Consider the following 57671-nt stretch of genomic DNA (forward strand, 5'->3'; position numbering starts at 1 on the left):
GGCCGAAGAGGAGCAGGTGGCCGGCCGGGGAGCTGAGCGCGTCGGCGAGGCGGACGTCCTGCTCGGCGGCCTCGATCCCGGTCTCCTCGCGCAGTTCCCGGACGACGGCGTGCTTCCATTCCTCGTCGTGGTCGATGAAGCCGCCGGGGAGGGCGATGCCGCCGGGGTGGGGCGGGATGGTGCGGGTGATGACGACGAGTCCGGTGCCGTCCGGGTCGGTGACGGGGAGCAGGGCCACGGCGACCGGCAGCGGGTTGCGGTAGGCGGTGCTGCCGCAGGCGGCGCAGGTGCGGGGCCAGCCGGCGGTCGCGGCGTACGGTGCTCCGCAACCACCGCAGTGGGAGTTGTCGACCGGTGCGTGGGAGTTGCTCGTGGATGCGGACACGCGCGGACTGTATCCGATCCCCGGGCGCACTCCCCCGCACTCCTGGATTATGTGCTCATGACAGGTCTCGCTTTCGCTTCCCGTGTCCTGGCGACCGCTGCCGCCACCCTGCTCGCCGTCGTCGCCGCCGTTCCCGTGGCCGGGGCGGCGCCCGAGCCGAAGGCGCCCGAGGAGTTCGTGGCGCTGCGTTCGGTGGATCCGACGATCATCCAGGAGATGCGCTACCCCACCGCGCACAACTTCATGGGCGTTCCGGTGGACGGCTACCGCCAGCCGCTCTGCATCCTGACCCGGCCCGCCGCCCGCGCCCTGCACCGCGCGCAGGTCCGGCTGCTGCGCCTGGGCTACTCGCTGAAGGTGTACGACTGCTACCGGCCGCAGCGGGCGGTCGACCACTTCGTGCGCTGGGCGAAGGACCTCGACGACCAGGCGATGAAGCGCGAGTTCTATCCCCGGGTCGACAAGACGCGGCTGTTCGCGGACGGTTACATCGCGGAGAAGTCCGGGCACAGCCGGGGCAGCACGGTGGACCTGACGCTGGTGAGGCTGCCCGCCGCGCCGACCCCGCCGTACCTGCCCGGTCAGGAGCAGGTGCCCTGTCACGCGCCCGCGGCCGACCGCTTCCCGGACAACTCCGTGGACATGGGCACGGGGTTCGACTGCTTCGACACGCTCTCCCACACCGACGACCCGCGCGTCGGGGGGAAGCAGCGCGCCCACCGGCAGTTCCTGAAGAAGAGCCTCGCCGACGTCGGCTTCGTCAACCTGGCCGAGGAGTGGTGGCACTACACCTTCAAGCCCGAGACGTTCCCGGACACCTACTTCGACTTCCCGGTGGCCAGAAGGTCCGTGGCGGGGCACTGAGGACCTGCCGGGCGGCCCCGGGTCCGCTGCGCGGAAGGGGCGGCCGGTAACACCCCCGCGGATTCCGGCCGCCCGCTTCTCCCACTTCGACGCGAACCGGCCGTTTCCGGTTGCCGTTCGAGCCATTACGGTGCCCGTATGTCACAGCAGACGTTCGATTCCTACGAAGAGTTCTGGCCCTATTACGTGGCGATGCACTCCAGGGCGGCGACCCGCTGGGTCCATCTGACGGGCACGCTGACGGGGCTCGCGGTCAGCGCCTACGGCCTGGCACGGGGGCGTCGGAGGTACCTGGCCGCGTTGCCGCTGATCGGTTACGGAACGGCCTGGCCCGCGCACTTCCTGATCGAGGGGAACAACCCGGCCACCTTCGGGCATCCGGCCTGGTCGCTGCGCGGCGACGTGCAGATGATCCGGATGATGCTGGCGGGGCGCGACCGGGAGCTGGCGGAGATCGCGGCCAAGTGGCTCGCCGAGCACCGCTGACGGCAGTCCGGCCGGCGGTCCGCACGACCGGGCCGCCCGGCGGGTGAGGACCGCTCGCCCCGGCACCGGTCGGCATGTGGCCCGGCCCCCGGTCGGCGGGGGTCCGGGCCACATGTCGTGATCCGGACGCGGGGCATCACGTCGTGGCGGTTTCGACGCGGGACGTCACGTCGTGTTCCGGACGCGGGACGTCACGTCGTGGCGGGTTCGCGGACGCGTTCCGCGCGGGCCAGGGCGTGTTCGACCACCGTGGCCAGGACCTCCCGCACGGAGGAGCGGTCGCGCGCGTCGCACATGAGCACGGGCACCTCGGGGTCCAGGTCCAGTGCGGCCTGCACCGTCTCGGTGGGGAACCGGTCGGCCCCCTCGAAGCAGTTCACCGCGACGGCGAACGGGATGGCGCGGCGTTCGAAGTAGTCGACCGCCGCGAAGCAGTCCTCCAGGCGCCGGGTGTCCGCGAGCACGACCGCGCCCAGGGCGCCCTGCGCCAGTTCGTCCCACAGGAACCAGAACCGGTCCTGTCCCGGTGTGCCGAAGAGGTAGAGCACCAGGTCCTCGCGGAGGGTGATCCGGCCGAAGTCCATGGCCACCGTGGTGGTGGTCTTCGCCTCCACCCCGGCCAGGTCGTCCACCGGACGGCCCGCCTCGCTCAGCCTCTCCTCCGTGCGCAGCGGCCTGATCTCGCTGACCGCGCCGACCAGGGTCGTCTTGCCCACTCCGAAGCCGCCCGCCACCAGGATTTTCAGGGTAACGGGCTCCACGGGCCGCTTCTTGCGGCTAGAGCGCCCGAAGGCCATTGATCACCTCGCGAAGAATGTTCACGTCCGGCAGCTCGGCCGGCGGAACGGGACGGGTCACATGCACCAGTTCGTCCTCGACGAGGTCGCCGACCAGCACCCGGACCACCCCTACGGGGAGGTCGAGGCCGGCCGCGAGCTCGGCGATCGACTGGGGCACGCCGGAACAGAGCTCGATGATCTCCACGTGTTCCGGGGAGAGCGTCTGGTCCCTGCCCGGATCGTCGGCTTCCGGTTCGGGGACGACGATCGCGATCAGGTCGAGCCGGTGACGGGAGGCGCTGCTGGTACGGCCCCGGGTCATCGCGTACGGACGGACCACCGGCCCCGCTTCGGCGTCGTACCAGTGCGAAGCCCGCGGGTCGGTGGGCGTTGCCGGAGATCTGGAGGATTCGGCGCTCACCGTCCACTCACCCCCCGGCGGCCGAACCGGGCGTCCGTGGGGCGTTGGCCAGGTGTGCGCCGACCCGCTTGACCATCAGCGTCATCTCGTACGCCACCTGGCCGACGTCGGAGTCGGCGTCGGCCAGCACCGCGAGACAGCTCCCGTCCCCGGCCGCGGTGACGAAGAGGAACGCCTCGTCGAGTTCGACGACGGTCTGGCGGACCCTGCCCGCGTCGAAGTGCCGCCCGACTCCCTTGGCGAGGCTGTGGAAGCCGGAGGCGACGGCCGCCAGGTGCTCGCTGTCCTCGCGGGTCAGGCCCTTCGACGTGCCGGTGGCGAGACCGTCGCTGGAGAGCACCAGCGCCTTGTGGATGCTGGAGACCCGCTCGACGAGTTCGTCGAGGAGCCAGTTGAGCTGGCCGGAGCCCTGGCGTGCGGCATCGGTCGCAGCGACGTTCGGTGCGGTCATGGACCGTCCCCTCCCGGAGTGGTTCCTTGTGCTGTGTCACCGGGACCGGACACGTCCTCGGCGTTCTGCCGACGTCCGCGCTGCCAGCCGCGTTGGAGCGAAGCCATGCGGCTGCGTACCTCGTCCGCGTCGCGGTCGAAGTCCTGGGCCGGGTCCGTCCGGGCCGGTTCCGCGTCACGGAGGCCCGAGTCCTCGCGCAGCTGCGGGGCGAGGCTGGCCTGCCGGACGCGGCGGGGCAGCCCTCCCACGGTCTCGCGGGTGCTCGGGGCCCCGGAGGGAGCGGGCCCTGCGGGGGTGGCGGGCTCGGTGGGTTTCCGGAAGCCGGTGGGCTGCCGGGGTTCGGTGGCGGCACCGGGGTGCCACGGGGCGGCGGCCGGCGGCGTGCTGCCCGGGTCCGGCGATCCGGCGCCCGGTCCGGGGCGTGCGGTGTCGAGGGACCTGGGGCCGGAGGTCTCGGCGGGGCCGCGCCCGGCGGCCGCGGAGCGGGCCCGGCCCGCCTCGTCGACCCGGCGGCCGTTGTCGGCGACCAGGGTCGGCGGCTTGCGGCGGGGCAGCGGCACCGGCCTGCCGGGGTGCGCGTCGGCCGCGGTCCCGGCCGGCCGGTCCGCGGCCTGCTGGTGCTGGTCGCGGCCGTCGTCGCGGCGCAGCTCGCGGGCCCGGAAGATGCCGCCGCGCTCGCTCTCGGTGTCGTCGAGGTCCGAGGCGCCGCCCAGCAGGGGGTCGAGCAGCGGGTCGTCGTCGAAGTCCAGTGCTCCGACGGGGCCTTCGAGCTCCACGGGGCCGTCCAGGAGGGCCGGGTCCACGAGGCCGGTCGGCACGGGGGCGAGGGTGGAGGGCCGGCCGGTCCGGCGGTCCGGCGCGCCGTCGCCGCCCGTCGGCTCCCCGGCCTTCCGTCCGCCCGCTCCGATCGCCCGCTCGGCCCTGCGGTCCAGGCGGAATCCGGTGCCGTGGGTGTCCGGGGCGTCGGTGAGCAGCGCCGCCGGGATGAAGACGACCGCGGTCGTACCCCCGTAGGGGGAGGGTTGCAGCGAGACCCGGACGCTCTGGCGCTGCGCGAGGCGGCTGACCACGAACAGGCCGAGCCGGTCGGTGTCGGAGAGTTCGAACTCGGGGGTCTCGGCGAGCCGCAGATTGGCGTCCAGGAGGACTTCGGGGGGCATGCCCAGGCCGCGGTCGTGGATCTCCAGCGTGAAGCCGTTGGCGACGCGTTCGCCGTGCACCTGGACCGCGGTGTGCGGGGGCGAGAACACGGTCGCGTTCTCCAGGAGTTCGGCGATCAGATGGGTGAGGTCGGCGACCGCGGGGCCGCCCACGCCGATGCGGGGCAGTCGGCGGACCTCGATCCGCTCGTAGTCCTCGACCTCGGCGACCGCCGCCCGCACCACGTCCATCAGCTGGATCGGCTTGCGCCACTGGCGGGAGGGCGCGGCGCCGGAGAGGATCACCAGGCCCTCGGCGTGGCGCCGCATGCGGGTGGTCAGGTGGTCGAGGCGGAAGAGGTCCGCGAGTTCGTCGGTGTTCTCGGTACGGCGCTCCATCGTGTCCAGGAGCGTCAGCTGGCGGTGCAGCAGCACCTGGTTGCGGCGGGCGAGGTTGACGAACACCTCGGACACTCCGCGCCGCATGTCGGCCTGCTTGACCGCGGCCTCGACGGCCGCCCGTTGCAGGGTGTTGAGGGCCTGGCCGACCTGGCCGATCTCGTCGCGCTCGTACTGGAGGTGCGGGGCCTCCGTCTCCACGTCGACCTGCTCCCCCGCGGCCAGGCGGCGCATCACGCTCGGCAGTCGCACGCCGGAGACCTCGTGGGCGTCCTTGCGGAGCCTGGAGAGGTCGCGGATGAGTTCGCGGCCGATGCGCACGGAGACGAACAGCGAGGCGACCAGGGCGAGGAATCCGAGGACGCCCGCGACGCCGGCCTTGATCAGGACGCCGTACCCGGCGGGTTTGCCGCGGTCCTGGAAACGGTTTCCCATCTCGGTGGAGTCGTTGGCCAGCCGCTCCAGGACCGGTGCGGCCGCCTCCTGCCAGCGCTCGGCGTCGACGGCCCGCGGGTCCTGGGTGGGGCCATCCTGGACGAGGGTCCGCTCCGCGGTCCTGAGCGGTTCGCTGTCCGGGCTCGCCCAGTACTGCTCGATGCGCTGCCGCTCCGACGCGGGAAGCATCTCGGCGTTGATCTCGTAGAGCAGTTCGCGATTGGCCACGAGGTCGGAGACCTGGCGCAGTTCGGCGGCGGTGAGCCGGCCCGCGATGAGCGACGAGGCGATCAGGGCGTCCTCGCGGGAGAGCATCTCGCGGGCGCGGGAGATCCCGACCAGGGCCCGGACCTGTTTGTCCATCGACACGTTCTCCATCGTGCGGAGACCGGTCAGAAAGCGGTAGCAGGGATCTATGAGCCGCCCGTAGAACTCCATCGCCCTGGAACGGTCGATGGTGCGCTCGTCGACCGATTCACGCAGTGCGCCCAGCCCCTCCACGGTGCCCAGGATGGAGTCGAGCTGGGAATCGTCCTCGGAACTGAGGGCCTCGCGAATGTCTTTCTGGCGCGCGCCGTCCTTGAGGCCCGTCAGGACGCGGTCGGTGGCAGTGCGTTGACGTTGCAGGAGCGGGAGGGCGTCGGAGGCCCTGGGGTCGGCGAGGAAGACGAGGGTCTGGCGGCGCTCGTCCTGAATGGCCCGGACCGTGTCCTCCAGCGGATGGCCGACCTTCTCCACGATGGTGCTCGCACTCATCAGTTGTCTGGCCTCGCGCCCCGTCAGATAGGTGGCGAATCCCCAGAGTCCGGTGAGGGAGACGAGCGGCACCAGCAGCAGCGCCACGATCTTCCTGCGGATGGACTTTCCGCGAAAGCGCATGGACTCCCCCAGCTCGACCCCGTGTGCCGGGGGTCGTGTTCCGTCAACAAACGGCGCGAGCCTACTACCGACACGGAGACAACTCGAAGGGACGTCCGGACGATTTTCAGCCGCTCTCCTCGTTATTGATCATGGCTTGTCCCGGTATTCCGGGCAATGAAATTCGCGAAAGCGGCAGAAGAGACCCGCCAATGCTTCACCATGTTCGACAGGGCAGTTGGCTGGAATTATTCGCTCCATGACGGATCGGGGGAATCTTCACGACCGGTCACTCGTCCGTCTGTACGGGACATCTGTACGAGGTGGGGGCAGCCCGGGGAGAAACGGTGTCCGCGAGGCGGGATCATGGTGGGGGTTGCGACTCCGGTCCGCCGGAGGAAACCGGTGGGGCGGGACGGTCCGATCCGCCCGCGTAGAGACGGCGCAGGCCGGGCAGCAACCCTGAAGTCGGACAGTGGTGGGGAGTTGAGAGTCCTTGGAAACGGAAGAGCGTCGGGGTGCGGTGCTGTCGGCACCGGCCGCGGCGGCACGACCTGCGGCGAACGGGGCGAGGATCCCGCGCCAGCAGCTGTGGGTGGAAGAGCCCGCGGGACGGCGCCGGATGCCGGACCCGGTCCGCACGTCCGCCGTGCGCGCGGTTCTCATCATGTCGCTGACGATCATTCAGGCGATGGTGGCGTTCCTGTGCACTCTGACCGGGTCCTGGCTGGCGTTCCCGATGGTGCTGAGCAGCGTGGGCAGCACGGTGGTCGCGACCTGGTCGGTGCTGGACGTCTGGATCACCCGGCAGGTCTGGAACCAGCGCAACGGCGTGGTCTCCGCGCCGAGCAGTTCGGCACGGCAGCTGCGCCGCGAGCGGCGCAGGGCACGACGGGCGGCACGGGCCGCGCAGCGGGACGAGGCGCGGATACGCCGCCGGGGCGCGGGAAACCTCTCGCAGGCCTGAGCGCCCCGGCAGGTCCGCACGCCCGGGGAGAGGCCGGGGCCTCTCCCCGGGTCGCGCCGGCCCCCGCGGACCCGGCGCGATCCGGGCGGGAAGTCCGGGGAGCGTGTTCCGAAAGTTCCCGCCCGCCCGGGAACGCCCTCCGGGCGGACGACGCCACTTCCGCGACGCGCTTCAGGCGTCCTGCTCCGCGGGGGTCCGGTCGGTACCGGGCGGTGTCGTGGCGCGCTTGAACATGCGGGTGGCGGTGATCTCGCCGTGCACCGTCCCGCCGCCCGGGTCCTGCTGCGGCAGGCCGGGGCGCAGGTGCTCCTCCACGCTGATGTACTTCAGCCCGGCCCGCAGGTCCGCGTCATTGCGCAACCGGATGACCAGCGGGAATTCCGCGAGTGCCGTGGTGTCGAACAGTCCGGTCGTGTAGAGCAGCTGCACGCCCAGGGCGTCGGACACCGCGCGCTGGAGCTCCAGCAGATAGGTGGCGTTGGCGCGGCCGATGGGGTTGTCCAGGAAGAGGGTGCCCGCGTGCCGGTGCTGGTGGCGGTCCCGTCCCCGGTCGTTGCTGCGCAGCGCGGCCATGGTGCAGTACAGGGCGATGGCAGCGGTGAGCAGCTGGCCGCCGGAGAAGACGTCGCCCATCTGTCCGACCGGGACGCGCTCGGCGCGGAGCACCGCGTCCGGCTTGAGGATCTCCACGGCGACGCCCCTGGGCTCCAGCGCCGCCTGCACACCGCGCAGCAGGAGGGACATGCCGTCCCTGCGCAGGTCGGAGTTCTTCCTCAGCGCGGCGCGGGTGGCCTCGTCGATGACCTCGCCGAGCCGCTCGGTGAGCGTCGCCTGGTCGGGTTCCTCGAAGCGGATGCGGAGGAATTCCTGACCGGACCACTCCCCCAGCCCCTCCGGCAGCCGGGAGAGCCGCTGGGCGGAGCGCAGGGTGGTGAGCGCGGACTCCACGAGACCGCGCAGCCGGTCGACGATGGAGTCGCGGTTGCGTTCCAGCTGGGCCAGTTCGTCGGTGAGCACGCGGAGCCGGGGCGCGAAGGCGACGGCCCACTTCTCGGCGTGCTCGGGCAGCGCCGCGGCGGGCAGTTCGCGGATCTGCTGGCGCGCGGGGGTGCGGACCTGTTCGTAGCGGGTGGAGTTGGCGTGCCGTACGAGGACGTCGCTCGCTTCCCGTACGGCGCTCTCGGCGGCGGAGAGGTCGGTGGCGCAGCCGCGCAGCGAGCGGCGGGCCTCGGCCGCGGACTGCCGGGCCTCGTCGAGGCTGCCGGGGTACGGCTCGGGGGCCTCGGCGTCGTCGTCCGCGCCGTGGTCCCTGAGCAGGTCCCGCAGGAGCGCGGCCGTCTCGTCGAAGCCGCCCGCCGAGTCCTCGGCGGTGCGGTGGGCGTGCAGCAGCTCGGCGTGGGCGGCGCGGGCGGTGTCCAGCGTCGCGGTGGCGGAGGCCAGTTCGGCCGTGGCGGTGCGCAGGAGGGCCTGGGCCTGCTCGGCATCGGCGGGGACCAGCTCGTCGGGGAGTTCGGTGTGGTGGGACTCGCCGTCGGCCGGGGCCAGGCGCTCGGCCTCGCCGCGCAGCCGGCCCAGTTGCTCGCTCGCCGTGGAGGCCCGGGTCTCCAGGAGCTGCACCAGGGACTCGGCACGGGCCGCGGCGGCCTGCCGGGAGGGCCCGTCGGCTCCGTCGGTTCCTTCGAGGAGCTGGGCGGCCCGGGTGCGGACCTTGTTGGTGAGCCGGTCCAGTTCGGCGAGGGCGGCGCTCTCGTCGCTCTCGGCGCGGGCCTGCTCGGCGCGCAGGTCCGCGCCGACGCCCACCTTCTCGTACAGCTGGGAGGCGGCCCGGTACGCCTCGCGCAGGGCGGGGAGCGCGGGGCGCGGGGCGTCGCCGTCGGGCTCCGGGAGCTGCTCGGGGGCGCCCGCGATCTCGGCGCGTTCGGCGCGCAGGGCGCGGGCCGTGCGCCGGGCGTCGTCGGCGGCGCGCTGCGCGGCCCTGCGGTCCTCGTCGGCGGCGCGGGCCCGCTCCAGGCAGACGGTGGCGCGGGCCTCGGACTCGGCCGCCTCGTCGGTCAGTTCGCGGAGCTTCGCCTGCCAGCCGGCGCGTTCACGGAGCCGGTACGCCAGGCCCGCGAGGGCGTCGGCGGCCCGGCGGGCGCGCTGGGCCGCCTCCTGGCGCTCGTCGCGGACGCGGGCGGTGTCCGCGGCCGCCTCGTCGGCCTCGGCGCGCACCGTACGGGCTTCCGCGAGTTCGGCCTCGGCCGTCTCCGCTGCGGTGCGGGCGGTGCCGGCGGCCTCGGCGAGTTCGGCGAGCATGCCGGGCGGGCAGTCGGCGCGCCAGGAACCGATGCGGGCGGCGAGGGCGCGGTCCGCGGCGAGCCGGGCGGCGAGGGCGCGGATGTCCTCGTCGCGCGCCGCGGCCCGGGTCCTGAGGGCCTGTCGTTCCTCGTCGGCCGCGTGCTCGTCGTGCATCGCCGGGTTCGGCGGGACGAGGAACACGCCCTCGGTGTGGGGGCCCGCGGCCGGGACGGGGGCGAGCAGGGCCGCGGCGGTGCCGACGGCGACCGCGGAACGCGGCAGCAGGGCGGCGCCGTCGAGGACCTCGCGGGCGCGGGCGTGCGAGTCGGGGTCGGTGATGACCACGCCGTCGACCAGCTCGGGGCGGGTCGCGAGGACCGCCGCGTGGTCGGCGGGGTCCACGGCCTGGGCGAGGTACCGCCAGCCGGGCAGGGCGGGGATGCCGTGCTCGCCGAGGTACTCGACGGTGGCCAGGACGTCGGGCCCGGGAGGCAGCAGACCCCCGTCGCCGAGCGCGCCGAGGATCCGCGCGTCGTCGGCGGCCGCCGTGCGCAGCTCGAAGAGGCGTCGTTCGGCGGAGCCGATGCCCTGGTCGAGCAGCTCCCGCAGTTCGTCGGCGCTGCGGTCGAACTCCTGGGCCGTGAGCGACCGTTCGCGAACGCCGGGCTGCTGCCCGGGGCCGGTGGGCGCCCGGTCGTCCCGCTCTCCCCCGGCGGGGCGCGAGCCCGTTCCGGCCGGGCCGGTTTCGGTGCCGTCCGTGCCGTGCGGTGCGGGAAGGCCCAGCAGGTCGGCCAGCCGGTGGTCGGCGGCGATCGACTCGGCGGCCCTGAACTCGGCCTCGTACGACTGCTCCGCGGCCTGTGCGGCGTCGGCGGCACGGGCCGCGGCGAGTTCGGCGCGGCTCTCGGCGGCCGCGGCCTCCCTGGCCCGGTCGGCCGCCGTGCGGGCGGCCTCCCTGGCGGTGTCCCAGGCGGCGACGGCGGACTGCTCGGCGTCGCTCGCGGCGAGGGCGGCGCGCGCCGGGTCGGCGTCGGGCGCGGTGTCGTCGAGCCAGCCGGCCCGTACCGCCTGGGCCGTCTCCTGTTCGACCTCGGCGAGGCGCTGGCGCAGGTGTCCGGCCTCGCTGCGGGCGCGCTGGGCCTCGGTGGCGGCGGTGGTGGCGTCCCGGTGGGCGGTCTCGCCCGCGCTCTGCAGGGCGTCGGAACGCTCCTCCTCCTCGTTGGCCAGGTTCTCCCCGGCCTCCGCGGCGATGTGCAGGGCCTGTACCAGGTCGGCGGCGGCCTCGGCACGGGCGGCGAGCGCGGGCGCGGCGTCCCGTTCGGCCTCCCGGATCGCGGCGGCCACCCGTGCGGAGCGGTCGCCGGCCGCGCGGTGCCGCAGCACGGCCTCGGCGGCCTGCCAGGCGGAGTGCAGGGTGCGGGCGTCGACCAGTTCGCGGCGCTGGGCGGCGGCGCCCTTCTCCGCAGCGGCCAGGGCCAGGGAGGCGTGCCGGTAGGCCAGTTCGGCGGCGGCCAGGGCGCTGCGGCCGCGTGCTTCTTCGGCCGTGGTGACGGTGTGGGCGGCGCCCGTCACCTGCTGGGCGAGTTCGGTGCTGCGGCCGCGTTCCTGACCGGCCCGGACGGAGAGCCTGCGGGCGAGCGTACGGGTGCGGCGCTCGGCGCCGGCGTGGATGTCCCGGGCGCGGGAGCGGGTGCCCGCGGCCTCCACGATCCGTCCGAGCAGGTCGACCGAGCCCGCCGTGAAGTCCCGTTCGGCGGTCAGCTCGGCCCGGCGGCCCAGTTTGTTGCCGAAGCCGCCGACCAGGTCCGCGAGGCCGTCCGTGTCCCGGGTGTCGGTGACGGCCCGCAGCAGCAGGTCGGTGAAGTCGGAGTCCTTCTTGACCGCGAAGAGGCCCGCCGCCTCGCCCTCGTCGGCGTTCATCTCGCGCTGGTAGCGGAAGAGTTCGGGGTCGAGTCCGAGGTCCCCGAGGTGTTCGTTCCACCGGTCGTGGATCTCTTCCCAGTGCACGTCGAGGTGCTGGTAGAACTTGCCCGCCTCGGTCAGGGCGTCGCGGAAGCCCTTCATCGTGCGCCGTCGGCCCCGTGCGCCGGAGGCGCCTTCGGCGGACGGGCGTACGGAGGTGGCCTCGGCGACCGGCAGGGAGTCCAGGCTGAGTCCGGGTCCGGGCCGGAAGGAGTACCAGGCCTCGGCGAACTTCCTCGGGTCGTTGGAGACCTGCCGGCCGCGCCATTCGCTGACCTTGCCGACGACCACGCACTCGCCGGTGAGGGTGTGCTGCCACTCCAGGGCGACGTGTCCGCAGTCGTCGGCGAGGAGGAACTTGCGCAGCACGCCGGAGCTGGCCCCGCCGAGGGTGTTGCGGTGGCCGGGCAGCATCACCGAGAAGATCAGCTTCAGCAGCACCGACTTGCCGCCGCCGTTCTCCAGGAAGAGCACACCGGCGGGTGCCGGGCGGCGCGGCGGGCCGACCGGCTCCTCCTCGAAGAACTCCGCCTGGGCCGGCGCGGGGTTGGGCACGGGCTCGCCCACTCCGCGCAGGTCAAGCACGGTGTCGGCGTAGCGCGCACCGGCAGGCCCGATGGAGTAGAGGCGGACCCGGGACAGCTCGTACATGGCGGCGGACTCTCGTCGTTCGGGCGGTGAAGGCGGTGGGGCGGTGGAGGCGGTGGGGTTGCGAAGGAGAGGTGGTCAGGAGTGGAAGGGCAGACCGGCGTCGGCGACCAGTTCCAGGTCGTCGGGGTCGGGCGGCGGGAGGAGCGTCGCCGTGCCGTCGGTGACCGGGACGACGCCGAGTTCCAGCAGTTCGGCCATGGCGGCGCCGCCGGCCATGTCGCGCACCTGGAGCTGGTAGCGGGCGGTGGTGCGGAAGGCGCCGCCGGCGTCGTCCCCGGTGCGCTGGAGGAAACCGGAGTCGGTGAGGAAGGCGACGGCCTTCCCGACGATGCCGGTGGTGGAACCGGCCAGCCGGCGGGCGTCCTTCGTCGCGCCGGTGGCGCTGCGCCGGGCGTAGATCCGCCATGCGGCTTCGAGTCCGGGGGCGTCGGTGGCCGGGTCGGTGTTGTCCCCGTGCTCCTCCGCGCGCTCCTCCAGCCGGCGGCACGCCTGACGTACGAAGGAGTCGACGCCGTTGACCGTGATGCGGCCGATGTACGCGTCGTCGGCGAGGTCCTCGGGGCGGGGGAAGGCCATCGTGGCGACGGCGAGGTGCGCGAGCCCGTGCAGGAAGCGGTCGGCGGAGTCGGAGGAGGCGCGGCGGGCGTAGTCGCCCATGCGGACGGCGAAGACGGAGTCCTCCCCCGCCGTCACGGCCATGCCCGCGCGGGTCGACACCTCCAGCACGACCAGGCCCAGCCCGGTCGCCACCGCGTCGGCGAGCCGGGCGAAGGCGGGCTCCTCCCGGTAGCGGCGGAGCAGTTCGGCGTACTCGGCGTCGCGGGCGGGCAGCAGTTTGGGCTGGAGGCCGAAGGCGACGAGCCGGGCGGCGTCCGCGGCGTCGGCCGGGGTGACGGACGCGGTGGTGGGGCCCGTCGGGGCGGCGGGCGCCGCGCCCTCGGTGACGTACGCGGCGGCCGGCTCGCCCCACGCGTCGGCGTGCTGTGCGCGGTGGTCGCTCACGACTGTCGCTCCTTGCTGCGGAAACTCTTCGGTACGGGGCGGACGGCACGGACTCTCGCGACCGCGGTCCGGGACGGTACGGGGCGGGCGGCACGGGCTCTCGCCGTGGGCGTCCGGGGCGGTACGGGGCGGGCGGCGCACGTGCCGACGGATGTCATATGCCCGCCGACGGGCCGGGGGCGCCCCCGGCCGGTCGACGCCGTCCGGGAGAGCGGGTGGCGGGCCGGGCGCGCCGCGCCGGTCATGACGCCTCCGAGCGGTCCGCGGCCATCCCGACCGCGTCGAGCAGGGCCGTGCCCACGATCAGGTCGGCGCCGCCGAACTCCGGGTCGTCGAGCTGCGTCCCGTCGTCCACGGAGAACAGCAGGCGCTGCTCCCCCTGCCGGTAGGCCGTGCCGACCGGCGGGCTCGCGGCGTGCACCGCGAGCAGGGCGACCAGGTAGGGAAGTTCCGGATCGCGGCGGCGGGCCTCGGCGAGGAGTCCGGAGAGCCGTCTCGGGGCGTCGTGCTCCAGGTCGAGGAGCTCCATGGCGCTCGCGAGCTGCTCCTCGCTGAACCGGCTGTCGTCCGGGGTGGCGATCAGATCGGGCTCGGGCATCTCGGCGCCCAGGTGCTCCCGCTCCAGGGGCGGGGTGAGCAGCAGGCCGACGAGGTCGCCCATCCGCACCGAGGAGGGGGTGCGCAGCCCGGTGCCGCGGGCGAAGAAGGCGTCGGTGACGCGGATGGCCCGTTCCACGGGGAGCGGCAGCAGCGGGGCGACGAGCTGGCCGTAGAGGTCGAGGCCGGTGCGGGCGGCGGGGGTGGCGAACGCCTGCCGGTCCTGTTCGGCGCGGAAGAGCGGGCCGGCCTCCAGCAGTCGGGACTGCAGCTGGGTGTGGCGGCGGATGCAGTCCTTGACGATGTCGACGAGTTCGGCGGCGCGCCTCTTGTGCTCGGGCTCCTCGGCCTCGTCACGGGCCTTGCGGATGTTGGTGAGGATCGCGTTCTCGTGGCGGTAGCGGTCGGCCACGTGGTCCAGCGCCTCGGCGATCATGTCGGGCACCGCGTTGAGCCAGTCGACCGCCCGGACGTTGCGCCGGGTGGCCTCCAGCGTCTTGCGGAGGGTCTCCGCGTACTGGACGGTGCGGTAGCGGGCCTGTTCGGCGGCGAGCTGCGCGTCCGCGAGGCGGCCCCGGCTGATGAGGACCTCCAGCTTGACCTCGGCGGCGATCTGGGCGCTGGTGACGTCCGTGTCGAGGGCGCCGACCAGGACGTTGACGGCCTCGTCGGTGGTGCGGAGGTAGACCGCGCCGCCGTGGCCCGGGACCTCCTCGATCAGTTTGAAGTCGTAGTCCCTGCGGGTGTAGAGGCCGTCGGCGCCGAAGGTGCCGTACACGGCGCGGAATCCGCGGTCCACGCTGCCGACGTTGATCAGGTTCTCCAGCACCCAGCGGGCCACCCGCTCGTGCTCGGCGGCCGGGCGGGCCGGGGCCTGGGCGGCGACGCGGGGAAGCAGCCTGGCCACTATCTGGTCGTGGTCGGCACCGGTGTCGAAGTCCATGTTGAGCGTCACGAGGTCGATCGCGGCGAGCGCCACCTCGGCCATCGCGTAGACCGTGTACTCCCCGGCCAGATTCGCCTTGCGCACATCGAGGTCGTGCAGCGGCGCCGTGCAGGCGAGCGCGCGCAGCCGCCGCGCGAGCCCCTCGTCGGCGGCCGGACCCGGGGCGGGTCGCGGCCCCGCGCTGAGCTGGGGCGCAGCGTTGTCCGTGTAGGCAGGCGAAGTCACGGTGCACAGATTAGGTCCTCACACTGACACCGGTCGAAACGACGCAGAAGCGACCCCCGCCCGGGGTCGTCGCCCGGCGGCCCGGCGGCCGCCGTCACCGTCGTCGTGCGGGGCTCCGGCGGTGCGGTCGGCGCCGTCGCGCGAAGCCCCGCGGCGCGGTCACGGCCGTTCGCCGGGGTGTTCGGGTGCGGGGGCGTCGCGGTCGGGTTCCGGGGTGCCGTATCCCCCGCCGCCGGGGGTGCGGAGCACCAGTACGTCGCCCGGTTCCAGGTCGGCCGTGTCGCAGCCGCGCAGCGGGGTGGGCGGGCGGCCGTCCGGGTGCTCGACGCACTGGTCCCCCAGGGCGCCCGGTCCGCCGCCCGCCATGCCGTAGGGGCGGACCCTGCGGTGGCCGGAGAGCAGGGCCACGGTGACGGGTTCCAGGAAGCGGATCCGCCGCTCCACCCCGCAGCCGCCGTGCCGTCGGCCGGCGCCCCCGCTGCCCTCCCGCACCCGGAAGTCCTCCAGCAGCACGGGGTAGCGCCATTCGAGGACCTCGGGGTCGGTGAGGCGGGAGTTGGTCATGTGGGTCTGCACGGCGTCGGCCCCGTCGAAGTCCTCGCCCGCGCCCGAGCCGCTCGCCACGGTCTCGTAGTACTGGATCCGTTCGTTGCCGAAGGTGAGGTTGTTCATGGTGCCCGAGCCCTCGGCCTGGACGCCGAGGGCGGCGTACAGGGCGCCGGTGACGGCCTGGGACGTCTCCACGTTTCCCGCGACGGTGGCCGCGGGATGGACGGGGGCCAGCATGGAACCCTCCGGAATCCTCACTTCCAGGGGCTTGAGGCAGCCGCTGTTGAGCGGGATGTCGTCGTCGACCAGGGTCCGGAAGACGTACAGCACGGCCGCCATGACCACGGACTTCGGCGCGTTGAAGTTGTCCGGCCGCTGCGGCGACGTGCCGGTGAAGTCGATGACCGCGCCGCGGGCGGCCCGGTCCACGGTGAGGGAGACCTCGATGACCGCGCCGCTGTCGGTCTCGTAGCGGTAGGAGCCGTCGTGCAGTGCGGCGACGGTCCGGCGGACGGACTCCTCGGCGTTGTCCTGCACGTGGCCCATGTACGCGGCGACGGTCTCGCGTCCGAACTGGTCGACCATGCGCCGGAGTTCGGCGATGCCCTTCTCGTTGGCGGCGATCTGGGCGCGCAGGTCGGCGATGTTGGTGTCGGGGTCGCGGGAGGGGTGTGCGGCGGTGGTGAGCAGTTCGCGCGTCTCGGCCTCGCGGAACCTGCCGTCCCGTACCAGCAGCCAGTTGTCGAACAGCACGCCCTCCTCGTGGACGGTGCGGCTGAAGGCGGGCATGGAGCCGGGGCTGATGCCGCCGATCTCGGCGTGGTGTCCGCGCGAGGCCACGAGGAAGACCGGTTTCCCGCCGTCGTCCCGGTCGTCGAAGACCGGTGTCACGACGGTGACGTCGGGCAGATGGGTGCCGCCGTGGTACGGGTCGTTGACGGCGTACACGTCCCCGGGCCGCATCGACCCGGCGTTGCGGCGCAGCACCTCCTTGATGGACTCCCCCATCGAGCCGAGGTGGACCGGGATGTGCGGGGCGTTGGCGATCAGGTTGCCGTCCGCGTCGAAGAGCGCGCAGGAGAAGTCCAGCCGTTCCTTGATGTTGACGGAGTGGGCCGTGTTCTCCAGACGCACACCCATCTGTTCGGCGATCGACATGAAGAGGTTGTTGAAGACCTCCAGCATGACGGGGTCGACACGGGTGCCGACGGCCGTGCGCTCCGGTCGCGGGCTCGCCCGGGTGAGCAGCAGGTGGCCGGTGTCGGCGAGCGAGGCCCGCCAGCCCGGGGCGACGACGGTGGTGGCGTCCGCCTCGGTGATCACGGCGGGGCCGGTCACGGTGTCCCGGGGGCGCAGCTCGTCGCGGCGGTGGAGGGGGGTGTCGTGCCAGTGTCCGTCGGCGAACATCCGTACGGTGTCGTGCGGTCGCGGTGGTGCGCCGCCTCGGCGCGGGCGGCCGGCCGGCCTCGGCCGGTGCCTGCCCGCCGTTCCGGCCGCCTCGACCGAGACCGCCTCGACGACCAGGGGCTTGTCCATGGTGAACGAGTAGCGGGCGCGGTGCTCGGTGGTGAACGCCTCGGCCATGGCGGGGGCGGTGTCCAGGTCGACGGGCAGGCTCGCGTCCGTACCGGCGTAACGCAGGAGCACCCGGGCGCGGGTGCTGATCGCACTGTCGGGGATGGCGTCGGCGCGCAGTTCGGCGCGGGTGCGGGCGGCCAGTTCGGCGCAGAGCTCGCCCACCTCCTCGCGGGTCGTCGGGTTCAGTTCCGCCTCCACGGACCGTTCGCGCATGGCGGTGGCGTCGGCGAGGCCGATGCCGTACGCGGAGAGCACACCGGCGAGCGGGGGCACCAGGACCGTGTCGATGCCCAGGGAGTCGGCGACGGCGCAGACGTGCTGGCCACCGGCACCGCCGAAGCCGGTGAGGGCGTAGCGGGTGATGTCGTGTCCGCGCTGCACGGAGATCCTCTTGACCGCGTTCGCCATGTTGAGCACGGCGATCTCCAGGAATCCGGCGGCGACCCCGGCGGCGGTGGGCCGGGTCCCGGTGGCGTGCGCGATCTCGTCGGCGAGCGCGTCGAAGCGTTCGCGCACGAGGCCGGCGTCGAGCGGCAGGTCGCCGTCCGGTCCGAAGACGGCCGGGAAGTACGCGGGCTGGACGCGGCCGAGCATCACGTTGGCGTCGGTGACGGTCAGCGGTCCGCCGCGGCGGTAGCAGGCCGGGCCGGGGATCGCGCCCGCCGAGTCGGGACCGACCCGGTAGCGCCGGCCGTCGAAGTGCAGGACGGAGCCGCCGCCGGCCGCGACGGTGTGGATGCTCATCATGGGGGCGCGCATCCGGACACCGGCCACCTGGGTGCCCAGTTCGCGCTCGAACGCGCCCGCGTAGTGCGACACGTCGGTGGACGTGCCGCCCATGTCGAAGCCGATGACGCGGTCGAAGCCGGCCTGTCGGGAGGTGCGGGCCATGCCGACCACGCCGCCGGCGGGCCCGGAGAGCACCGCGTCCTTCCCCCGGAAGTGGGAGGCCTCGCGCAGCCCGCCGTTGGACTGCATGAACATCAGCCGGATGCCGTCGAGCTCCTCGGCGATCCCCTCGACGTACCGGCGCAGGATCGGCGACAGGTAGGCGTCGACGACGGTGGTGTCGCCGCGCGGTACGAGTTTGATCAGCGGGCTCACCTCGTGCGAGCAGCTGATCCGGGTGAAGCCCGCGGCGCGGGCCGCGTCGGCCACGGCGCGTTCGTGCGCGGGGTGGCGGTAGCCGTGCATCAGGACCACGGCGGCGGCGCTCAGTCCGTCGGCCCGCGCGGCCGCCAGGGGCGCGGTCAGGGCGTCCGGGTCCAACGGGGTCACGACCCGGCCCCGGGCGTCGATCCGCTCGGGCACCTCGATCACCCGTTCGTAGAGGGCCTCGGGCAGCAGGATGCGGCGGTCGAAGAGCTTCGGCCGGTTCTGGTACGCGATGCGCAGGGCGTCGCGGAAGCCCCGCGTGATGACCAGGGCGGTCGGCTCGCCGCGCCGTTCCAGCAGGGCGTTGGTGGCGACCGTCGTGCCGATCCGCACCGTGTCCACCCGGTCGGCGGGGACCGGTTCGCCGGGGCCGAGGCCCAGCAGTGCCCTGATCCCGGCCACGCCGGCGTCGCGGTAGCGGTCCGGGTCGTGGGAGAGGAGTTTGCGGGTGACCAGCCGCCCGGCCGGGTCCCGGCCCACGACATCGGTGAACGTGCCGCCCCGGTCGATCCAGAAATCCCAGCGTCCGCTCATCCCTCCATGGTGGCCCGCGGAGCGGGCCGGGGGCCGGGCGGCGCGGCGGGTCCGGGGCATGGTCGGCCCGGACGGCGGGTGACGGGCCGTCGGGCACCGGGCCGGTACGGCGGAGTGCGCGACCGGGCGCCGACCCGGTACGACAGGGTGCCCAGCCGGGCATCGACCCGGTTCAGCGGAGTGCGCGACCGGGCACCGGGCCGGTACGACAGAGTGTCCGGCCGGGTGTCGACCCGATGCGTCGAGGTGTCCGGCAGGGCGTCCGGCCAGGCATCGCCCCGATACGGCGGGGTGTGCGTCCGGGTGCCGACCCGGTACGGCAAGGTGCCCAGCCGGGTGTCGACCCTATGCGTCGAGGTGTCCGGCCAGGCATCGGGCCGGTACGGCGGAGTGCGCGACCGGGTGCCGGGGCCGCGCCCCGCGCGGTCAGACCGCGGGGGCGTCGGGGCCGATCCGGCTGCGGACCGCCGTCTGCACCTCGGCCTCCTCGGCCGGGTCCGCGGCGAGGCGGCGCAGGCGTTCGGCGACCTTGATGTCGCCGGTCTCCGCGTGGAGTGCGGCGACCTCCCGGGTGGTCTCCTCGCAGTCCCACAGGCATTCGACGGCGAAGCCGGTGGCGAAGGAGGGGTCGGTGGCGGCCAGTGCGCGGGCCGTCCGGCCGCGCAGGTGCGACGAGGACGTCTCCCGGTAGACGTGCCTGAGCACGGGGGCGGCGCAGGCGATGCCGAGCCGGCCCGCGCCGTCGACGAGGGTCCACAGCCGCGGGGTGTCCGGTCCCTCGCCCCGTACGGCCTCGCGGAGCGCGCCGAGGACCAGGGACGCGTCCTGGGCGCCGCCCCGGCAGGCGAGCACTCCGGCGGCGGAGGCACCGAGCGCGTCGGGCCGCCGGGCCCAGCGCCGGGCCCGGTCCACGGCCGCCTCGCCGCACATCCGCTCGAAGGCGGCGACGGACGCCTCGGCGACGGTGTGCGAGGAGCTCGCCGCCCCGGTCTCGATCAGATCGAGCACGGCCGGATCCCTGGCCTCCGCCAGGTAGTGCAGGGCGGCGCAGCGCGCGCCGTCGGGGCCGCTGCGGGCAGCCTCGACGATCGCGGGCCGGTCCTCCGGGCCCGCGACGGCGTTGAGGCAGCGGGCGGCGGGCACGTGCAGGGCGCTGCCGCGCTCGTGTCCCTGCTGGGCCCAGTCGAAGACGGCCTGGACGCTCCAGCCGGGGCGGGGGCCGCCGGGTCGCATCTGGCGCTGCCAGCGGTCGAACGAGCCGCGTTCCGACGCGGCCCTGACCCGGCCGCCGACCGCCTCGCGCGGGTCGTCCGCCCAGAGCCGCCAGGGGCGGGGCTCGTAGGCGTCCCGTACGGTGGCGGCCAGTTCGGCGGCGCCCTCCTCGGTGTCCGGGAACCTGCCGAGCACGGGCACGGCGAGGGCGCGGAGCCCCGCGTCGTCGTCGCGCAGGGCGAGCTCGTCCAGGGCCCAGGCCCAGTTGGCGCCGGTCGCGGCGTACCGCCGCAGCAGGGCCAGGGCGTCCTCGCGTCCGTACGAGGCGAGGTGGCCGAGCACGGAGAGGGCCAGGCCGGTGCGCGAGTCGTCGGTGTCGAGGTGGTCGTCGGGACCGCACAGGTGCCGTTCGATCTCCTCGATGCCGCCGTCGAGGTCGAGATAAAGGCGTGCGTAGTAGAGGGAGCGGTTCTCCACCTGCCAGTCGTGACGCGGGTCGCTCAGGACGCAGTGGTTGAGGGCCGCCAGGGCTTCGGGGCGCGGTGCGGCGAGCGCGTGGAGCGTGCCGTCGCCGCGGCCTCTCTGCAGCAGGCCGAGCAGGGTGCCGCTCGGCGCTATGAACGGATCGAACATGGAAAGAGCCTCACATCAAGCTGTCGACGCAACCGGGACTGTGCAGTTCCAAGTGCCGGGTGGGCACTACGCCGCGCAGCGACATGATCGGCCGACCGCCGTCTTCTGCTTGGTGTAGACCATCTTCCTCTACCTCTCGTCGGTGGCCCGAACCAGGGCCCGCGACGTCATGATGACCCAGCCATTTCGCCACCGCGACCACATTTACGGCGTACCCGGTCAGCGGGAGCCGAAGAGTTCCAGCAGGTCGGCCTTGCCGAACATGCGGGCCGTGTCCAGGGCGGAGGGCGTTCCGGCGGCCGGGTCGGCCCCCGCCGCGAGCAGGGCCCCGATCACCGCGTCCTCACCCTTGAAGACCGCGCCGGCGAGCGGCGTCTGCCCCCGGTCGTTGGCCCGGTCCGGGTCGGCCCCGCGGTCGACGAGGGCCGTGACCGCGGCGGCGTGCCCGTGGTACGCGGCGAGCATCAGCAGCGAGTCCCCGCGGTCGTTGGTGAGGTCGGCGGGCACGCCGGCGTCGACGTACGCGGCGAGCGTCTCCGTCTCGCCCCGGCGGGCGAGGTCGAAGATCTTCGTCGCCAGCTCGATCACCTCGGGATCGGGGGTTTCGCTCATCAGAGGGGCCGCCTTCCGTTTTCCGGTCCCGACTGCCGCCGAACCGCCTGGACGCACGCCGTGAAGGCCGTGCGAATGAACCGACAGGGTACTGCCCGTCCGGCCGGACGGACCGGCCCACCCGGAACGGGGAATCGAACGCGACGCCCCTGCCACGCATTCCGCTTCGCCGGAACCATCCTGCGGCCATTCAAGTGAAAATAACGACTTTTCACCCGAATGCAGCTTTTATCGAATGGATACTTCCGGTGAACCTGGAAGGACTCATGGTGACCGTCCCCCCAACCAGGAGAACCTCTCATGATCCTGTCCATGTCAGGCGTCGTCATTCTCGGCATCATCGTCTTCCTGTTCTTCAGGAAGGACGGCCTCAAGGCGTCCCACGCCCTCGTCACCGCCCTGTTCGGCTTCTACCTGGCGGGCACCGCCATCGCACCGAGCATCACCGCGGGCGGCGCGAGCCTCGCCGGCCTCCTGGGCGGGATCAAGTTCTGACCCTCCTCGACCGCTCCCACCCCTTCAGGAGACAGACGTGGCCCGGCGACCACTCCCCCGCATTCTGAGCAGCGGCAGCGCCTCGATCACTCGCAGTCGCGAGTTCGCGCGCACGGCCGCCGACAACGCCACCGACGTCCTCCATCCGCTGTTCACGGTCACCCGTGGCCTGCGGCTGCTGGTCGGCACCGGACGGCAGAGGTGGGCCGCGACGCCCAAGGACCGGCGTGGTCCCACGCTGTTCCTCGTCGCGGCCTGCGTCCTGGTGTTCGCGGTCATCCCGTACGGGGGGCTGATCGCCCTGGTCACGGTGATGGGCGCGGCAGCCTGGGCGGGGCGGGAGCGGACCCCGGTGAAGACCGGCCCCGACGAGGCGGAGACCACGCGGCTCCGTTCCCTGTACGAGGCGCTCGTGCCGTACTTCTCCGTGGCCGACGACCCCGACCCGCTGTTCGCCCACGGCGGCGACTGGGCGAAGGTCCTCGACGAGTACCGGTTCGACGACAACGGACGGCTGACCCGCCTCCAGGTGACGTACCCCGCCCATTTCACCGACAGCGAGGCCGCCTCCCGGGCCCGGATCGAGCAGCTGCTGCACACCAAGTCCGGCCGCGGCCGCGAGTACCGCTTCTCCTGGGACGAGGAGGCGAACCGGCTCGTCATGGAGGTCCTCGCCCCCCTGCCCACCTCGATCTGCGCCCAGCGGTTCGTGACCGCGCCCGGCGAGACCGTGCTGGGCTTCACCGACGACGACGCGGTGCAGCGCACGGTCCCCGTGCAGGACGGCGACACGATGCGCGACGCCCCTCCGGTCGTCTGGCGGACGGGCGCCCGCTCCACCGAGCCGCACCTGCTGGTCGTCGGACAGCCCGGCAGCGGCACCACGACCCTGATGCGCTCCATCGCCCTCCAGGCGCTCCAGCACGGCGACGTACTGATCGTCGAGGGCGGCGGAGCGGGCGAGTACGCCTTCCTGGCCGGACGCGACGGCGTACTGGCCCTGGAGTGCGGCCCGGCCGGCGCGTCGGCGATCCTGGAGTGGGCGGTCCACGAGACGGAACGGCGGCTGCTCGCCGCCAACCGGGCCCGGCAGGCCGGCCACCCCGCCCCCGACGACGTCAGGCGCCCGCTGTGGATCCTGCTGGACCGGCCCGGCGTCCTCGGCCACCTGGCCGCCGCCGAGAACCGGCCCGACCCGCGGGACCTGCTCCAGGTGCCGCTGCGGCACGGCAGGGCCGCCAACGTCACCGTGGTGCTGGCCGACCAGTTCGACGGCCTGGACTCCCTCGGCGAGACCGTCCTGGCCCACACCCGGGCCCGGGTGGTGCTCGGCCACTGCTCCCCCGAGCAGATCGGGACGGTGCTCGGCGCCGAACCCCCCACCACCCCGCCGCCCGGCGTCCCGGCCGGCCGCGGCTACGCCCGGCTCGGCACCGGTCCGGTGCTCCGGCTCCAGGTGCCCGCCACGCCCGACCCCTACGACGAGGCGACCGGCGAGGCGCAGCGGCAGTCGGTGCTCTGTCTGCTCCCGGAGCCGCAGGACCCGGCCGGAGCCGCCGCACCGGCCGGAGCGGACACGGCGGACACCGGGCCGGACGTCCCGGAGGGCGTCCCGGAACCGGTCCTGCCGCGCACCATGACCGCCGCCGTGGCCGCCGAGGCGGTCGACTGACCGGGCCGGGTGGGCCCGGTCGCCGGACCGGGCCCACCCTGGCCCCGCTCCGACCCGCCCGGCCCCGTCCCGGTCAGGCGACGAACGTCCGCGGTGTCTCGACCCCCGCACCGGCGCCCGACCCCACCAGCTGCGCGGCCGCCGCGAGCCGTACCGCCGCCTCGTCCGCCACCGGCCCGGTGACCGTGAACGGCAGCCGCACGTACCCCTCGAAGGCGCCGTCGACCCCGAAGCGGGGGCCGGAGGGGACCCGGATGCCGACCCGCTCGCCGGCCACCGCGAGCCGGGAACCGGAGAGGCCGCCGGTGCGCACCCAGAGCGTGAGACCGCCGCTCGGCACGGAGAACTCCCAGTCGGGCAGTTCCCGGCGGACCGCGGCGACGAGCGAGTCCCGGTTCTCCCGCGCCTGCTCGCGCCTCAGCCGGACGGCCTCCTCCCAGCCGCCGGTGCGCATCAGCCAGTTGACCGCGAGCTGTTCCAGGACGGGCGTCCCCATGTCGGCGTAGGCGCGGGCGGCCACCAGGCTGCGGATCACGTCCGGGGCGGCGCGCACCCAGCCGATCCGCATGCCCGCCCAGAACGCCTTGCTGGCCGACCCGACGGTGAGCACGGTGGAGCCCGCCGGGTCGAAGGCGCAGACCCGGCGCGGCATCCGCACGTCGTCGTCGAGGCGGAGCTCGTTCATCGTCTCGTCGACGACCAGGACCGTGCCCGCGGAACGGGCGGCGTCCACCAGGTCCCGCCGCCGGTCCTCGTCGGCGAGCGCGCCGGTCGGGTTGTGGAAGTCGGCGACGACGTAGGCGAGCCGCGGCGCCGCGTCACGCAGCACCTGCCGCCACCGGTTCATGTCCCAGCCGCCGAGCCCCTCCTCCATCGCCACCGGCACCAGCCGGGCGCCCGTCTCCCGCATCAGCTGCAGGATGTTGGCGTAGCTCGGGGACTCCACCGCGATCCGCTCGCCGCGGCCCGCGAAGAGGTGGCAGATCGCGTCGATCGCGCCCATCGCCCCGGTGGTGACCATGATCTGTTCGGGCATGGTCGGAATGCCGTGCCCGGTGTACCGGTCGGCGATCATCTGCCGCAGGGCGGGCAGTCCGGCCGGGTAGTCGCCGTGGGTGTGGGCGTACGGCGCGAGCTCCTCGATGGCGCCCTGCACGGCCCGGGTCAGCCAGGGTTCGGGCGCGGGCAGCGAGGCGCAGCCCAGGTCGATCATCGAACCGAGCGACTCCGGGGGCAGCGGCTCCAGGCCGCGCGCGGGCAGCGGGTTGCCCGCGGGCACGGCGGTCCAGCTGCCGGCCCCCCGCCGGGACTCCAGGAACCCCTCGCTCCGCAGCGCCTCGTAGGCGGCGGCGACGGTGGTGCGGCTGACGGACAGCGCGAGCGCCAGTTCACGCTCGGCGGGCAGCCGGGCGGCGACCGGCACCCGGCCCTCCAGGACCAGGAGACGGATGCCGTCGGCCAGTGCACGATAGGCGGGCGGGCGACGGGTGCCCGGCCCGGCGGGCCGGGACTGCTGCGCCTGGAGCTGCCGGGCGAGCTGAGCCGCACCCACCGCCGAGGTCCACTGAGCCATGGAAATCAGTCCACCTTCCTCGGATTGGCCATAGTTGGCCACCAATCCCCTGCCACAGAGTGACATGCGGCAGTCCACATCCACCACACCAGGGGGCATCCTTGTCCGTCACCGCGGCCCCTCGCGGGGCCCTCCTCACCCGTCGGCTGATCCAGCTGTACGTCGGGCTCGCGCTGTACGGGGCCAGCTCCGCACTCCTGGTACGGGCCGGTCTGGGCCTGGAACCCTGGGGCGTGCTGCACCAGGGGCTGGCCGAACGCACCGGGCTGTCCATCGGGGTCGTCTCGATCGTCGTCGGCGCCGTCGTCCTGCTGCTGTGGATACCGCTCCGGCAGCGGCCCGGACTGGGCACCGTCTCCAACGTCTTCGCCGTCGGCGTGGCCATGGACGGCACGCTCGCGCTCGTGCCCGCGCCGGACGGTCTCGTGGTGCGGGGCGCCCTGCTGGTCGCGGGGGTCGTCGTCAACGGGATCGCGACGGGCCTGTACATCGCGGCGCGCTTCGGCCCGGGGCCGCGCGACGGGCTCATGACCGGACTGCACCGGCGCACCGGCCGCTCCGTCCGGCTGGTGCGCACCCTGCTGGAGGTGGCGGTCGTGGTGACCGGCTTCCTGCTCGGCGGTTCCCTCGGGGTGGGCACGGTCCTGTACGCCCTGGCCATCGGCCCGCTCGCCCAGCTCTTCCTGCGTCTGTTCGAGGTCGGCGGGGCACCGGCCGGGGAACCCGCCGGGACATCCGTCGCGTCCGCGCCGGACGACGGAGACGGGGCCGTCACCGACCGGACACCGGGGCAGGCCATACTTCCGCAGTGACCTCCGTACGCCACCCCTATCTGGACCATCCCGCGACGATCCCCTTCGCCCACCGAGGCGGTGCGGCGGACGGGATCGAGAACACCGCGGCCGCGTTCCGCCGGGCCGCCGACGCCGGGTACCGCTATTTCGAGACCGATGTGCACACCACGTCGGACGGCCGTCTGGTGGCCTTCCACGACGCCACCCTGGACCGGGTGACGGACGTCCGCGGCCGGATCGCCGAACTGCCGTGGAGCGAGGTGGGCCGGGCCCGGGTGGCGGGCCGGGAGCCGCTGCCGCTCTTCGAGGAGCTGCTGGAGGAGTTTCCCGGGGCCCGGTGGAACGTGGACATCAAGGCCGGGTCCGCCCTGGAACCGCTGATCGGACTGATCCGCCGGACCAATGCCTGGGACCGGGTGTGCGTCGGCTCGTTCTCGGAGGCCAGGGTCGCCAGGGCCCACCGGCTGGCGGGCCCCCGGCTGGCCACCTCCTACGGCGTCCGCGGCGTGCTGGGGCTGCGGCTGCGCTCGTACGGCATACCGGCGGCGCTGCGGGCGGGGGCGGTGTGCGCCCAGGTGCCGGAGAGCCAGAACGGGGTCCGGGTGGTCGACCGCCGCTTCGTGCGCGCGGCGCACGCGCGCGGGCTCCAGGTGCACGTATGGACCGTGAACGAACCGGAACGGATGGCGGCGCTCCTCGACCTCGGCGTGGATGGCATCATGACCGATCACATCGAGACGCTGCGCACGGTGTTGGGCGAACGGGGAGCCTGGGCCTGATGCCGCCGCGCGGGGTCTTCACGGGGAGAGATGAGGGGGTTGCGGCTTGAACGCCGAGACCGCGGACACCACCGAGCCGACCGGACCGACCGAGGGGTCCGACGGCGCCGCGAGCCGCAGACGCGAACAACGCGGCTGGTACTTCTACGACTTCGCCTGCTCGGTCTACTCGACGAGCGTGCTGACGGTGTTCATCGGGCCCTATCTCACCTCGATCGCCAAGGCCTCCGCCGACGCCGACGGCTTCGTGCACCCGCTCGGCATCCCGGTGCGCGCCGGTTCGCTGTTCCCCTACGCGATCTCCGTGTCCGTCGTGATCGCGGTGATCCTGATGCCGATCGCGGGGGCCGCGGCGGACCGCACGGGCCGGAAGAAGCCGCTGCTCGCGGCCGCCGCCTACGTGGGGGCCGCCGCGACCACCGGCATGTTCTTCCTGGACGGCCACCGCTATCTGCTCGGCGCCTTCCTGCTGATCGTGGCGAACGCGTCGGTCTCGGTGTCGATGGTGCTCTACAACGCCTATCTGCCGCAGATCGCCGAGCCCGACGAACGGGACGCGGTCTCCTCGCGGGGCTGGGCCTTCGGATACACCTCGGGCGCGTTCGTCCTGGTCCTGAACCTGGTCCTGTACACGGGCCACGACTCGTTCGGCCTCTCCGAGTCCGACGCGGTGCGGATCTGCCTGGCCTCGGCCGGTGTCTGGTGGGGCGCCTTCACGATCGTGCCCCTGCGCAGACTGCGCGACCGGAAGGTGGCGCCGAGCGGCGAGGGGGCGGTCGGCTCGGGGTGGCGTCAGCTCCTGGCCACCCTGCGCGACATGCGCCGCCATCCGCTGACGCTCTCCTTCCTGCTGGCGTACCTCGTGTACAACGACGGGGTCCAGACGGTGATCTCCCAGGCGTCGGTGTACGGCTCGGAGGAGCTGGGCCTCGACCAGACGACGCTGATCACGGCGGTGCTGCTGGTGCAGGTGCTCGCGGTGGCCGGAGCACTGGGAATGGGCCGGCTGGCCCGGACGTACGGCGCGAAGCGCACGATCCTCGGCTCGCTCGTGGTCTGGACGCTGATCCTGCTCGCCGGTTATTTCCTGCCGGCCGGCAAACCCGCCTTCTTCTACGCGCTGGCCGCGGCGATCGGTCTGGTGCTCGGCGGCAGCCAGGCGCTGTCGCGCTCACTTTTCTCCCATCTGGTGCCGCGCGGCAAGGAGGCCGAGTACTTCTCCGCGTACGAGATGAGCGACCGCGGCCTGAGCTGGCTGGGGCCGCTGGTGTTCGGGCTCGCGTACCAGCTGACCGGCAGCTATCGGGACGCGATCGTCTCGCTGGTGGCCTTCTTCGCGATCGGTTCCGTACTGCTCGCGAGGGTGCCGATCCGGCGCGCCGTGGCGGCCGCGGGCAATCCCGTGCCGGAACGGATTTAGACGTCGAAGTGAAAGGCCGGTAGTGTACGCCTTTGGCCTGCCCGGAGGACCGTTACTGCGAGTGGAAGAAGCCGAACCGTTGGGTGACAACTACCGCCAGATGTGACAAACCGGGCATGGGTGGGTACCCCACCCCTGAAAAAGCAGCGGCACGACGGGCGACGCAGACCGGCAACGGGAATCTTTGCCGCCGACCGGACGTTGACCGGATGACGACGACAGCGACACCTGTCCTGTGGGCGACAAGCCCGGGAGGCACGATTCATGAGTGAGCGAGCTCTCCGCGGTACGCGCCTCGTGGTTACCAGCTACGAGACGGACCGCGGCATCGATCTGGCCCCGCGCCAGGCGGTGGAGTACGCATGCCAGAACGGACATCGTTTTGAGATGCCGTTCTCGGTAGAGGCGGAAATTCCGCCGGAGTGGGAGTGCAAGGCGTGCGGCGCCATGGCACTCCTGGTGGACGGGGATGGCCCCGAGGAGAAGAAGGGCAAGCCCGCGCGTACGCATTGGGACATGCTCATGGAGCGGCGCACCCGCGAGGAGCTGGAGGAGGTGCTGGCCGAGAGGCTGGCGGTCCTGCGTTCCGGAGCCATGAACATCGCCGTGCATCCGCGGGACAGCAGGAAGTCCGCCTGACCGCACAGCAACCCAGCAGCACAGAGCCGCGGGCCGCGACACACATGTGTGTCGCGGCCCGCGGCTCTGTGGCGTGCCTCCGCGCCCGGATCCGTCGGTCCCGTCCGGCCGGACGGGACCGACGGATCCGGGCGCGTGCGGTCAGGGGATCAGCGGCGGGCGGGGGCTCCCGTCGGGCCGCGCGTCGGACGGCGCGTCGTCCTGGTGGATGACCTCACCCTGGATGATCTTTCCGTCCGGCCGGTGGATACGGGCCTGCTGGAAGGCGTCGGAAAGGCTGCCGGGGCTCGCGGCGCTCATCCGGCGCTCCAGCGAGCGCTCCGCGTACCGTCCCAGCCGCGTGCGGACCGGCGGCACCAGCAGCAGGAGCCCCGCCACGTCCGAGATCATCCCCGGCACCATCAGCAGCAGCCCGCCGAGCATCAGGAAGCCGTTGCCCTCGCTCCCCGAGGGGGCGGGCGGCTCGGCTTCGGCCCCGGGCCGGCCCGGCACCCGCTGGAGGGTCTCGGTGAGGTTGCGGAAGGCCCGGCGGCCGGCCCGCTTCACCACCGCGGCCCCGAGCACGATCCCCGCCACCAGGAGCAGCAGCACGGTGATCCCGCCCGCCGCGTCGGCCACGAGGATGAACAGCCAGATCTCCAGCACCGCCCAGGCGGCGACGGCGAGCGGGACGAGGGTACGGGCGCGAGAGCGCCGGGGGGCGGTCGGGGGCGGTGTGCCGGTCGTCATGGTCCCCAGTGTGCCTGTACGACGGTCCGGGCGGCACGAGGGGGTGATCGCACCGGGCGGCGGACCGGCGTCCACCGCCGCGGGCCCGGGTCAGATCGCCTTGCGGCCCAGGACCCGGTTCGTGCGGGAGGCGACCCCCCAGGCGGTGACCCGCCAGAGCGCCTCGACCAGGATGTCGCGGCTCATCTTGGAGTCGCCGATCTCCCGGTCGACGAAGGTGATCGGGACCTCGACGACGTGGTAGCCGGCCTCGACGGCCCTGCGGGCCAGGTCGACCTGGAAGCAGTAGCCCTGCGAGGCGACCTGGTCGAGGCCCAGGCCGTCCAGGGTCTCCGCCCGGAAGGCCCGGAAGCCGCCGGTGACGTCCCGGGTCCGCAGCCCGAGCAGGAGCCGGGAGTACGTGCTGCCGCCGCGGGAGATCATCTCGCGGGACTTGGGCCAGTTGACCACCCGGCCGCCCGGCACCCAGCGGGAGCCGAGCACCAGGTCGGCGCCCTTGAGCGCGGTGAGCAGCCTGGGCAGTTCCTCGGGCTGGTGGGAGCCGTCCGCGTCCATCTCCACGAGCACGCCGTACCCGTGCTCGGTGCCCCAGCGGAAGCCCGCGAGATAGGCCGCTCCGAGCCCCTCCTTGCCCTTGCGGTGCAGCACCCGGACCTGGCTGTCCTCGGCGGCCAGTTCGTCGGCGACCTTGCCGGTGCCGTCGGGGCTGTTGTCGTCGGCGACCAGGATGTCGGCCTCCGGCACAGCGGCTCGCACCCGGCTGACGATCGGCTTGATGTTCTCGGCCTCGTTGTAGGTCGGAATGATCACCAGGATCCTGCCGAGCGGGCCGTACCGCCGCTGACCGCCGTCGTTCACTTACTGCCCCTTAAGTCCGTACGCAGGTGCACACCATATCCAGCGGGCGGACACCGATCGCCGACCCGGTCGCGGGTGGCCGGGCGGCGTCGGGGACAGAAGGAGGGAAGTGGGGACAGAAACCCTGTCGCGACCGCGGACGGGAACTGCGGGTGGGGGCCCAGCGCCCTTCGGGCCGACCTGGGACCCGCTGGCTGCGGGTCGACCGAGAGCCGTTGTCTACTGAACGTCCGGGCCCCACCCGGGTCGCACCGCCGTCCGGCTGAAACCTTCCCTCGCCCCGAGGCGCGGACGCTGAACCTGGCTGTCAGTGGCGCTGTGCCGGTGCGGCACAGCCCCCCGTGACCCAGCGGCATTCGACGACTGCGTGGAGGTTCGACCGGTCGGACGTCCTTGGTGGACTTTGCCGAACCTACCGGCCGTTGGGCGCTTTCTGTCAATAGCCGTCTGACCTGCGACCTTTATGGAACTTGCCTGGTCAGTAGCGAAGATCCGCAGGTCGCGGCGGAAGGGGCCCCGCCGCGGCCCGCGGTGCGAAATGTCCGCACGTCACTCGTTCGGACGCTCGTGGACGGTCCGCCCCCCGACCACGGTCCGCAGGCAGACCGGCAGTTCGGCGCCGGGGCTGAGGTCCGGCAGCCCGGGCGTCCCCGAGCGCGGGTCCGTCGACCAGCGGGCGACCCGGTCGTCCGGGGCCTGGACCACCAGGTCTGCGGTGCGCCAGACCGCGTAGTCGGCCGGGGCGCCGGGCACCAGGGTCCCCGCGTCGTCACGGCCGACGGCGCGCCAGCCGCCCCTGGTGTGGGCGGCGAAACCGGCCCGTACGGAGATCCGGTGCTCGGGCGTGCGGTGGAAGGCCGCGGCCCGCACGGTGCCCCACGGGTCGAGCGGGGTCACCGGGCTGTCCGAGCCGAAGGCCAGGGGCACTCCGGCCCGCAGCAGCGCCGCGTACGGGTTCAGGGTCCTGGCCCGTTCGGCCCCGAGCCGGCGCGCGTACATGCCCTCCTCGCCGCCCCAGGCCGCGTCGAAGGCGGGCTGGACGGAGGCTGTCAGGCCCAGTTCCGCGAACGCGGCGACGGTCTCGGGGGTGAGCATCTCGGCGTGTTCGACGCGGTGCCGGGCGGCCCTGATCCGGGCGAGGCCGAGCGTCTCGGCGGCGGCCCGGACGCCCTCCACCACGGCGGAGACCGCCGCGTCCCCGATGGCGTGGAAGCCGGCCTGCAGCCCCGCTCCGGTGCACGCCGTGACATGGGCGGCGATCTGCGCCGCGTCCAGGTGGGCGGTGCCCGTGTGCCCGGCCGGACCGTCGGCGTACGGCTCGTGCAGGCAGGCGGTGTGCGAGCCGAGCGAGCCGTCCACGAACAGGTCGCCGGCCGCCCCGATCGCGCCGAGTTCCCTGATCCGGCGGGCGTCCTTCTCATCGGCGACCCGCTCGGCCCAGTAGCCGAGGACCCGCGGTCCGTCCTGCTCGCCGGCAAGCTTCAGCAGACCGGCGAAGTCCTCCTCGTCGGAGATGTCCGGGCCGCCGCACTCGTGGACGGTGCCGATGCCGAGCGCCGCGGCACGGCGCAGGGCGGCGCGCTGGGCCCCGGCCCGCTGGAGCGGCGAGACGGCGCCGTGGGCGGCGGCGCGGACCGCGTGGTGGGCGGCGTCGGTCAGCGGTGCGTCGGGGTGGTACCCGACCAGCCCGGTGACGCCCGGGACGAGGTCGAGCAGGGCGGTGGTGACGACGGCGGAGTGCACGTCGACCCGGGGCAGGTAGACGGGGCGTCCGCCGGCCGCCGCGTCGAGTTCGGCCCGCGACGGCGGGCGCTGCTCCGGCCAGCGCGTGGCGTCCCAGCCGTGGCCGAGGACGACCCGGTCCCCGGGGTGCCCGGCCACGTACGCGCGCAGCAGGCCGAGCGCCCCGTCGAGGGTCCGGGCGCCGGAGAGGTCGAGGCCGGTGAGGGCCAGGCCGGTCGACGTGGTGTGGACGTGGGCGTCGGTGAACGCGGGGGTGACCAGCGCGCCGTCGAGGTCGACCACCTCGTCGACGCCGCTCGCGAAGGCGTCGGCGGCCCCTTCCGAGCCCACCCAGGCGACATGGCCGCGTTCGACCACCATGGCGGTGGCGAAGGGGTCGGCGGGGCTGTGGACGTCTCCACCGCGCAGCAGCACGGTGCGGTGTTCGCTCTGGGGGGCGGTGCTCTCGGTCATGGGACCAGTCTCGCGCCTGCCCGGAGCCGCGTGGTCCGCGCCCCCTCGGAAGTCCACCGGCCGGCCCTCCGGGGGCGGTTGTCCGGCTCCCTCAGATCCGCGGCGGCCTGGCCTCGTAGGGCGTGGACAGGACGACGGTGGTCCGGGTGGAGACACCGGCCAGCGAGCGGATCCTGGTGAGCAGGTGCTCCAGCTCCAGCGGCGTGGCGACGCGCACCTTGAGGATGTAGTTCTCGTCGCCCGCGACGCTGTGGCACGCCTCCAGCTCCGGGACGCCCGCGAGCCGCTCCGCGATGTCGTCCGGCGCGCTCGGGTCGAAGGGTTTCACCGAGATGAACGCGGTGAGCGGCAGGCCGACGGCCTCGGGGTCGACGACCGCGGCGTACCCCCGGATCACCCCGCGCTGCTCCAGCCTGCGGACACGCTGATGAACGGCCGACGTGGACAGGCCCGTGGCCTTGCCCAGGTCGGTGTAGCTCATCCGCCCGTCCTTGACGAGCAACTCCACGATCTGTCGGTCCAGCTCCTCCATACGGATCAACCTATTGCCCCGAGTCCCTCCAGGCACAGTCGGCGTACGCGCGGAGGGGCACCTGCGGCGGGCATGTGACGAATGCCACAGGTTTACGGATGGGTAGCCGCCCACCTCGCGGTTACGGCCGATGCGCGACGGGAAGTGCTTGGTGTGGCCGAGGCGACGTCGCCCAGTCGGCCCACCCGAGGGGGGAATTTCCCATGCAGAGCCTGAAGCTCACCGGCCGTACCGAACCGGAGCCTGCCGATCCCGTCGAGGACACCGCTCCCGACGCGTACGACATGTTCGACATGTACCGGGTGATCTGCCCGGACTGCTCGCAGCCGATCGCGCTGCCGGCGGGCGAGGACGTGCTGCCCGAGCACGCGCTGTGCCCGACGCCGTGGAATCCGTTCGTGCTGACCGTCTGCGCCGGTACCGGCCGGCCGGCGTCGCTGTCGCGGCCCGCCGACGAGTCGCTCGACACCCAGGAGCAGGAGACGGGCCTGCTGTTGACGCTCCCCCAGGGACTCGACTGGCGGATGCAGCCGTTCTCGCACGCCGGAGGCCCCGGCTCGCGTCCGCTGCGGGTACCGCGGATGCGCCGCAGCGCCGCCTGACGGCGACTCCCGCGTCCGAACAGGGGACGGCCCGGCCACGTCCGGGCCCGACCGGCGAGACCCGCACCGCACCACGACGGTCCGACCGGCGTGGTGCCCGCGAACCGCGGCCGGACCACCGACCGGGACGCCGGCACGCACCGCCCGAACGAGGAGCCCGCCCGGGGACATGGCGAACGGGCTCTCGAATCGGTCGGACAGTGACCGGGAACCGCTCCGCGGCGTTGCCCATGCATGACCCCGCCGTACCCGACGGTCGGCGCCGACCGCCGTCGCCTCGCCGCACCGACTGCCGAAGAATCGGTTCCGCAGCCGGTGCCCCAGTCCGCGTCCCCCCGCTCCGCGTCGCGCCCGGGGCCGCACTTCGCCGATCCGCCCATCTACCGGGCCCTGCTGCGCCACTGGGAGAGCACGGACCGGACCCTGCCGGGCCGTCATGACCAGGAGTGGAACCGGATCATGACGACGCCCGTGTGGTCGGACCGGCCGTCGCGGGTCAGCGCGTCTCGGGACCCGCGAGGTGGCGGGCGATGACCATGCGCTGGATCTGATTGGTGCCCTCGACGATCTGGAGCACCTTGGCCTCGCGCATCAGCCGCTCGACCGGGAAGTCGAGGGTGTAGCCGTATCCGCCGAGCACCTGGACGGCGTCGACGGTGACCCGCATGGCCGTGTCCGTGCAGAACAGCTTGGCCATGGCCGCCTGGCGCGAGAAGGGCTTGCCCTCGTCGCGCAGCCGCGCCGCCTCCAGGTAGAGCGCCCGGCCCGCCTCGATCTGGGTGGCCATGTCGGCGAGCATGAAGCGCAGCCCCTGGAAGTCCGCGATGGGGCGGCCGAACTGCTGCCGTCCCGCCGCGTAGCCGAGCGCCTCGGTCAGGGCCGCCTGGGCGACACCGATCGCGCAGGCGGCGATGCCCAGACGTCCGGAGTCGAGGGCGGACAGGGCGATCGCGAAGCCCTGGCCCTCCTCGCCGATCCGGCGCGCGTCGGAGACCCGTACGCCGTCGAAGTTCAGCTGGGCGGTGGGCGAGCCCTTCATGCCCATCTTCTTCTCGGGGACGGCCGCGCTCAGCCCCTCGGCGTCGCCGGGAACCAGGAAGGCGGTGATGCCGCGGGCACCCTCGACCCCGGTACGGGCCAGGACGGTGTAGAAGTCGGCGATGCCGCCGTGGGTGATCCACGCCTTGGTGCCGGTGAGGACCCAGTCGTCACCGTCCCGGACGGCCTTCGTGCGCAGCGAGGCGGCATCGGAGCCCGAGGCGGGCTCGGAGAGGCAGTAGGCACCCAGCAGGCCCCCTCCCAGCATCGCCGGGAGGTGCTCGGCCTGCTGCTCCTTCGTGCCGTATCCGGCGACCGCGTGGCAGGCGAGGGAGTGGACGCTGACGCCGAGGCCGACGGTGAGCCGGGCCGCGGCGAGCTCCTCCAGGACCTGGAGGTACACCTCGTACGGCTGGTCGCCGCCGCCGTGGGCGGAGTCGTAGGGCAGTCCGAGCAGGCCGGACTCGGAGAGCAGGGAGAAGACCTCGCGCGGGAACAGGCCCGCTTCCTCCTCCTCCGCGGCCCGGGGCGCGATCTCCCGCTGGGCGATGTCGCGGACGAGCGCGACGAGTTGCCTGGACTCCTCGGTGGGCAGACGGCGTTCCACCACATGCAAGGCACGGTCGGACATGACGGCGCTCTCCTCCCTGTCGGGCGTTGCGACGGTCGCGCGCGAGGGGGTGTGGGCGGCGCCGCCGGGGGTTTCCGGGTGAGCCCGGACAAGCACTGCTGCCCAACCGGTGCCGGCCCTCCCGGATTACGAGAGTTGCTGGCCAGCGGCTGTGGCGGGTCGAGTATGCCCGATCGGACGATATCCGTCACGGGGCGGCCGGGCCACTCGGCCGCGGACGGGGCGATCGCTCCGAATTGGTCCGAACCATTGACCCAACTGGTCTAGTCCTTCTACGGTTCCAGGCAGACCGGCCTTTCCGCGTTCATGCCAAATCCATGCGGTGGTCGGCCGTACACCCCACATGTACGTTCCCTCCCCCACGAGGAGCAAAGATGTTCGGACCGCATCGCCCCCGTGCCCGCTTCCGGGCGCTCACCGCAGCCGCCTGTACCGCCGCCCTCGGCGCCGCCCTGCTGGGGGTCGCGGGCACCGCGTCGGCCGGCACGGTTCCGGCCGCCCCGCAGGCCGCGGCCGCCGACGCCACCCCCGCGGCGGCCGGCGACAAGGTGGTCGGGTACTTCGCCAACTGGGGCGTGTACCAGCGCAATTACCATGTCAAGAACATCGAGACCTCGGGTTCCGCCGACAAGCTCACGCACATCAACTACGCCTTCGGCAACGTCCAGGGCGGCAAGTGCACGATCGGCGACTCGTACGCCGACTACGAGAAGGCGTACACCGCCGACCAGTCGGTCGACGGCGTGGCCGACACCTGGGACCAGGAACTGCGCGGCAACTTCAACCAGTTGCGCAAGCTCAAGAAGAAGCACCCGGACCTGAAGGTCATCTGGTCGTTCGGCGGCTGGACCTGGTCCGGCGGCTTCGGCGAGGCGGCGAAGAACCCGGCCGCGTTCGCCGAGTCCTGCTACAACCTGGTCGAGGACCCGCGCTGGGCCGATGTCTTCGACGGCATCGACATCGACTGGGAGTACCCCAACGCCTGCGGTCTGACCTGCGACACCAGCGGTCCGGACGCGCTGAAGGGCCTCACCTCGGCCCTGCGCGCCAAGTTCGGCGGCAACAACCTGGTGACCGCCGCCATCACCGCCGACGCCTCCGAGGGCGGCAAGATCGACGCCGCCGACTACGCCGGCGCCGCCCAGTCCCTGGACTGGTACAACGTGATGACGTACGACTTCTTCGGCGCCTGGGACGCGAAGGGCCCGACGGCCCCGCACTCCCCGCTGACCTCCTACGAGGGCATCCCGAAGGAGGGCTTCGACAGCGAGGCGGCCATCACCAAGCTGAAGGCCAAGGGCGTTCCCGCGTCCAAGCTGCTGCTCGGTCTCGGCTTCTACGGCCGCGGCTGGACCGGCGTGACCCAGGACGCCCCCGGAGGCACCGCCACCGGCCCCGCGGCCGCCACCTACGAGGCGGGCATCGAGGACTACAAGGTCCTCAAGAACAGCTGCCCGGCCACCGGCACGGTCGCCGGCACCGCCTACGCCCACTGCGGCACCAACTGGTGGAGCTACGACACCCCGGCCACCATCGCGTCCAAGACGGCCTGGGCGAAGAACCAGGGCCTGGGCGGCTCCTTCTTCTGGGAGCTGAGCGGTGACACCGCCGACGGCGAACTGATCAAGGCGATCAAGTAGTCACGGGAACCGGGGGCGGGGTGGCGGGCCGGTCGGCCTTCCGCCCCGCCCTGTCCGTTCCTCGCATGAGGTCGTTCCTCACATGAGGCCGGCCCGGGTGACGAACACGGCGACCACCACGACGAGCGTCCAGCCCAGCACGGTCTCCAGGATCTTCGGGCCGTCCTGGGGGCCGCCGGTGCGCGCGCGGAGGCGGGCGGCGAAGTGGGTGGTGACGGTTTCGGCAGCAGTCGCAGTCATGGCATCTCGCTCGGTTCGGCCGGCATGTGGTGTCCCCCGAGGACCCGACCACAGTGCCAGTACGACCGGCTCCCGGGGTAGAGACGTGCGTCACCGCCCCGGGCGGGACCGTCCTCCGGGGCCGTACGCCGACGGCGTCCGGGGCCCGCCCGCGCCCCGGCGCCGGGGCTCCCGGGAGCGAGTGCCGCGGGCGGGCCCCGTGCCGGAGACCACACGGCCGCGCACGGCGTTCACGCGGTACGGGACCGGCGGACATCGATCACCCGATGTCCGCCGGTCCCGTACCGCGTCGATGCCCTTCGCGCATCCGCGCGCCGTGGTCACACGCCGACCGATTCGCCGCCCTTCCGCGGTGCGGCGTCCCGGCCCGAGGCCGGTTCGCTCCTCTCGCCCCGCATCAGGGCCAGGGTGAGCAGTCCGCCCGCCGCCGCGATCGCCGCCGCCGCGGTGAAGGCCGAGGCGAACCCGTCGGTGAGGGCGGGCAGATCGCCGAGCCTGCCGGCGCCCCGGGACGTCGCCAGTGCGGTGAGAGCGGCGAGACCGAGGGCCGAACCCACCTGGTAGGTGGTGTTGACGATGCCGGAGGCGAGGCCCGCCTGCTCCTGGGGCGCTCCCGACATGGCGGTCATCATCGCCGGGATGTAGGCGAGGGACATGCCGAGCGCGGCGACCAGCGACGCGGGCAGGACGTCGATCAGGAAGGTGCCGGTCGGCTCGACGGCGGACAGCCACACCAGCCCGGCGGCCAGGACGAACAGCCCGCCCGCGACGAGCGGCTTGGCACCGAACCGGGCGAGGAGACGGGCGGTGATCGTCGTCATGAAGATCATCAGCAGGACCGTCATGGGCAGGAGCGCCGCACCGCTGGCGAAGGCGCCGTATCCGAGCACCTGCTGCAGGTAGAGGTTGAGGAAGTACCACATCGGGATCCAGGCGGCGCCGAGCAGGGCCATGGCCAGGTTGGACGCCCCGAGCCTCGGGGTCCGCCAGATGCCGAGCGGCATGAGCGGGCTGCGGACGGAGCGCTGGATCACCAGGAAGAGCGCCAGGAGCACCGCCGCCCCGCCGAGTTCGAGCAGGGTCGAGGTCGCGCCCCAGCCGATCTCGGGTGCGCGCACGACGGCGAGGACCGCGAGTGCGAGTCCCGCGGTGACCGCGGTCGCGCCCAGGACGTCGACCGAGCCCCTGCGCCCCTGGACGGCGGGCAGCAGGCCGGTGGCCGCGAGGGTCACGAGGCCGATGGGGACGTAGATGATGAAGACCCAGGGCCAGCTGGCCCATTCCGTGAAGACGCCGCCGAGGAACACACCGGCCGTGCCGCCCGCGGGGGCCGCCGCGCCGTAGAAGGCGAGCGCCTTGCCGAGCTCCTTCGGGTTGTGCCCGAAGAGCATCATCAGCAGCGTCATCGAGGCGGGCGCGATGAGGGCACCGCCCACGCCCTGCACGGCACGCCCCACGATCTCGGTGGTGGCGTCACCCGCGGCCGCGGCCACGACGGAGCCCGCGACGAGGATCACCCAGCCGCCCGCGAACACCTTCCGGGCACCGAGCAGATCGGAGAGGCGGCCGCCGAGCAGCAGGAGTCCGCCGAAGGCGATGACGTACGCGTTGAAGACCCATTGCAGGTCCCCCTGGGTGAAGCCGAGATCGCGCTGCATCTCGGGAAGCGCGACCCCGATGATCGAAGTGTCCATGATGACCATGAACTGGGCGGTGGCCAGCACGGCCAGTGCCCACCACCGCCGAGGGTTGATAGCCGACATCACTTGCTCCCTGATCGGACCTTGATACCCCTGGGGGGTATTTCGTCGACCGGAACGTAACATACCCCGGCGGGGTATGGAAGAGGGGTTGTGCACCCCGCACCCGGCACGGAGCGACCAGGGCGGACGAACACGCACGAAAGGGGTGACGGGCGGTCACTCGCCGGAGCTCCGGCCGGGGTTGCGGGTCGCGCCGAGCGGTGCGCGTTCCGGCGAACGGGCCGGCGCCGGGACGGGAGGCACCGGAGCGCGACGGCCCGGCGGCGGATGCGGACGGCGGGGGACAGCGGCATCCCCCTTCCCGCGCCCGCTGTGCGTTCGCCGCCGGGGCACCGGACGCGCACCCTGATGAGGAGACCGCCCCCTGCCGTCAGGTTCCTCCCATGGCGTCCACCCCGAGCCCGCCCAAGCCCCACGGTTCCCCGGCGCATGCCGCCGTGCGAGGCGGCTGCACCGTCGGTGCGCCCTGCTGGGCGAGCCTCGCCACGCCCGACGCCGAGGCCGCGCAGCGCTTCTACGGGGCCGTGCTGGGGTGGGCCTTCCGGCGCACCTCGCTGGGCGAGGACTTCCGGATGGCGCTGTCGGGGGGCGTGCCCACCGCGAGCCTGGGGTGCACGGCGCCGGCGTTGCAGGTGGCCCTCGACTGGACGCCCTACTTCTCCGTCCCGGACGCCGACGGGACGGCGGCCCGCATCATGGAGCGCAGCGGCACCGTCGCGGTGGGCCCGGTCCGCCTCCCCCTGGGTCGCGGCGCCCTCGCGGCCGACCGGGAGGGCAACCGCTTCGGCATCTGGGAGGGGCCGCTGATCACCGACTGGGAGTCGTGGCGCGCCCGTCGCCCGTGGCGGCTGGAACTGCACGCGGGCGACATGTTCGAGGCCGCCATCTTCTACGGCGAGGTGCTGGAGTGGGCCTGCGGCCGGCCCGGCTGCTGCGAGGTCCGGTACGAGAGGGGCGGCGTCACGCTCCGGGACGTCGGCGGCGCGGCGGCCAGGATCGTACCGGTGGGCTCACCGCTGAGCGGTGAACGGGCACGTCCGGGGTGGCACCTCTACTTCCCGGTGCCGGACGCCGAATCGGCGGCGGTCGCCGCGTGCCGGTACGGCGGCGGGGTCGTCGGCCGGTCGGCGGAGAAGAACCGCCGCACGGTCCTGCTGCACGACCTGCACGGCGCGGTCTTCGGTGCCGATTCCCCCGGCAGGACGGTGGTCGCTCCCCGCGGGGCCGTCCCTCCCCCGGCCCCCGGGTGACGGGACGCCCGGCACGGACCCGCCGCACGGGCGCCGACGGAATCGGGACGGCAGCGGGATCCGGACGGCAGCGGCATCCCGGCGTCACCGGGACCCGGGCGTCAGCAGGATCCAGGCACGTCACCGGGACCCGGGCGTCGGCGGAGTCCCGGTGTCACTGCGGTCCGGACCTCGGCGGAATCCCGGCTTCACCGGGTTCCGTGCGTCACTGGTGTCCCGGGCTCCCGCCCACCGGCTCCTCCAGGTATTCGGGGCAGTCGGGATTGCCGCAGGGGCCTGCGGCCCGCACGGGCACGAAGACCCCGAGGGTCTTGTGCCGCCTGGTGATGGTGACGGGGAGGGGCTGCTTGCAGACCGGGCACACAAGCGCCCCCTGGGGACCGGTCTCATGCTCGGTTTTGCTCATTCTTTAACCATATGTCGTATGAACCCGGACCGTGGGGCCGAAATCCGACCCCACGGCCTACAACCAAGCCCGTTCCTCGCGAGTCTTGATCGTCGGCAGTCACGTCCTGCCGCAGAAGACCGAGATCGAAGGAACGAATTGAACCGACCCAGAGGCACAACGGTCGCCGCCGCCGGCGCCGTCGTACTCGCCACCGCGGGGGGTCTGCTCAGCGTGGCCGCCCCCGCCTCCGCCGCCGTGACCTGCGCGTCCCCCGTCTTCAAGCGGACGTTCTACGCGAACACCACGTTCTCCGGGACCCCCAAGGGCACGGACTGCGACTCGGTGATCGACCAGAACTGGGGAACCGGCGCGCCCGGCGTCAAGGGCATGCCCGCCAACAACTTCGGCGTCCGCTGGTCCATGACCCGCGACTTCGGCTCGGGCGGCCCCTTCACGTTCGCCGCCTCCTCCCGTGACGGCATCCGCGTCTACCTCGACGGGGTCCGCAAGGTCGACGTGTGGAAGAACGTCTCCACCACCGTCTCCAAGACCGTCCAGGTGACCGTCCCGTCGGGCCGGCACAGCCTCCGCGTCGACTTCGTGAACTGGACCGGCGCCGCCGACGTCAAATTCTCCTACACCCCCCGCACCTCGGCGACCGTCGACAAGGTCAAGCCGCTCGTGCCGACCGGGACCACCGTCGTCTACAGCCCGACGGCCATGTCCACGAAGATCGGCTGGGCCGGGAACAAGGAGATGGACCTCGCCGGGTACCGCGTCTACCGGCGGCTGAAGGGCACCTCCTACCCCACGAAGCCGATCGCGACCACGACGTCCACCTCGTACACCGACACGACCGTCCCGAAGGACGGCAACGTCTACTACTACGAGGTCCGCGCCCACGACAAGGCCGGCAACGTCTCCTCCGGCACCGCCGACCTGGCCGTCACCACCGTCGACCGCACCGCTCCCGCCGCCCCGAAGGGCGTCGAGGACAACTGGTCCATGGACTTCCCGACCGAGATCACCCTCTACTGGGACAGCAACACGGAGCCGGACCTCGCCGGGTACCGCGTCTACCGCTCGACGTCCACCCCGGTCGCCCTCACCCCCGAGAACCTCCTCACCGGCGACAAGCTGTCGCCCGGCGGGTACACCGGCCCGCTGCCGCCGACCGGCGACGTCCACTACTACGTCGTCACCGCCGTCGACACCCACGGGCTGGAGTCCCCGGCCTCGGCCGCGGCGATGTACTACACCCGTGACCTGACGGGCCCCGTGGACACCGCCCTCAACGTGCGGGCCGTCGAGAGCGAGGCGGGCGTCACCCTGGACTGGGACGCCTCCGAGCGGACCAGTGACGACTTCGCGGGCTACTCGGTCTTCCGGAAGACCGTGCGGGGCACCACCGTCGGCGTGAGCGAGGAGGTCGGCAAGGGCGTGCGGGGCACCACCTTCACCGACGCCGCCCCGCCGCCCGGCTTCACGTACCGCTACCGGGTGGTGGCCCTGGACCACGCGAGGAACGGGGGCGTCCCCTCCCAGGAGCTCACCCTCGACGTCGTCGGCAACACGACCGCGCCGGCCGCGGTCGCCGACCTGACCGCCACCCCGAAGGAGAACGGCGTCACGCTCTCCTGGGACGCGAACGACGAACCGGGCTTCGATCACTACCGCGTGCTGCGCGGCACCCTCGCCGACGGCGGGTGGACCTACACCCCGGTGCAGGACCCCTGGACCCTGAAGCCGCGGGAGATCACGGCGACGACGTTCCACGACGCCGTGCCCGCCGACGGCCAGCAGGTGCGCTACGCCGTCGTCGCCGTCGACCAGTACGGCAACCGGCTCGCCCCGGAGACCGGCGCGTCCGTCGCCGACGTCACCGAGCTGGATCTCCGCCCGACCGCCCCGCCCGCGACCGGCGCGCCGCTCGGCCACCTCGCCGCCGACGCCTCCGGCTGGATCTCCTGGTTCCTGTCCAGCGACAGGAACGAGAACGGCAGCCCGGTCTCCGGCTTCGCCATCCACCGCTGGAACCCGCGGACCGCGACGTTCGAGCGGATCGGCACCGAGCCCGAGGACAACGCCGGCAGCGGCGACTGGACGGACCTCGACCAGCCGGCCGCCACCACGGTGTACTACCGCGTCACGGTCCTCTACGCGGACGGCACCGAGTCCGGCGCGAGCGAGACGGTCACCGTGACCGACTGATCGCCCCGGCGCGGGAGTTCCCCGCGACCGCGGATCCGCCCTCCGGTCGGCCCCTGGGGCCGACCGGAGGGAATCGGGACGCCACCGGTGCCGCCGGGAAGTGCATCGACGCCGTGTGCCCTTCCCCGTTTCCCCGCACCGCTCGTGTGGCGGGCGGCGGGCCCGTTCGGGCGAGGCCGAGTCGTCGAGCAGGACCTCCGCCCGCGACCCCGGGTCCTCGTACGAACGAGGCGGTCGACGTTCGCACAGCGGATCGCGGCGGCCCACCCGGGACCGGCTTACAAAAAAGCCAGGCAAAAGGGCGCCGAGGGCCGCTCGTCCATGAACAAGGCAGGAACTGCGCCGGGCTCCCGGGCACTGAGGCGGTACGACGTGCGGATCACCGTCCGGCCGCATCGGTGAGGGCAACCCCTTCTGCCCGTGTGCGGCAACGCCGGGCATGGCGGCCCTCGACGAATTCGTCGATGCCGCGCCTCCAGGGGCGAAGGCCCCGCCCGAAGTCGCTACCAGTAGTGCCTTCGCCCCGCGACGGCGTGCCCCATCCCGCCCAGGATCCACAGGATCAGGCCGACCACGGCCAGAATGATTCCGATGGTCCACAGGATGGAAATACCGGTGACGAAACCGATGACGAGCAGTATGACTCCCAGAATGATCACAGCACGCTCCGATCTCGTGTGTGTTCTTCTCCTTTCACTCTGTCCCCCCTGAGCCGTTGCGGCAACTGCCCAGGTTCTCAAGTCGGCTCGGGCGTGGCGCAGGCCGCCGCCGCTCACCGCGCGGGAGCCCCTCAGCCCCGGCGACTGCTCCTCCCTCGCCGGGGCATCGCCTTCCCGGAACTCAACGCGCTGTTCCCCGAACCCCATTGCCCCCGGGTGGAGCGGGCTCCCCCGGGGCCGGAGGGCGACGAGCGCGAGAGAACCTCCTCCGCCCCCGGCACCGGGCGGGTGTCGCACCGCAACCGGACCGCCACGGCCACCCGCCCAGGACGGTCGGGAGCGCTGCCGTCAGGTGGGCGGGGCGGCCGCGGCGCCGCATGGGCTCACAGCAGGTCGAACGACCTCAGGACGCGGCGCTGGGCCGGGGTCGGCCGCGCGGGCCAGTAGACGTAGCAGACACCGCCCGTACCGCTTCTGACCTTGCCGTTCGCGTCGTAGCGCTTGGTGCGGAGCCAGATGTTCTCCCATTCCGTGCGCCGGTAGACCCGGCGCACGGCCTCGTTGTCCGGCGAGGCCGGGTCGTTGGCGATCACGTCGCCGTCCGCGGTGAACCCGATCACGGTCATCAGGTGGCCGGAGGTGCCGTACCCCGCCCCGGTCAGCTCCTCCTTGAGGAAGGACTGGGACGTGATGACCGGGATGCCCGCGCGGATCAGCGTCTCCACGTCCGTGAGCGAGGTCAGCCGGGTCACCGCCGCGCGCATGTCGTCGTACGTGGCGGCGTACGCGGCGTTGAACGGCCAGTTGCCGCAGCCCTCGTACTGGTAGTCGTAGGTGAACCGGGCGGCGTGGCAGACCTGCGGGTCGGCCAGTTCCGGCCTGACCCAGGCGAGGTCCTCGGCGGTGGGCCTGCGCCCCCAGTACTCGATGATCATCTGGGACGAGGTGGGGCTGCACCAGGCCTCGCCGCCGTTGTCGTACTCCGGGTACTCGCCCGCGTGGACGTTCTGCGAGTAGCGCGGCACCGCCAGCTCCCGGACCAGGCCGGGGGTGCTGGCCGGCACGGTGAAGCGGTCCGGGACGTCGGAGGCCATCGCCCCGAGCCGCCGGACGACGGGGGTGAGGCGGGTGCCCGGGGTGCGGTGGAGGGTGAGGCGCAGCCGGTACGCGGTCAGCCGCAGCCCGCTCGTCGCGTCGTCCATCGAGAGGGTGTCGGTCCAGACGGAGCTCCTGCCGTCGCTCTGGTCGTCGACGGACGTGCGGCGGATGTCCCCGTCGCCCGCGGCCCAGCGGCCCATCACGTACCAGGGGGTCCGCGTGGCGTCCGAGTAGTGGCCCTGCAGCTCGACCTGGATCCAGGTGCCCGCCGGGGTCTCGGCGTTCCAGGAGGCGATCACCTCGGTCGCCGGGACGGCGGACCGGTGGACCGGGGAGGTCCAGGTGGCGTACTCCCAGGAGGCGGTCGTACCGGTGTGCGGGTCGGTGTAGTCGGTGCTTCCCTCGGCGTGGCCGATCACCAGACCGGGCCGGAGGCCGGACACGACGCGCGTCCCGGCGCCGAGGCCACTGTGCCAGTCGACGAAGGTGTGCCAGAAGTGGTTGTCCACGGTGGAGGCCGCCGGGGAGGTGCGGGACGGGGTCGTGGAGCGCGCGGCGGCGGACGACGCCGAGCCGGCGGTGGCCGCCACCGCGAGCGCGGCGGTCAGCACGGTCCTGCGTGAGGTCGGTCTGTTCATGGGCGGGACCCCCGGTCGTAGTCGTAAGCGGAATGGGGCTGCGGATGCACGACAGTGCGCCAACTATCGCGGGTCGCGGCCGGATTCGGCCAGTGATTCGACCTGCGCCGGGAAAGCAATATTGGTCTGGTCCACTGGCGTGACCTGCGTCTGTTCCGGAACGGCTCGTAGGCTGGTGCGCATGAACGCCCTCTCGCTCCTCGCCGCGCGGCTGCCCGCCCTGGCGCCGTCCTGCGGCCCGGTGCGGCTGATCGCCGTCGACGGCCACGCGGGATCGGGGAAGAGCACCTTCGCCGCCCGGCTGGCCGCCGCGCTCGGCGACGCCCCCGTCCTGCACCTGGACGACCTGGCCTCCCACGACTCCTTCTTCACCTGGACGGACCGGCTGCGGGAGCAGGTGACCGGGCCGCTGGAGCGCGGCGAGTGCGCGCGCTACGCGCCGTACGACTGGACCGCGCGGCGATTCGGGACGCCGCGCGTCCTGGAACCGGCGCCGGTGGTCGTCGTCGAGGGGGTCGGGGCCGGGCGGCGGGCGCTGCGGCCGCATCTGGCGCGACTCCTGTGGATGGACCTCGACGCCGCGGCGTCCTGGCGGCGCGGCCGTCGTCGGGACGGCCCGGCGCTCTCGGGCTTCTGGGACGGGTGGATGGCGGCCGAGACGGAGCACTTCTCGGCCGATCCTTCACGGCCTCACGCGGACACGCTGGTACGGCAGTTGCCAGTGGGGTACGAGTTGCTGGAGGGACCTCGAACGGCAGCAGGAACGAACCATTCCATCACGTAGAGTGAGCACATCGCGCCGTCGTATCGAATGGTGAGAAAACACCCCGGAAGTACCCCAACTCCGCTTGACCCGGGGGCGGTACAGGTCTTACGTTCTCAATGTGCGGCTTTTCGGAGCCCCCATGGACACGAAGCCCCCGGTTGTTCCCCCGTGATCGGGGGCTTCGTTCTGTCCCCACACCCCTCCCCCACCCCGGAACGACCCGTTCCGATCACCCTGGGTCACGGGCTTCCTTCCGTCTGCGGTGCCCTTAGTCGTGCACTCCCCGCGCAGGTACGATGCCTCTCGGTGCGGTCAATTCCCGTCCGTGGCACATCGATTCGGCGCGCCCCGGCGATCCGGTCGGGCGGCGGGACATCCTGGGGGCACGGTTTGTGGGGGACCAGATGGACATCGGCACGCAGGGCGCTCAGGCCCCGGCCGACCTCGCCTGGCTGCGCGGCGTGGACGCCTACACCATGGGCGCCTATCCGCAGGCCGAGGAGGAATTCGGAACCGCGGTACGCCTCGATCCGGGCATGGCGGACGGCTGGCTCGGTCTCCACGCGCTGAGGGTCGACACGACGACGGCGCTGTTGCGCATGCACCGCCACCGCGAGCGCTTCGGCGAGCAGCGCACCCGGCACCGGCGCACGCTCAACTCCTGGTACTGGCTGGGCTGGTGGGTGCAGCCGGTGCTGGAGAGCCCGCGCGACCTGCTGCTCGCGCACGCCTCGCACTGGCTGGACGGCCGCCACGTCCCCGAGCTGGACCGGGCGCTCGCGGGCCTGCCGCCGGTGGACACGGACCCGCAGGTGCGCTTCCTGCACGCCTGCCGCTCCTACCTGGTCAAGGACTGGGAGCAGCTCGTCCGCAACACCGATCAGCTGACGGACGACCCGCTGCTCGGCATCGAGGCGGGGCTGTTCGGCGGGATGGCCCGGGTGCGGCTGGAGATGTACGGGCAGGCAGAACCGCTGCTCGCCACCGCCCTGATGCGCTGCCGCAGTGAGCAGCCCCAGCGCAAGGAGCTGCGCTACTGGCTGGCCCGCGCGTACGAGGGCACCGGCCGCAGCGCCGCCGCCCTGCCGCTCTACCGGGCGGTGCACCGGGTCGACCCGGCGTTCATGGACACCTCGGCGCGGCTGGCCGCGATCGCGGACTACGACGGTCTCGAGGGCGCCGAGGAGGCCTCCGGTCTGGCCGCCGTGTCCCTGGTGGGCACGGACAACACCGTGTCGGGGACGGACGGCACCGGGTCGGAGCCCCCGCCGGACATCGATCCGCCGCTCGGCACCGATCTGGTGGACGGCCGGGAGCTGCGGCCCGGCGGCGAGCCCTCGGGGCTCACGGGCCTCGGGGTGCCGCCGCCCGGCGGGGTGCGACGCAAGAGCGCGATGCAGCCGCCGTCGCCCTTCCCGGCGGGGCCCAGCGACCCGGTGCTGCTCGCCGAGGCGCTGGCCGAGCTGGAGCGGATGGTGGGTCTGGAGCCGGTCAAACGCCAGGTCAAGGCGTTGTCCGCACAGCTGAACATGGCGCGGCTGCGGGCCGGGCAGGGGCTACCCGTCCAGCCTCCGAAGCGCCATTTCGTCTTCTCGGGTCCTTCCGGCACCGGCAAGACCACGGTGGCGCGCATCCTGGGCCGGGTCTTCTACGCGCTGGGGCTGCTCGGCGGCGACCATCTGGTCGAGGCCCAACGGGCCGATCTGGTGGGCGAGTTCCTCGGCCAGACCGCGGTCAAGGCCAATGAGCTGATCGACTCGGCGCTCGGCGGGGTGCTCTTCGTGGACGAGGCGTACAGCCTCTCCAACAGCGGCTACAGCAAGGGCGACGCGTACGGCGACGAGGCCCTCCAGGTCCTCCTCAAGCGCGCGGAGGACAACCGGGACCATCTGGTCGTCATCCTCGCCGGCTATCCGGAGGGCATGGACCGGCTGCTGGCCACCAACCCCGGGCTCTCCTCGCGCTTCACCACCCGGGTGGACTTCCCGAGCTACCGGCCGCTGGAGCTCACCTCGATCGGCGAGGTGCTGGCGGCGGAGAACGGCGACGTGTGGGACGAGGAGTCGCTCGACGAGCTGCGTTCCATCAGCGGCCACGTCGTCGAGCAGGGCTGGATCGACGAGCTGGGCAACGGACGGTTCCTGCGCACCCTGTACGAGAAGAGCTGTGCCTACCGGGACCTGCGGCTCTCCGGGTACACCGCCGTACCGGGCCGGGACGACCTGGCCACGCTGCGGCTGCCGGACCTGATGCAGGCGTACGGCGAGGTCCTGTCCGGCCGGGGCCCGGTGGACCGGGGACAGCAGGAGCCGCCGGCCCCGTGAGGGCGGCGGCTCCCGGTCCGGGCGAAGGCCCCTAGCGGGCCGACGTGGCGAGTTCGCCGGTGCCGGACGTCGTCTCCGCCGCCCGGCGCGGCACCGATACCCGGTGGGCCGGGTCGCGCACCTCGCCGACGAGCATCTCCAGGACGTCCTCCATGGCGACCAGGCCGAGGATCCGGCCCGACGCGTCGGCGACCTGGGCCAGGTGGGTCGCCGCCCTGCGCATCACGGTCAGGGCGTCGTCCAGGGGCAGTTCGGCCCGCACCGTCGCCATCGGGCGCCACACCTGCTGCGGAACGGCCCGTTCGCCGTCCTCCAGGTCCAGGACGTCCTTGACGTGCAGATAGCCCATGAACGGGCCGCCGCCCTCGGCACACACCGGGAAGCGCGAGTAGCCGGTCCGTACGGTCAGCTCCTCGATCCGGCGCGGGGTGACGGACGGGTCCACCGTCACCAGGGAGGCCCGCTTGAGCAGCACGTCGGTGACGGGCCTGCTGCCCAGCTCCAGCGCGTCCTCCAGCCGCTCCTGGGCCTCCGGCTCCAGCAGACCGGCCTGGCCGGAGTCCTCGACGAGGCGGTTGAGCTGCTCGCTGGTGAAGACGGCCTCCACCTCGTCCTTGGGTTCCACGCCGAAGAGCCGGAGCACCAGCCGGGCGCAGGCGCCCAGTGCGGAGGTGACCGGCCGGCACAGGCGGGCGAAGCCCACCAGGCCGGGGCTGAGCCAGAGCGCGGTCCGCTCCGGCGCCGCCATCGCGAGGTTCTTCGGGACCATCTCGCCGATGACGAGGTGGAGGAAGACCACGAGGGCGAGCGCCAGGACGTAGCCGAGCGGATGGACGAGCCCCTCGGGCAGGTGGACCGCGTGGAAGACCGGCTCCAGCAGATGGGCGACGGTCGGTTCGGCCACGGCGCCGAGGGTCAGCGAGCAGACGGTGATGCCGAACTGGGCGGCGGCCATCATCTGCGGCAGGTTCTCCAGGCCGTACAGCACCTTGTGGGCACGGCCCGACCCGGCCGCCGCCAGGGGTTCGACCTGGCTGCGCCGTACGGACACGAGGGCGAACTCCGCGCCGACGAAGAAGCCGTTCGCCAGCACGAGGAACCCCGCGAGGAGCAACTGGACCAGGCTCATCGCACGGCCTCCAGGACCTCGTGGGTCACCGGTGCCCCGGCGACGGGGACGGTGACCGGGGCGGTCGTGCGCACGAAGCGGACCCGCTCGGCGCGGTAGTGGCCGACCTGGCGGACGGAGAGCCGCCAGCCGGGCAGTTCGGCCCGGTCGCCGGGGGCCGGGATGCGGCCCAGCAGGTCGGCGACGAGCCCGGCCACGGTCTCGTACGGGCCGTCGGGGACGTCGAGTCCTATCCGGCGCAGGCTCAGGACGCGGCAGCTGCCCTCGACGTCCCAGGCCGGGCGGCCGTCCTCGGGAGCGGCGGGGACCAGTTCGGGCCGGTCGGCGCCCTCGGCGTCGTGCTCGTCGCGGACCTCGCCGACGAGCTCCTCGATGATGTCCTCCAGGGTGACGACGCCGGCGGTGCCGCCGTACTCGTCGACCACGACGGCGATCGGCTGCTCGTTGCGCAGCCGCTGGAGCAGCTGCTCGACGGGCAGGGTCTCGGGGACCAGCAGCGGCGGCACGGCGATCCGGCCGGCCGGGGTGCGCAGCCGGTCGGCGGCGGGCACGGCGAGCGCGTCCTTGAGGTGGACCATGCCGACGACCTCGTCGATGCGCTCCCGGTAGACCGGGAAGCGGGAGAGGCCGGTGGCGCGGGTGAGGTTGAGGACGTCCGCCGCGGTCGCCGAGGACTGCAGGGCGCTGACCTTCACCCGGGGGGTCATGACGTGCTGGGCGGTGAGCCCGGCGAGCGACAGGGTCCGTACGAAGAGGTCCGCGGTGTCCTGTTCGAGGGTGCCGGCCTCGGCCGAGTGCCGGGCCAGGGAGACCAGCTCACCGGGGGTGCGGGCGGAGGCCAGCTCCTCGGTGGGTTCCACGCCCAGCAGCCGCACCAGCCGGTTGGCCACGGTGTTCAGCAGGCTGATCACCGGCCGGAACACGGCGGAGAAGCGGTGCTGGGGGCCGGCGACGAACCGGGCGACCTGGAGCGGCCGGGAGACCGCCCAGTTCTTGGGCACGAGTTCGCCGATCACCATCTGGACGGCGGAGGCCACCAGCATCCCGATGACCACGCTGATGCCGGGGACGGCGCCGTCGGGCAGTCCGGTCGCGGTGAGGGGGCCGTCCAGCAACTGGGCGAGTGCCGGTTCGGCGAGCATGCCGACGACCAGTGAGGTGATGGTGATGCCCAGCTGGGTGCCGGAGAGCTGGAAGGAGAGTTCACGGAGGGCTTCGACGACGGTACGGGCCCGCCGGTCGCCCTCGGCGGCGGCGCGCTCGGCGTCCGGCCGCTCCACCGTGACGAGGCCGAACTCGGCCGCCACGAAGAATCCGTTGGCGAGGATGAGAAGGAATGCCGCGCTCAGCAGCAGCAAGGGGGTGGTCATGCCGCCGCCTCCGGGGAGGGGGCGGCGCAGGTACTACCGGACGATCCGTCCATTGCTGGAAGGAGTCACTCCTTGGGTCGCAGGAAGGCCCCGCCGGTCTCGGGGACCTTCCGGTGCGGGGCGGGGGCGCACAGGGGCGCCGCCGTCCTCCAGAGTAATCAAGAAGAGCCCGCGGGGGGCAGGGGGCTCAGCCGATGTCCTTGCCGGTGCCGCGGTTCTCGGCGAGGGCCCGCAGCGCTCGGGCGTCCCGGATGGCCTGCTGTTTGGCGACGCCCGGCTGGATGCCGAGGGCGGGCATGCTCGTCCCGTCGCTGAGGTCGAGGAAGACCCAGGGGTCGCCGGCGCGCAGGTTGACGCGGAGGATCTCCGCCCAGGACAGCCTGCGCGTCCGGGTGATGTTGACCACCGTCACCCCCTCCTCGTCCGCGACCACCTTCGGGCGGCTGAGCAGGGCGAGCACGCCGAGGAACAGCAGCGCGGTGAAGACGAAGCTGATCCGCTCCCCCCCGCTCAGCCGTTCCAGTGTCAGGGCGACGGCGGTGATGACGAGGAACATCACCGTGCCCACGGTCAGCAGGACCACCCGGGTTCGGGTCGGCCGGAACGTGACCGGGAGGGTGGGGAGGGTGGGTGGGGAGTTCGGGCCGGGGCGCGGGGGCGGACATGGTGTTCTTCTGTCTTCCGGGGGCTTTTCTGCTGTCTTCCGGGGACGCCTGGCCGTCAGAGGCGGCAGGCGTGGATGGCGGTGGTGAGGATGGCGCGGGCGCCGAGGTCGTACAGGTCGTCCATGATCCGCTGCGCCTCCCGGGCGGCGACCATGGAGCGGACGGCGACCCAGCCCTCGTGGTGCAGCGGGGAGATGGTCGGCGACTCCAGGCCCGGGGTGAGGGCGACCGCGCGCTCCAGGTGCTCGACGCGGCAGTCGTAGTCCATCATCACGTAGGAGCGGGCGACCAGGACGCCCTGTAGGCGGCGCAGGAACTGCTGCACCTTGGGGTCGTCGTCCGGGGCGCCGGCGCGGCGGATGACGACGGCCTCCGACTTCATGATCGGCTCGCCGATGACTTCGAGGCCGGCGTTGCGCAGGCTGGTGCCGGTCTCCACGACGTCGGCGATGACCTGGGCGACGCCGAGCTCGATGGCGGTCTCGACCGCGCCGTCGAGGTGGACGACGGAGGCGTTGATGCCGGCGTCGGCGAGGTGCTTGGCGACGATGCCCTCGTAGGAGGTGGCGATCGTCTTGCCGTCGAAGTCCTGCGGGCCCTGGGCCGTGCCGGGCTTGGTGGCGTAGCGGAAGGTGGAGCGGGCGAAGCCGAGCTGGAGGATCTCCTCGGCGTCGGCCCCGGAGTCGAGCAGCAGGTCGCGGCCGGTGATGCCGATGTCGAGGCGGCCGGAGCTGACGTAGATCGCGATGTCGCGGGGGCGCAGGTAGAAGAACTCGACCTCGTTCTCGGGGTCGACGAGGACGAGTTCCTTGGACTCCTTGCGCTGCTGGTACCCGGCCTCATGGAGCATCGCCATCGCAGGCCCGGAGAGTGAACCCTTGTTGGGGACGGCGATGCGCAGCATGAGGTCGGCTTCCTTTGCGAGGAGAGGTGCGGGATGCGGAAGGGGCGGGTGGTGCGGGGTCCTGCTCAGAGGTGGGCGTAGACGTCGTCGAGCGAGATCCCGCGGGCGACCATCATCACCTGAACGTGGTACAGCAGCTGGGAGATCTCCTCGGCGGCGGCGTCCTTGCTCTCGTGCTCGGCGGCCATCCAGACTTCGGCGGCCTCCTCGACGACCTTCTTGCCGATGGCATGGACGCCCTTGCCCACCAGTTCGGCGGTGCGGGAGGTGGAGGGGTCGCCGTTGGCGGCCTTGAGCTGCAGCTCGGCGAAGAGCTCTTCGAAGGTTTTGTTCGCCATGATGGTTCTTAGCCTACGGGGTCCGCGCGCCCCACTCAGCGCCAGGGCTCGCTGACGGTGCGCAGCGTGGCGGCGGTGGCGACGGCCGCGGTGACCGCTTCGTGCCCCTTGTCCTCGTTGGAGCCCTCCAGGCCGGCCCGGTCGAGCGCCTGCTCCTCGGTGTCGCAGGTGAGCACCCCGAAGCCGACGGGCACCCCGGTGTCGACGGCGACCTGGGTGAGGCCGCTGGTGACGCCCTGGGAGACGTACTCGAAGTGCGGGGTGCCGCCGCGGATGATGACGCCGAGGGCGACGACCGCGTCGTAGCCGCGGCCCGCGAGGACCTTGGCCACGACCGGGAGTTCGAAGCTGCCGGGGACCCGGAGCAGGGTCGGCTCGTCGATGCCGAGCTCGTGCAGGGCGCGCAGCGCGCCGTCGACGAGTCCGTCCATGACCTTCTCGTGCCACTGCGCGGCGACGACCGCCACGCGCAGGTCACCGCAGTTGCGTACGGACAGTTCGGGTGCGCCCTTGCCGCTCATGTCTCTCCTGTCGCTCGTTTCCGTGATCGTCACTGGTTGCCGCAGGTCGACGCCTTGGCGGTGTCGAGCCAGGGCAGGTCGTGCCCCATGCGGTCGCGCTTGGTGCGCAGGTAGCGCAGATTGTGCTCGCCGGCCTGGACGGGCATCGGCTCGCGGCCGGTGACGGCCAGTCCGTGTCGCAGGATCGCGGCCGTCTTGTCGGGGTTGTTGGTCATCAGCCGGAGGCTGCGGACGCCGAGGTCCTTGAGGATCTGGGCGCCGGCCGCGTAGTCGCGGGCGTCGGCGGGCAGGCCGAGTTCCAGGTTGGCGTCGAGGGTGTCGACGCCGCGTTCCTGGAGTTCGTAGGCGCGCAGTTTGGACAGCAGGCCGATGCCCCGGCCCTCGTGGCCGCGGAGGTAGACGACGACGCCGCGGCCCTCCTCGGTGATCCGGCGCATGGACGCGTGCAGCTGGGGGCCGCAGTCGCAGCGCTGGGACTGGAAGATGTCGCCGGTCAGGCACTCGGAGTGGACCCGGACCAGGATGTCGTCGCCGTCGCCGAGGTCGCCGTGGACGAGCGCGACGTGTTCGACGCCGTCGGTCGTGGAGCGGTAGCCGTAGGCGGTGAACGGGCCGAAGCCGGTCGGCAGCCGCACCTCGGCCTCGCGGCGCACGGTCGGTTCCGAGCTGCGGCGGTAGGCGATCAGGTCCTCGATGGAGATGATCGTGAGGCCGTGCTTGCGGGCGAACGGGACCAGCTGCGGCAGCCGCAGCATCTCGCCGTCCTCGCCGGCGATCTCGACGATGGCGCCGGCGGGCCGCAGGCCGGCGAGCCGGGCGAGGTCGACGGCGGCCTCGGTGTGGCCGTTGCGCACCAGTACGCCGCCGGAGCGGGCGCGGAGCGGGAAGACGTGGCCGGGCCGTACGAAGTCGGCGGGTCCGGCCTCGCCGCCCGCCAGCAGCCGGAGGGTGGTGGCCCGGTCGGCGGCGGAGATCCCGGTGGTCACGCCGTGGGCCGCCGAGGCGTCGACGGAGACGGTGAACGCGGTCCGCATCGACTCGGTGTTGCGGCCGACCATCTGCGGGAGTTCGAGCCGTTCCAGCTCGTCGTTCTCCATGGGGGCGCAGATCAGGCCGCGGCACTCGCTCATCATGAACGCGACGATCTCGGGGGTGGCCTTCTCGGCGGCGACGACGAGGTCGCCCTCGTTCTCCCGGTCCTCGTCGTCGACGACCACGACGGGCCGGCCGGCGGCGATGTCGCGGATCGCCTGTTCGACGGGGTCGAGCGAGAGGTCCTCCAGGTCCCTCCCGCGGTCCGGGTGCAGCCAGGTGGGCTGGGCAGTCATGCCGTGGCTCCTTCCAGAGCGGGTGTCCGCGAGCGCAGCCACCAGTCGCGCATGCCCCACAGGACGAGGGCGCCGTACACGACGTAGATGAGACCGGAGAAGGCGAGGCCGCTGTGGAAGTTCAGCGGTACGCCGACGAGGTCGACCAGCAGCCAGGCGAACCAGAACTCGACCATGCCGCGGGCCTGGGCGAGCATCGCGACGAGGGTGCCCGCGAAGATGTACGCGTCCGCCCACGGGCTCCAGGACAGCGAGGGGAACGCGGTGAACAGGCCGCCGACCGCGAGGGTGCCGAGCGCGGCGCCGCCCAGCAGGTATCCGCGCTCGCGCCAGGTGGCGAACCGCACGGCGATGGAGCCGTCCTGGGCCTGCTGCCTGCCCCGGGTCCACTGCTGCCAGCCCCAGACGGCCACGGCGATGACGACGACCTGCTTGCCGACGCTGCCCGCCTGCTGCACCGAGGCGTTGGCCGCGACGAGGACGACGCCGGACAGGAGCTGGGCGGGCCAGGTCCAGACCGAGCGGAGCCAGCCCAGGGTGAGGGCGATCAGACCGACCGTGTTGCCGATCATGTCGGACCAGATGATGTGCTGCCCGAGGACGGTGAACGCCTCCGAGTTCAGCCAGTTCAGGGCGGTCACTTCACCGGCTCCTCGGTCTCCTGCGCGGTGTGGCCGAGCAGCCGCTCGACGTACTTCGCGATGACGTCCACCTCCAGGTTGACCGGGTCGCCGGGCTCCTTGATGCCGAGCGTGGTCAGGGCGAGGGTGGTGGGGATGAGGCTGATGGTGAAGTAGTCGGGTCCGGCGTCCACGACGGTGAGGCTGACGCCGTCGACGGTGATGGATCCCTTCTCGACCACGTAGCGGCTCAGGTGCGCGGGGAGGGAGACCTTCACGATCTCCCAGTTCTCGGAGATCCGGCGCTCGACGATGCGGCCGGTGCCGTCGACGTGGCCCTGGACGATGTGCCCGCCGAGCCGGCCGCCGACCGCCATCGGGCGCTCCAGGTTGACCCGGGAGCCCGCGGCCAGGGCGCCGAGGCTGGACCGGTTCAGGGTCTCGGCCATCACGTCGGCGGTGAACTCGCCGTCGCCGAGGTCGACGACGGTGAGGCAGACGCCGTTGACGGCGATGGAGTCTCCGTGCTTGGCGCCCTCGGTGACCACTCGGCCGCGCAGGCGGAAGCGGGAGGCGTCGTCGAGCTTCTCGACGGCGGTGACCTCACCCAGTTCTTCGACAATTCCGGTGAACAACTCAGTTTCCCTTCCGGTCGGTGCCGGGGACGGCGGTGATGCGCAGATCGGGGCCGATGCGGACGGTCTCGGTCACATCGAGGCGCAACGCCTCTGCGATGGTGGAGATTCCGGCGTCGGCGAGGGCCGCCGGACCGGCGCCGAGGAGCACGGGGGCGAGGTAGCCGACGACCTTGTCGACCGTTCCCGCGGCGACGAAGGCCCCGGCCAGGGTCGGGCCGCCTTCGAGGAGTACGGAGCGGATGCCGCGCCCGTGCAGGGCGTCGAGCAGGGCGGGGATGTCGAGGCCGGGGCCGGTGGCGGCGCGCGGCAGCCGCAGGACGGCCCCTTCGGGGAGGTGGCGGGCGTCGGCGTCGTCGGCGACGGCGATCAGGGTGGGCGCGCCGTCGTCGAGGACGCGGGCGCCGGGGCGTACGGCGGTGGCGGTGGTGTCCACGACCACCCGCAGGGGCTGCGCGGCGCCGTCGATGCCCCGGACGCCGAGCTGCGGGTCGTCGGTGCGGGCGGTGCCGGAGCCGACCACGACGGCGTCGGCCTCGGCGCGCAGCCGGTGGACGTCGGCGCGGGACTCGGCGGAGGTGATCCAGCGGCTGGTGGCGTCGGCGGCCGCGATCCGGCCGTCGAGGCTCGCCGCGTACTTCCACAGGACGTACGGGCGGCCGAGCCGCACCGAGGTCAGCCAGGCGGTGTTGCCCGCTTCGGCCTCGGCGGCGAGGAGCCCCCCTCCGACCTCGGTCCCGGCCGCGCGCAGGGTGTCCGCACCGCCGGTGGCCTGCGGGTTCGGGTCGCCGACCGCGTAGACGACCCGGGCGACGCCGGCCTCGATCAGCGCCTGGGCGCAGGGGCCGGTGCGACCGGTGTGGTTGCAGGGTTCGAGGGTGACGTAGGCGGTGCCGCCGCGGGCCCGGTCGCCCGCGGCGCGCAGGGCGTGGATCTCGGCGTGCGGGCCGCCGGCCCGCTGGTGGAAGCCCTCGCCCGCGAGGCGGCCCGCGGCGTCGAGGACGACACAGCCGACGACGGGGTTGGGGCTGGTGGAGCCGAGGCCGCGGGCGGCGAGCTCGATCGCTCGGCGCATGGCGGTGATGTCGGCTGCGGTGTCCACCGGGTCCTCCTGCCTCTTCGGGCACGGACTCCGGGGCTGTCGATGACGACAGAAGAGCGGGAACGCGACAGGGGAACGCCGAATGCCGGAAGAACGGACGGATCGGTCGCCCGAAACCATCCGCCGACGGCGGCGTACCCGTGAAACGGCCCGCCGCGCACTGCCTCCCATCCGGACTTTAACCGTCGGTCCAGGAATTTCACCTGGTCAACCGGCCGCTGGATGCGGACGGGTCGCGGACTTTAACCGCCGGCTCGGAATTTCACCGACCCCGGAGTGCGCTGCTACTGGTACAGGGTTCAGTGTGCCACGCCCGCCGCTGGGCCATGCGGGTGAGCGGCTGTGGACTGGCTCACAAGGGGGCGCACGGCGGGGCGCAAACGGACAGCCGCCCCCTAAAGGTCCAGACCTATTGACTCACTGGTCTAGTCCTCTTAATCTCTGCGTCACCTCCGAGGAGTCGTCCCGCGGTGTGCGCACACCCGGGGCATCAACCCGACCCACCCCCTTGCCAGTTGCGTTTTTGCCGAACCTCCCCGGGAGGAACCGAACGTGCTGTCCCCCACCCGTGCGAGAGCCACCCTGCTCGCGGCCGGTGCCACCGTCGCCGCACTGCTGCTGGGCTCGCTCGCCACCACCCCGTCGGCCGCCGCCGACCAGGAGTCCTGTCGCCCCGACGGTCTCTACGAGACCCCCGGCGTCCAGGTCCCCTACTGCTCCGTCTACGACACCGAGGGCCGCGAGAAGATGGGCGCCGACCATCAGCGGCGGGTCATCGGGTACTTCACCAACTGGCGTACCGGGAAGGACGGCAAGCCCGCCTACCTCGTCCCCGACATCCCCTGGGACAAGGTCACCCATCTGAATTACGCCTTCGCCCACGTCGACGGCGGCAACAAGCTCTCCGTGGGTGCCGACGGCCCGGACAACGCCTCGACCGGCATGACCTGGCCGGGTGTCGCGGGCGCCGAGATGGACCCCGAACTCCCCTACAAGGGCCATTTCAA

General features: G+C 72.9%; 48 protein-coding genes and 1 riboswitch (1 of these 49 running past the window's edge). Of the genes, 16 read left to right on the forward strand and 32 right to left on the reverse strand.

Annotation, left to right across the window (positions count from 1 at the left end):
• Positions 1-385 (reverse strand): NUDIX domain-containing protein (locus EAO76_RS03425; RefSeq protein WP_148833183.1); only part of this gene is annotated, 385 nt, incomplete at its 3' end.
• A 57-nt stretch (positions 386-442) separates the two neighbouring features.
• On the opposite strand from EAO76_RS03425, the gene EAO76_RS03430 reads away from it, so the two are divergent.
• Both EAO76_RS03430 and EAO76_RS03435 read left to right on the forward strand, forming a co-directional pair.
• Positions 443-1249 carry a M15 family metallopeptidase gene (locus tag EAO76_RS03430; RefSeq protein ID WP_148833185.1) on the forward strand — a complete coding sequence of 269 codons (807 nt, stop codon included), beginning with the start codon at positions 443-445 and terminating at the stop codon, positions 1247-1249.
• Between the two features lie 138 nt (positions 1250-1387).
• Positions 1388-1735, forward strand: coding sequence for a DUF962 domain-containing protein (locus EAO76_RS03435; RefSeq protein WP_148833187.1), 348 nt, complete (start codon positions 1388-1390; stop codon positions 1733-1735).
• 191 nt (positions 1736-1926) lie between these two features.
• On the opposite strand, the gene EAO76_RS03440 is transcribed toward EAO76_RS03435, so the two are convergent.
• The 4 genes from EAO76_RS03440 to EAO76_RS03455 are packed head-to-tail and all read right to left on the reverse strand — an operon-like array spanning position 1927 to position 6238.
• Positions 1927-2532 carry an ATP/GTP-binding protein gene (locus EAO76_RS03440; RefSeq protein ID WP_148833189.1) on the reverse strand — a complete coding sequence of 202 codons (606 nt, stop codon included), beginning with the start codon at positions 2530-2532 and terminating at the stop codon, positions 1927-1929.
• On the reverse strand, positions 2513-2935 hold the full coding sequence (locus EAO76_RS03445) for a DUF742 domain-containing protein (protein ID WP_148833191.1): 423 nt from the start codon (positions 2933-2935) through the stop codon (positions 2513-2515). Before EAO76_RS03445 ends, EAO76_RS03440 begins: the two co-directional genes overlap by 20 nt.
• Before the next feature lie 7 nt (positions 2936-2942).
• Positions 2943-3386 (reverse strand): roadblock/LC7 domain-containing protein, encoded by a 444-nt coding sequence (locus EAO76_RS03450; RefSeq protein ID WP_148833193.1) that lies wholly within the window; start codon positions 3384-3386, stop codon positions 2943-2945.
• Positions 3383-6238, reverse strand: coding sequence for a nitrate- and nitrite sensing domain-containing protein (locus EAO76_RS03455; protein WP_148833195.1), 2856 nt, complete (start codon positions 6236-6238; stop codon positions 3383-3385). Before EAO76_RS03455 ends, EAO76_RS03450 begins: the two co-directional genes overlap by 4 nt.
• Positions 6239-6713: 475 nt before the next feature.
• On the opposite strand from EAO76_RS03455, the gene EAO76_RS03460 reads away from it, so the two are divergent.
• Positions 6714-7184 (forward strand): hypothetical protein, encoded by a 471-nt coding sequence (locus tag EAO76_RS03460; RefSeq protein ID WP_187438453.1) that lies wholly within the window; start codon positions 6714-6716, stop codon positions 7182-7184.
• Positions 7185-7355: 171 nt separating this feature from the next.
• Here EAO76_RS03460 and EAO76_RS03465 read toward each other — a convergent pair whose 3' ends face one another.
• The 6 genes from EAO76_RS03465 to EAO76_RS03490 form a co-directional block, all read right to left on the reverse strand.
• Entirely contained in the window at positions 7356-12074 is a 4719-nt protein-coding gene (locus EAO76_RS03465) for a hypothetical protein (protein ID WP_148833197.1), read from the reverse strand.
• A 75-nt stretch (positions 12075-12149) separates the two neighbouring features.
• On the reverse strand, positions 12150-13076 hold the full coding sequence (locus EAO76_RS03470) for a hypothetical protein (protein WP_148833199.1): 927 nt from the start codon (positions 13074-13076) through the stop codon (positions 12150-12152).
• Positions 13077-13317: 241 nt separating this feature from the next.
• Positions 13318-14844, reverse strand: coding sequence for a hypothetical protein (locus EAO76_RS03475; protein ID WP_148833201.1), 1527 nt, complete (start codon positions 14842-14844; stop codon positions 13318-13320).
• 159 nt (positions 14845-15003) lie between these two features.
• Entirely contained in the window at positions 15004-18660 is a 3657-nt protein-coding gene (locus EAO76_RS03480) for a hydantoinase B/oxoprolinase family protein (RefSeq protein WP_148833203.1), read from the reverse strand.
• A 426-nt stretch (positions 18661-19086) separates the two neighbouring features.
• Positions 19087-20505: a HEAT repeat domain-containing protein gene (locus EAO76_RS03485; protein WP_148833205.1), complete on the reverse strand. Its 1419-nt coding sequence runs from the start codon at positions 20503-20505 to the stop codon at positions 19087-19089.
• Between the two features lie 219 nt (positions 20506-20724).
• Positions 20725-21117 (reverse strand): ankyrin repeat domain-containing protein, encoded by a 393-nt coding sequence (locus EAO76_RS03490; RefSeq protein ID WP_148833207.1) that lies wholly within the window; start codon positions 21115-21117, stop codon positions 20725-20727.
• 300 nt (positions 21118-21417) lie between these two features.
• Between EAO76_RS03490 and EAO76_RS03495 the strand changes: the two genes are divergently transcribed.
• Together EAO76_RS03495 and EAO76_RS03500 are read left to right on the forward strand one after the other, a co-directional pair.
• Positions 21418-21612: a hypothetical protein gene (locus EAO76_RS03495; RefSeq protein WP_018103962.1), complete on the forward strand. Its 195-nt coding sequence runs from the start codon at positions 21418-21420 to the stop codon at positions 21610-21612.
• Positions 21613-21649: 37 nt separating this feature from the next.
• The gene (locus EAO76_RS03500; RefSeq protein WP_148833209.1) at positions 21650-23284 is read left to right on the forward strand and encodes an ATP-binding protein; all 1635 of its coding nucleotides are present in this window, start codon (positions 21650-21652) and stop codon (positions 23282-23284) included.
• A gap of 73 nt (positions 23285-23357) precedes the next feature.
• Here EAO76_RS03500 and EAO76_RS03505 read toward each other — a convergent pair whose 3' ends face one another.
• Positions 23358-24857, reverse strand: a complete 1500-nt coding sequence (locus tag EAO76_RS03505; protein ID WP_148833211.1) for a PLP-dependent aminotransferase family protein — start codon at positions 24855-24857, stop codon at positions 23358-23360.
• Positions 24858-24958: 101 nt separating this feature from the next.
• On the opposite strand from EAO76_RS03505, the gene EAO76_RS03510 reads away from it, so the two are divergent.
• The 4 genes from EAO76_RS03510 to EAO76_RS03525 all read left to right on the forward strand — a co-directional run bounded on the left by EAO76_RS03510 (position 24959) and on the right by EAO76_RS03525 (position 28489).
• On the forward strand, positions 24959-25669 hold the full coding sequence (locus tag EAO76_RS03510) for a YitT family protein (protein ID WP_148833213.1): 711 nt from the start codon (positions 24959-24961) through the stop codon (positions 25667-25669).
• Positions 25666-26430 carry a glycerophosphodiester phosphodiesterase family protein gene (locus tag EAO76_RS03515; RefSeq protein ID WP_148833215.1) on the forward strand — a complete coding sequence of 255 codons (765 nt, stop codon included), beginning with the start codon at positions 25666-25668 and terminating at the stop codon, positions 26428-26430. The genes EAO76_RS03510 and EAO76_RS03515 overlap by 4 nt, the downstream gene beginning before the upstream one ends.
• Before the next feature lie 46 nt (positions 26431-26476).
• On the forward strand, positions 26477-27850 hold the full coding sequence (locus tag EAO76_RS03520; RefSeq protein WP_148833217.1) for an MFS transporter: 1374 nt from the start codon (positions 26477-26479) through the stop codon (positions 27848-27850).
• A 264-nt stretch (positions 27851-28114) separates the two neighbouring features.
• The gene (locus EAO76_RS03525; protein WP_007262928.1) at positions 28115-28489 is read left to right on the forward strand and encodes an RNA polymerase-binding protein RbpA; all 375 of its coding nucleotides are present in this window, start codon (positions 28115-28117) and stop codon (positions 28487-28489) included.
• Positions 28490-28630: 141 nt separating this feature from the next.
• On the opposite strand, the gene fxsA is transcribed toward EAO76_RS03525, so the two are convergent.
• The 4 genes from fxsA to EAO76_RS03545 all read right to left on the reverse strand — a co-directional run bounded on the left by fxsA (position 28631) and on the right by EAO76_RS03545 (position 32804).
• Positions 28631-29218, reverse strand: coding sequence for an FxsA family membrane protein (gene fxsA, locus EAO76_RS03530; protein ID WP_148833219.1), 588 nt, complete (start codon positions 29216-29218; stop codon positions 28631-28633).
• A 90-nt stretch (positions 29219-29308) separates the two neighbouring features.
• Positions 29309-30076, reverse strand: coding sequence for a polyprenol monophosphomannose synthase (locus tag EAO76_RS03535; protein ID WP_148833221.1), 768 nt, complete (start codon positions 30074-30076; stop codon positions 29309-29311).
• Positions 30077-30625: 549 nt separating this feature from the next.
• On the reverse strand, positions 30626-32272 hold the full coding sequence (locus tag EAO76_RS03540; RefSeq protein WP_148833223.1) for an amidohydrolase: 1647 nt from the start codon (positions 32270-32272) through the stop codon (positions 30626-30628).
• Positions 32273-32363: 91 nt separating this feature from the next.
• On the reverse strand, positions 32364-32804 hold the full coding sequence (locus EAO76_RS03545; protein WP_014044761.1) for an Lrp/AsnC family transcriptional regulator: 441 nt from the start codon (positions 32802-32804) through the stop codon (positions 32364-32366).
• A 203-nt stretch (positions 32805-33007) separates the two neighbouring features.
• On the opposite strand from EAO76_RS03545, the gene EAO76_RS03550 reads away from it, so the two are divergent.
• Positions 33008-33406 (forward strand): hypothetical protein, encoded by a 399-nt coding sequence (locus EAO76_RS03550; RefSeq protein WP_148833225.1) that lies wholly within the window; start codon positions 33008-33010, stop codon positions 33404-33406.
• Between the two features lie 496 nt (positions 33407-33902).
• Here the strand turns inward: EAO76_RS03550 and EAO76_RS03560 are convergent, their stop codons facing one another.
• Positions 33903-35075, reverse strand: a complete 1173-nt coding sequence (locus EAO76_RS03560; protein ID WP_148833227.1) for an acyl-CoA dehydrogenase family protein — start codon at positions 35073-35075, stop codon at positions 33903-33905.
• 374 nt (positions 35076-35449) lie between these two features.
• Between EAO76_RS03560 and EAO76_RS03565 the strand changes: the two genes are divergently transcribed.
• The gene (locus tag EAO76_RS03565; RefSeq protein WP_148833229.1) at positions 35450-36715 is read left to right on the forward strand and encodes a glycoside hydrolase family 18 protein; all 1266 of its coding nucleotides are present in this window, start codon (positions 35450-35452) and stop codon (positions 36713-36715) included.
• A gap of 78 nt (positions 36716-36793) precedes the next feature.
• Here the strand turns inward: EAO76_RS03565 and EAO76_RS03570 are convergent, their stop codons facing one another.
• Together EAO76_RS03570 and EAO76_RS03575 are read right to left on the reverse strand one after the other, a co-directional pair.
• Complete coding sequence (locus tag EAO76_RS03570; protein WP_148833231.1) at positions 36794-36955, reverse strand: SCO1431 family membrane protein; 162 nt, start codon at positions 36953-36955, stop codon at positions 36794-36796.
• 320 nt (positions 36956-37275) lie between these two features.
• Entirely contained in the window at positions 37276-38718 is a 1443-nt protein-coding gene (locus EAO76_RS03575) for an MFS transporter (protein WP_148833233.1), read from the reverse strand.
• A 383-nt stretch (positions 38719-39101) separates the two neighbouring features.
• Between EAO76_RS03575 and EAO76_RS03580 the strand changes: the two genes are divergently transcribed.
• The gene (locus EAO76_RS03580; RefSeq protein WP_187438454.1) at positions 39102-39968 is read left to right on the forward strand and encodes a VOC family protein; all 867 of its coding nucleotides are present in this window, start codon (positions 39102-39104) and stop codon (positions 39966-39968) included.
• A 205-nt stretch (positions 39969-40173) separates the two neighbouring features.
• Here EAO76_RS03580 and EAO76_RS03585 read toward each other — a convergent pair whose 3' ends face one another.
• The gene (locus tag EAO76_RS03585; RefSeq protein ID WP_148833235.1) at positions 40174-40374 is read right to left on the reverse strand and encodes a hypothetical protein; all 201 of its coding nucleotides are present in this window, start codon (positions 40372-40374) and stop codon (positions 40174-40176) included.
• 138 nt (positions 40375-40512) lie between these two features.
• On the opposite strand from EAO76_RS03585, the gene EAO76_RS03590 reads away from it, so the two are divergent.
• Positions 40513-42567 carry a fibronectin type III domain-containing protein gene (locus tag EAO76_RS03590; protein WP_148833237.1) on the forward strand — a complete coding sequence of 685 codons (2055 nt, stop codon included), beginning with the start codon at positions 40513-40515 and terminating at the stop codon, positions 42565-42567.
• Between the two features lie 503 nt (positions 42568-43070).
• On the opposite strand, the gene EAO76_RS03595 is transcribed toward EAO76_RS03590, so the two are convergent.
• On the reverse strand, positions 43071-43226 hold the full coding sequence (locus EAO76_RS03595) for a DUF6131 family protein (RefSeq protein ID WP_148833239.1): 156 nt from the start codon (positions 43224-43226) through the stop codon (positions 43071-43073).
• Between the two features lie 383 nt (positions 43227-43609).
• The gene (locus EAO76_RS03600) at positions 43610-44962 is read right to left on the reverse strand and encodes a peptidase C39 family protein (RefSeq protein WP_148833241.1); all 1353 of its coding nucleotides are present in this window, start codon (positions 44960-44962) and stop codon (positions 43610-43612) included.
• 181 nt (positions 44963-45143) lie between these two features.
• Here EAO76_RS03600 and EAO76_RS03605 point away from each other — a divergent pair, with 181 nt between their 5' ends.
• Positions 45144-45746, forward strand: coding sequence for a hypothetical protein (locus EAO76_RS03605; RefSeq protein WP_148833243.1), 603 nt, complete (start codon positions 45144-45146; stop codon positions 45744-45746).
• 386 nt (positions 45747-46132) lie between these two features.
• Positions 46133-48052 carry an AAA family ATPase gene (locus EAO76_RS03610; protein WP_187438455.1) on the forward strand — a complete coding sequence of 640 codons (1920 nt, stop codon included), beginning with the start codon at positions 46133-46135 and terminating at the stop codon, positions 48050-48052.
• 31 nt (positions 48053-48083) lie between these two features.
• Here EAO76_RS03610 and EAO76_RS03615 read toward each other — a convergent pair whose 3' ends face one another.
• The 10 genes from EAO76_RS03615 to ribD all read right to left on the reverse strand — a co-directional run bounded on the left by EAO76_RS03615 (position 48084) and on the right by ribD (position 56664).
• Entirely contained in the window at positions 48084-49181 is a 1098-nt protein-coding gene (locus EAO76_RS03615) for a hemolysin family protein (protein ID WP_148833247.1), read from the reverse strand.
• The gene (locus tag EAO76_RS03620; protein ID WP_148833249.1) at positions 49178-50551 is read right to left on the reverse strand and encodes a hemolysin family protein; all 1374 of its coding nucleotides are present in this window, start codon (positions 50549-50551) and stop codon (positions 49178-49180) included. Before EAO76_RS03620 ends, EAO76_RS03615 begins: the two co-directional genes overlap by 4 nt.
• Before the next feature lie 187 nt (positions 50552-50738).
• Positions 50739-51134 carry a PH domain-containing protein gene (locus tag EAO76_RS03625; RefSeq protein ID WP_262375265.1) on the reverse strand — a complete coding sequence of 132 codons (396 nt, stop codon included), beginning with the start codon at positions 51132-51134 and terminating at the stop codon, positions 50739-50741.
• Positions 51135-51271: 137 nt separating this feature from the next.
• Positions 51272-52120: an ATP phosphoribosyltransferase gene (gene hisG / locus EAO76_RS03630; RefSeq protein ID WP_148833251.1), complete on the reverse strand. Its 849-nt coding sequence runs from the start codon at positions 52118-52120 to the stop codon at positions 51272-51274.
• A 65-nt stretch (positions 52121-52185) separates the two neighbouring features.
• Positions 52186-52458, reverse strand: coding sequence for a phosphoribosyl-ATP diphosphatase (locus EAO76_RS03635; RefSeq protein WP_148833253.1), 273 nt, complete (start codon positions 52456-52458; stop codon positions 52186-52188).
• A 35-nt stretch (positions 52459-52493) separates the two neighbouring features.
• Positions 52494-52979 (reverse strand): 6,7-dimethyl-8-ribityllumazine synthase, encoded by a 486-nt coding sequence (ribH, locus tag EAO76_RS03640; protein WP_148833255.1) that lies wholly within the window; start codon positions 52977-52979, stop codon positions 52494-52496.
• 29 nt (positions 52980-53008) lie between these two features.
• Positions 53009-54307: a bifunctional 3,4-dihydroxy-2-butanone-4-phosphate synthase/GTP cyclohydrolase II gene (locus EAO76_RS03645; RefSeq protein ID WP_148833257.1), complete on the reverse strand. Its 1299-nt coding sequence runs from the start codon at positions 54305-54307 to the stop codon at positions 53009-53011.
• The gene (locus EAO76_RS03650) at positions 54304-54948 is read right to left on the reverse strand and encodes a nicotinamide mononucleotide transporter family protein (protein ID WP_148833259.1); all 645 of its coding nucleotides are present in this window, start codon (positions 54946-54948) and stop codon (positions 54304-54306) included. Before EAO76_RS03650 ends, EAO76_RS03645 begins: the two co-directional genes overlap by 4 nt.
• Positions 54945-55562, reverse strand: a complete 618-nt coding sequence (locus tag EAO76_RS03655; RefSeq protein WP_148833261.1) for a riboflavin synthase — start codon at positions 55560-55562, stop codon at positions 54945-54947. The genes EAO76_RS03650 and EAO76_RS03655 overlap by 4 nt, the downstream gene beginning before the upstream one ends.
• Position 55563: 1 nt before the next feature.
• Positions 55564-56664: a bifunctional diaminohydroxyphosphoribosylaminopyrimidine deaminase/5-amino-6-(5-phosphoribosylamino)uracil reductase RibD gene (gene ribD / locus EAO76_RS03660; RefSeq protein ID WP_148833264.1), complete on the reverse strand. Its 1101-nt coding sequence runs from the start codon at positions 56662-56664 to the stop codon at positions 55564-55566.
• 153 nt (positions 56665-56817) lie between these two features.
• A riboswitch (FMN riboswitch) is annotated at positions 56818-56948 on the reverse strand.
• Between the two features lie 268 nt (positions 56949-57216).
• Here ribD and EAO76_RS03665 point away from each other — a divergent pair.
• Positions 57217-57671 carry the start of a chitinase C-terminal domain-containing protein gene (locus tag EAO76_RS03665; RefSeq protein ID WP_148833266.1) on the forward strand. It continues 1885 nt past the right edge of the window, so the window shows 455 of its 2340 coding nt (coding positions 1-455); its start codon is at positions 57217-57219; its stop codon lies off the right edge, out of view.

Origin of the sequence: Streptomyces sp. sk2.1 (assembly GCF_008120935.1) — a bacterium.
In the GTDB taxonomy this organism is placed as follows: domain Bacteria; phylum Actinomycetota; class Actinomycetes; order Streptomycetales; family Streptomycetaceae; genus Streptomyces.

Coding starts and splice junctions, on each gene's coding strand:
- EAO76_RS03430 (WP_148833185.1), top strand. CDS start 443: ATGACAGGTCTCGCTTTCGCTTCCCGTGTCCTGGCGACCGCTGCCGCC.
- EAO76_RS03435 (WP_148833187.1), top strand. CDS start 1,388: ATGTCACAGCAGACGTTCGATTCCTACGAAGAGTTCTGGCCCTATTAC.
- EAO76_RS03440 (WP_148833189.1), bottom strand. CDS start 2,532: ATGGCCTTCGGGCGCTCTAGCCGCAAGAAGCGGCCCGTGGAGCCCGTT.
- EAO76_RS03450 (WP_148833193.1), bottom strand. CDS start 3,386: ATGACCGCACCGAACGTCGCTGCGACCGATGCCGCACGCCAGGGCTCC.
- EAO76_RS03455 (WP_148833195.1), bottom strand. CDS start 6,238: ATGCGCTTTCGCGGAAAGTCCATCCGCAGGAAGATCGTGGCGCTGCTG.
- EAO76_RS03465 (WP_148833197.1), bottom strand. CDS start 12,074: ATGTACGAGCTGTCCCGGGTCCGCCTCTACTCCATCGGGCCTGCCGGT.
- EAO76_RS03480 (WP_148833203.1), bottom strand. CDS start 18,660: ATGAGCGGACGCTGGGATTTCTGGATCGACCGGGGCGGCACGTTCACC.
- EAO76_RS03485 (WP_148833205.1), bottom strand. CDS start 20,505: ATGTTCGATCCGTTCATAGCGCCGAGCGGCACCCTGCTCGGCCTGCTG.
- EAO76_RS03490 (WP_148833207.1), bottom strand. CDS start 21,117: ATGAGCGAAACCCCCGATCCCGAGGTGATCGAGCTGGCGACGAAGATC.
- EAO76_RS03495 (WP_018103962.1), top strand. CDS start 21,418: ATGATCCTGTCCATGTCAGGCGTCGTCATTCTCGGCATCATCGTCTTC.
- EAO76_RS03505 (WP_148833211.1), bottom strand. CDS start 24,857: ATGGCTCAGTGGACCTCGGCGGTGGGTGCGGCTCAGCTCGCCCGGCAG.
- EAO76_RS03525 (WP_007262928.1), top strand. CDS start 28,115: ATGAGTGAGCGAGCTCTCCGCGGTACGCGCCTCGTGGTTACCAGCTAC.
- fxsA (WP_148833219.1), bottom strand. CDS start 29,218: ATGACGACCGGCACACCGCCCCCGACCGCCCCCCGGCGCTCTCGCGCC.
- EAO76_RS03540 (WP_148833223.1), bottom strand. CDS start 32,272: ATGACCGAGAGCACCGCCCCCCAGAGCGAACACCGCACCGTGCTGCTG.
- EAO76_RS03545 (WP_014044761.1), bottom strand. CDS start 32,804: ATGGAGGAGCTGGACCGACAGATCGTGGAGTTGCTCGTCAAGGACGGG.
- EAO76_RS03550 (WP_148833225.1), top strand. CDS start 33,008: ATGCAGAGCCTGAAGCTCACCGGCCGTACCGAACCGGAGCCTGCCGAT.
- EAO76_RS03560 (WP_148833227.1), bottom strand. CDS start 35,075: ATGTCCGACCGTGCCTTGCATGTGGTGGAACGCCGTCTGCCCACCGAG.
- EAO76_RS03565 (WP_148833229.1), top strand. CDS start 35,450: ATGTTCGGACCGCATCGCCCCCGTGCCCGCTTCCGGGCGCTCACCGCA.
- EAO76_RS03570 (WP_148833231.1), bottom strand. CDS start 36,955: ATGACTGCGACTGCTGCCGAAACCGTCACCACCCACTTCGCCGCCCGC.
- EAO76_RS03575 (WP_148833233.1), bottom strand. CDS start 38,718: ATGTCGGCTATCAACCCTCGGCGGTGGTGGGCACTGGCCGTGCTGGCC.
- EAO76_RS03580 (WP_187438454.1), top strand. CDS start 39,102: ATGGCGTCCACCCCGAGCCCGCCCAAGCCCCACGGTTCCCCGGCGCAT.
- EAO76_RS03585 (WP_148833235.1), bottom strand. CDS start 40,374: ATGAGCAAAACCGAGCATGAGACCGGTCCCCAGGGGGCGCTTGTGTGC.
- EAO76_RS03600 (WP_148833241.1), bottom strand. CDS start 44,962: ATGAACAGACCGACCTCACGCAGGACCGTGCTGACCGCCGCGCTCGCG.
- EAO76_RS03605 (WP_148833243.1), top strand. CDS start 45,144: ATGAACGCCCTCTCGCTCCTCGCCGCGCGGCTGCCCGCCCTGGCGCCG.
- EAO76_RS03610 (WP_187438455.1), top strand. CDS start 46,133: ATGGACATCGGCACGCAGGGCGCTCAGGCCCCGGCCGACCTCGCCTGG.
- EAO76_RS03615 (WP_148833247.1), bottom strand. CDS start 49,181: ATGAGCCTGGTCCAGTTGCTCCTCGCGGGGTTCCTCGTGCTGGCGAAC.
- EAO76_RS03620 (WP_148833249.1), bottom strand. CDS start 50,551: ATGACCACCCCCTTGCTGCTGCTGAGCGCGGCATTCCTTCTCATCCTC.
- hisG (WP_148833251.1), bottom strand. CDS start 52,120: ATGCTGCGCATCGCCGTCCCCAACAAGGGTTCACTCTCCGGGCCTGCG.
- EAO76_RS03635 (WP_148833253.1), bottom strand. CDS start 52,458: ATGGCGAACAAAACCTTCGAAGAGCTCTTCGCCGAGCTGCAGCTCAAG.
- ribH (WP_148833255.1), bottom strand. CDS start 52,979: ATGAGCGGCAAGGGCGCACCCGAACTGTCCGTACGCAACTGCGGTGAC.
- EAO76_RS03645 (WP_148833257.1), bottom strand. CDS start 54,307: ATGACTGCCCAGCCCACCTGGCTGCACCCGGACCGCGGGAGGGACCTG.